Below are 50,690 nucleotides of genomic sequence, written 5' to 3' on the forward strand. Positions count from 1 at the left end.
ACGGAAAGGCTTGTCCTCTCACACATATTCTATTTTAGTAGGTACAACAGTTGCCTTTCTCCTTGTATTTTCGTTGTTTTCATTACTTGCGTTATCTACAACCCCCATGACCGGCATCCATCATAATTGAATAAGCCATATTTACCATATCCTTTTTATCCACTCTATATCAGAATATGCCACAACATCGGAAATGCTAAAAAGCCCGACTGTTCCTTCCGAAACAATCAGGCTTATGTACTGTAATCCTCTGGTTTATCACGAGATTCTTACTGATTATTTATCACCATGGATTTTTCTTTTCTCGATATCCATCAGCATGTTCACACGTCTCTCATGCTTTCCGCCCATGAATTCTGCATTCAGCCACTCATCTACGATCATCTTAGCTGTCTCGATACCGATAACTCTTGCTCCAAATGCAAGGATGTTGGTATTATTGTGCTGTCTGGAAAGTTTAGCTGTATATGGCTCGCTGCAGACAACTGCACGGATACCTTCTACTTTATTAGCAGCCAGAGAAATACCAACTCCTGTACCGCAGATCAGGATACCAAGATCCACATCACCATGCGCTACTGCTTCACCGACCTTTTCTCCATATACCGGATAGTCACAGCTCTCATTAGAGTCTGTTCCGTAATTAACTACTTCATATCCTTTTTCCTTCAGATATTCTGAAATCTCATTCTTCATATCTACTGCAGCATGATCATTTCCAATTCCTATTTTCATAATTTCCGTTCCCCTTTCTGGACTTCAAAGGTACTACGTAATACCTTTTCATTTTTCACTTCTTATATTATAATAAATATCGATCTTAATCAACAATTTATTTGAGGTATCTTATTATGATAAAATTAATTGCAAGCGATATTGATGGTACATTACTTACCAATCATGGACAGATCGTTCCGGAGCGGACTGCTGATTTAATTCGCCGTCTCATCGATAAGGGGATATATTTTACCGCCGCAAGTGGTCGGCAATACAGTAATCTCCGCCGAATGTTTGACCCCATCAGCGAGAATATCTGCTATGCTGCCGAAAATGGCTGCCTCTGCGCACACAAGAATGAAATCATCAGCAAAATGTATCTGCCACAGGATATCTGCATGGATATTATTGATGCAATCCACGATTTTCCTGATTGTTACGGCATGGTTTCCGGAGTAAATACAAGTTACATAGACACCGACAATCCGGAAATATATGATCTGATCAAAAACACAAATAAGTATAACGTTACAAAAGTGAAGGATCTCAAAACAGATGTCCCAGAGCCAATCCTGAAAATTGCCGTCTGCGACCCAAAGCATGGCACAACACGCATCGGACCACATTTCGGTAAATTGTTCCAGGGCGAAGTGCATGCTGTGACTGCCGGTCTGATCTGGGTAGACTTTGTTGGAGATAACGCCAACAAAGGTCTTGGATTAAAAGCCATTCTGGATTACCTGCATATCGATCCATCTGAGTGTATTGCATTCGGCGATCAGTTGAATGATATCGAAATGTTAAAAGTTGCAGGAACCAGCTATGCCATGTCCACCGGCATGCCCGAAGTACGTGCACTTGCCGACCATATCACGGACTGTGTGGATGACGTGCTTGAGGAAATACTTCGCAATCTTTAATATGTACATATATGCAAAAGGCCATAGTTAATCAAACGCTTTGATTAACTATGACCTCATTTTCCCTATTATCCTCTGTTTAAATTATTTAAGAACATGTGATGCAACTCCCCAGACTGCCAGAACAATGCCAATACCACGATAAAACTTTTGATGTTTCTCGGTTGTATTCGCATAAATATAGGAAGTCTTTGGACTAAATACCAATACGAATCCGAGTACCATAATCAGATTCATTAGTGCCTCTGTATAATCCATTCTCTATTCCTCCTCACAAGCCAATATCTTCTTGTATATATAACCAATGCCAACTGCGCCCAGCGTAATACCCGTCACCAGCTATCCGTGTACTAAAATGCACCAGCTCCCGGTATCTTCGGTTGATAACGCATATCCGATACCGTATATACGGTAATAAATGCCTTCGGATCAAGCTTGTTAATGTAATTCATCAGTTTCTGATATTCATTCTTATCCACAATGGTAATGATCTCATGTCTCTTTTCCATGTTGTAGGCACCGATCGACTCATAAATTGTTGCTCCACTGTGTAGTTCATGGAGAATAAATCTCCGTAGTTCTTCCTCATGTTTCGTAATGATGCAGACTCGCCGTTTCAGATTCTGGCCAAAGATAAAATGATCTACCACAATGCCATTAAAATATGTGCCAAGGATACTTAATACGACCGTCTTTTTATCATAGACCAATGCTGCCGAAAGCGCCACACACATTCCAGACAAAGACATTGCTCTGCCAAGTTCGATATGCAGATACTTATTCATAATCTTTGCCACAATATCCAGGCCGCCGGAAGATGCATTCATATTAAACAGAATGCTGAGTCCTACACTGACTACCAATACATAGCACAGCACATCCAACTCCTGACTGTTCGTCAGGGATTCAATATTTGGAAATATTCTCTCGAATAATCCGATAAACACTGGCAATGCAATACTGGTATAGACCGTTTTTATACCAAATTCCTTCCCGCAGGTAATGAATCCGATGAGCAGTAATACCACATTCAGGATCATCGTAATTACCGACAACGGCAACGGTATAAAATTCGTAAGTATAATTCCAAGACCAGAAATGCTACTGACCGTTGTATGACTCGGTACCAAAAAAAAGTATACAGCTGCTGCAATGATTGCCACCGCTCCTGTCAACGTAAAGACTTCCCCAATTACGCCTTTATATGTGAGTTTTTTCTTCATTTCCCCATTCCATCCTATCATGACATTTGATATATATTATACCGTATGGAAATCATCTCGTACAACAATTAGTTATCCGAATTTGTCTTTGAATCTTTAGCAGAATCCTCTCCAGACGATGACATCTCTCCCGCACTCTCAATCTGCGCTTCCAGACTGGCGTTCTTCTCCCTTAATTCAGCCATCTTACTGTTCAATTCCATATTCTCTGAATACACTTCTTTGTAAGTATTACGCAGCATATGTAACTGGCTCACAGATATCACAAGCAGTACAGCAAGAACCACGATTGCAATATTCTTCCAACCAATCTTAGCAATCTTTTCCTTCATAGTTCAAACCTCCCATGCCTTACTCTCTATTGTGTAGAATATTATAATTCAGATTACAGCGAATGCCAAGTTGAATTTTAAAAATACCCCAGAAGCCTAAGCCTCTGGGGTAAATATTTGAGTTAATATTCTGATAACAGATTATAATTACTCGATGATTGTAGCAACACGTCCTGATCCTACAGTACGTCCACCTTCACGGATAGCGAAACGAAGACCCTGCTCCATAGCTACTGGATGAATCAGTTCGATTGTCATCTCTACGTTATCTCCAGGCATACACATTTCAACACCTTCTGGAAGGTTACATACACCTGTTACGTCTGTTGTTCTGAAGTAGAACTGTGGACGGTAGTTGTTGAAGAATGGAGTATGACGTCCACCTTCGTCTTTTGTCAGAACGTATACCTGACCAGTACACTTTCTGTGGCAGGTTACGCTGCCTGGTTTAATAAGACACTGACCTCTTTCGACGTCTTCTCTCTTGATACCACGAAGCAGAGCACCGATGTTATCACCAGCCTGTCCTTCGTCAAGGAGCTTACGGAACATCTCGATACCAGTTACAGTTGTCTTCTGGATCTCTTCTTTAATACCAACGATTTCAACTTCTTCGTTGAGGTGGATTGTACCACGCTCTACTCTACCAGTTGCAACAGTACCACGTCCTGTGATAGTGAATACGTCCTCGATTGGCATAAGGAATGGCTGATCTGTAGGACGCTGTGGGTCTGGGATGTACTCATCAACAGTATCCATCAGTTCCATGATCTTGTCGCCCCACTCTGAGTGTGGATCCTCAAGAGCTTTAAGAGCTGATCCCTGGATGATTGGTGTGTCATCGCCTGGGAATTCATACTCGTCAAGTTTCTCACGGATTTCCATCTCTACCAGTTCAAGAAGCTCCTCATCGTCTACCATGTCACATTTGTTCATGAATACTACGATGTAAGGAACACCTACCTGACGTGAAAGCAGGATATGCTCTGAAGTCTGAGCCATAACACCATCAGTTGCAGCTACTACAAGGATAGCTCCATCCATCTGAGCAGCACCAGTAATCATGTTCTTAACGTAGTCAGCATGTCCTGGGCAGTCAACGTGTGCGTAATGTCTCTTAGCTGTCTCATACTCTACGTGTGCTGTAGAGATAGTGATTCCACGCTCTCTCTCTTCTGGAGCTTTATCGATGTTCTCGAAATCTACAGCCGCATTACCTTCTACTCTCTCAGACAGAACCTTTGTGATTGCTGCTGTCAGAGTAGTTTTACCATGGTCAACGTGGCCGATGGTACCGATATTACAATGTGGTTTTGTTCTTTCAAATTTAGCTTTTGCCATTTTGAATATCCTCCTTATTCAATTGCCTTCTCAGGCTTTTTTATTTTTTCATGTTAACTCGGCTAATTTTGATTATATTTCAAAATGCCCAGTTTTTCAAGCCTTTTCCATACTTTTTAAGCACAAAATACGCCTGTTTTATTATTTGCTCTCTTTACCAGATAAGATCTTCTCCTGAACTGACTTCGGAACCGGCTCATACTTCTCGAAGAACATTGAGTAGTTACCACGTCCCTGTGTTCTGGAACGAAGGTCTGTAGAGTATCCGAACATTTCTGAAAGCGGTACGTATCCATGTACAATCTTTCCACCGCCCAGATCATCCATACCTTCGATACGTCCACGACGAGAGTTGATATCACCGATAATATCTCCCATGTACTCTTCAGGCATGGTTACTTCTACCTTCATGATAGGCTCAAGCAGTACCGGAGCAGCTTTCTTCATAGCATCCTTAAATGCAAGGGAACCGGCAATATGGAATGCCATTTCACTTGAATCGACTTCATGGTAAGATCCGTCGTATACGTTAGCATGAATACCAACTACCGGGAATCCTCCAAGAATACCAGACTTCATAGCTTCCTCGATACCTTCGCCTACAGCTGGGATATATTCCTTCGGAATAGCACCACCGACAACAGTAGATTCAAACTTGAACAGTTCTTCACCGTTGGCATCCATAGGCTCAAATTTAACTTTACAGTGTCCGTACTGTCCACGTCCACCTGACTGTTTAGCGTATTTGCTGTCAACGTCAACTGCCTTAGTAAATGCTTCTTTGTACGCAACCTGAGGAGCACCTACATTAGCCTCTACCTTGAACTCACGCAGAAGTCTGTCTACGATGATTTCCAGGTGGAGCTCACCCATACCAGCGATGATTGTCTGACCTGTCTCGTGATCTGTATGAGCACGGAATGTCGGATCTTCTTCTGCCAGTTTAGCAAGAGACTCACCAAGTTTACCCTGAGAAGCCTTAGTCTTAGGCTCGATAGCCAGCTCGATAACCGGCTCTGGGAATTCCATAGACTCAAGGATTACCGGATGCTGCTCGTCACAGATTGTATCACCTGTTGTAGTGATCTTAAATCCAACTGCAGCTGCGATATCTCCTGAATATACTTTATCCAGTTCCTGACGTTTGTTAGCGTGCATCTGAAGGATACGTCCTACACGCTCTTTTTTATCTTTTGTTGAGTTATATACATAAGAACCTGAGTTCATAGTTCCTGAATATACTCGGAAGAATGCAAGCTTACCAACGAATGGGTCAGCCATGATCTTGAATGCCAGAGCTGAGAACGGCTCATCATCAGATGAATGTCTCTCAACTTCATTACCATCCATATCAGTTCCCTTGATAGATGGGATATCTGTAGGAGCTGGCATGTACTCAAGAATAGCATCCAGAAGTTTCTGAACACCTTTATTTCTGTAAGCACTCCCGCAGCAAACTGGTACTGCTGTACACTCACATGTAGCTTTACGAAGAACTGCCTTAAGCTGGTCTACTTCCGGAATTTCGTCTTCCAGATACATCATCATAAGTTCGTCATCCAGTTCGCAGATCTTCTCTACGAGTTCTGAACGATACAGTTCAGCATCATCAGCCATATCAGCCGGGATATCTGTGATAGAAATATCATCACCCTTATCATCATTGTAGATGTAAGCTTTCATTTCCATCAGGTCAATGATTCCCTGGAAATCATCTTCTTTACCGATTGGCAACTGAAGAACGATAGCGTTCTTACCAAGTCTTGTTCTGATCTGGTCTACTGCATTGTAGAAATCAGCACCCAGGATATCCATCTTATTGATGAATGCCATTCTAGGTACATTGTATGTGTCAGCCTGACGCCATACGTTTTCTGACTGTGGCTCAACACCACCCTTAGCACAGAACACACCAACAGCGCCGTCCAGTACACGAAGTGAACGCTCTACCTCTACAGTAAAGTCAACGTGTCCCGGAGTATCGATGATGTTGATACGATGTTCCTTAGCACCTGCCTTTGGCTTGCAGTTTTCCTGCAGAGTCCAGTGACATGTGGTAGCGGCTGATGTGATAGTGATACCTCTTTCCTGCTCCTGTTCCATCCAGTCCATGGTAGCAGTACCTTCATGAGTATCACCAATTTTATAATTTACACCGGTATAGTAAAGAATACGCTCTGTAAGTGTAGTCTTACCAGCGTCAATATGCGCCATAATACCGATATTCCTGGTTCTCTCCAATGGATATTCTCTTCCAGCCATTATTGCCTCCTAAAATTAGAAACGATAGTGAGCAAACGCCTTGTTTGCTTCTGCCATCTTGTGCATATCTTCTTTTTTCTTTACAGATGCGCCTGTGTTGTTCATAGCATCCATAATTTCGTTTGCAAGTCTCTCTTCCATGGTCTTCTCGCCTCTCTTGCGTGAGAACATGGTCAGCCAACGAAGTGCAAGTGCCTGTCTTCTGTCTGCTCTTACCTCGATCGGTACCTGGTATGTTGCACCACCGATACGTCTTGCTTTAACCTCGAGTACTGGCATGATATTGTTCATAGCTCCTCAAATACTTCGATTGCCGGCTTGCCTGTCTTTTCTTCTACTCTTGCGAATGCACCGTATACAATCTTCTGAGCTACGCCCTTCTTACCATCTAACATGATGTTGTTGATAAGCTTTGTAACCACTTTGTTGTTGTACATTGGATCCGCTAATACGTCTCTTTTCTGAGTATGTCCTTTACGTGGCACGGTTCTTCCCTCCTTAAATATATTGATTTAATTCATAGGTACTCACATGTGTCGTTCTAATGATACTGTGTAGTGCACAGGGCATACTTCAGGAAAATGTCTACAGATACGCATTGTTCTATCTGCAGATATATCTTCTACCCTGCAACTTACTTCATCATAGTTCTGTTTGTGAATAACAGTTGTCTGCGCTTACGCGCTTATGATATCTTGTCTAAATATCTTATTTAGCGTCTTTTGGTCTCTTTGCACCGTATTTAGAACGAGCCTGACGTCTCTTTGCAACACCTGCTGTATCAAGTGTTCCACGAACGATATGGTATCTTGTACCTGGCAAGTCCTTAACACGACCACCACGGATCAGTACTACACTATGCTCCTGAAGGTTGTGTCCTTCTCCTGGGATATAGCTTGTTACTTCAATTCCGTTAGAAAGACGAACTCTGGCGATCTTTCTAAGAGCTGAGTTAGGCTTCTTAGGTGTAGCTGTCTTAACAGCTGTACAAACACCTCTCTTCTGCGGTGCAGATGTGTCTGTTACTTTCTTTCTTAAAGAGTTGTAACCCTTCTGAAGTGCCGGAGCTGTAGATTTCTTTACAGAAGTCTGACGTCCTTTTCTAACTAACTGGTTAAATGTTGGCATTTCATTCACCTCCTACAATAAAATAAGTTACTGGTTAAACATCTAATGTTTGGCGCACAAAAAACAATGCATTTTTGTGCACACTTGAATATTTTAGTGGGTTTATCTGTAAATGTCAAGGGCTTTTATAAAGAATGTTTGAATCAAATCAAAACAGGCAAGCTCTGATCTTATACGATTTTATACATAAAAAGCCGTACAAAAGAACTCTGCTTCTGCACGGCTTGGATTATTTATACTCCAGGAATGATATTTATCAAATACTCCCATCATTCTTACACGTTTCATTATAACACATACCCCGGTAAATAAAAAGCTGTTTTACTTTTTTCTCGCAACTCTCTGCCGCACTCTGCCGACTCTGCACAATATCAGGATTCCAATCGCAGCCCCTGCGCTGTCCAGTATCACATCCCGGATCTGCCCGCTTCTTCCAGGTACAAAAAGCTGATGAAACTCATCGGTCGCGGCATAGAATGTAGCCCAAATCCAGGCATATCGTATTGCCTTCTTTCCACAGATACCATATGCATACGCTGTTCCCGATACGAGCATTCCAAGAATTGCATATTCTGTCGCATGTGCCATTTTACGGATTGGATATTCGATTTTTTCTGCAAAAGCATTTTGTTCTTCTGTAGTCCACGCATCAAAACCCGCCACTGCTATTTTACCGATCTGTAGTCCTACCGTATAACTCATCTCGGATGACTCTGGTGCCGGTGCAGCCGAGAACCAGAAAATCACCATCATCCAACATAAAGCAAGAACAGGAAGTAAGATTTTACTGATTTTTGACAATGTCTTATTCTCTTTACAATCCAAGGACATCTGCGATTGCTCCCATTTCTTCCAGAGCCACATCAATCAAGTCATCCAGACTGAGCCCAGTAAACTCGATTGCTTCCATATAATCTCTGTTGGCACCAGATGCAAATCGGAGTTCATTAAATCGTTTCATGACAGACTTATGTTTCACGCTTGCAATTTTCTTATCCGGATAGATCTGTGCAACTGCCTTAACAAACCCGCTCATCGGATCTGCCGCAAGCAGTGCATACTGCAGATTGGTCTTAGCTTTCATGCCACATTTCGGATTGTGCGCTTTTATAGCATCCCCAAGAACCGGATCATCTATTCCTTCTTTTTTCAAGATTTCTACCGATGTCGGTCCATGCACGGACATATTGTGCTGCCAGTCACACTGTTCTTCATCCAGATCATGTAAAAGTCCTGCAATTCCCCAGTACTCCACTTCGTCCGGTGCAAGTCTTTTGGCAAGTCCTTTCATAATCGCTTCCACTGCATAAGAGTGCTGAATGTAGCGTTCACCCTTCATATATTTCATCAAAATATCATGTGCCTGTTCTCTGGTAATTCTCTCTGCCATAATTCTGCCTCCTGATTCAGATGCCTGTCAGACCTTTGGCCCCTGGCATCTTTACTATATAGATGTTTTTTGATGCCTGCGGATTGTTTCGTGCTTCGCACTCCCACAATCCTCCCAAATATTCGCATATCGCGGGATTACTATCCCACTTTTATGCTCATATTGGGGCGGGTCCCAAGGTCTTTCATCCACTTACAAGCAAGCTCATGTGGATTCAGACCTTTGGCCCCTGGCATCATATATAAAGAATACTCAGCGACAGTATCTGCCCCTGAGTATTCCATATCATTTATTGTTCTCTTTCAATCAGATGGATTTCCATATCCATTCCCATGCTGTCCGCAATACGGTTCAGCATATCCACAGTCGGACTGTGTTTACCGCTTTCCAGACGTGCGATATTTGGACGCTTTACACCAGATACGTCTGCGACTTCCTGCTGAGTCAGTCCCATTTCCTTTCTGGCCTGCTTATACATTCTTCCAACCGCAACGCTCATCTTCTCCTGGTAAGCTTTGATCACATATACGTTGGTACCTTCGTCTTCCAGATCCACGATCATACCTTCAGCTGCCCGCATGGCTTTAATTTCCTCTACGGTCATCGGACCTTTTCTTACTCTTTCCGGTTCAACATTTTTATTGCTCATGTTCTACGCTCCTATTGTACATCATCCACTTCTTCTGAAAATACCAGATCGTCATCCAACGTGATCTCGTCATTCATCTCGAGTTCTGTACTCAGTTTGACATCACGATACTTTCTCATACCGGTACCAGCCGGAATTGGCTTACCGATAATTACATTTTCCTTCATACCACACAAATGGTCTACCTTACCCTTAATAGCTGCTTCAGTAAGAACCTTTGTGGTTTCCTGGAATGATGCTGCTGAAAGGAATGAGTTCGTTGCAAGAGATGCCTTAGTAATACCAAGCATGATCTGCTCACCAGTTGCCTGCTCAAGTCCTTCTGCTGCAAGCTCTTCGTTCTTATCCTCAAACTCAAGTACATCAACCATTGTTCCCGGAAGGAATCCGGATTCTCCAGCTTCCTCGATGCGGATCTTCTTCAGCATCTGACGAACCAGCACCTCGATATGCTTATCGTTGATTTCTACACCCTGCAGACGGTATACTCTCTGTACTTCCTGGATCATGTAATCCTGCACAGCACGAAGTCCTTTGATCTTCAGGATATCATGTGGGTTAACGCTACCTTCTGTCAGCTCATCACCGGCTTCCAGTACAGCTCCATCAGCGATCTTAATTCTTGATCCATAAGGAATCAGATAAGCCTTAGACTCGCCTGTTTCCTGATTGGTAACGATGATCTCACGTTTCTTCTTCGTATCATTGATTGTGGCAACTCCACCGAACTCTGTGATAATCGCAAGTCCCTTTGGCTTTCTTGCCTCAAAAAGCTCTTCGACACGAGGAAGACCCTGTGTGATATCGTCTCCGGCTACACCACCACTATGGAATGTACGCATGGTCAGCTGTGTACCAGGCTCACCGATAGACTGTGCCGCGATGATTCCAACAGCCTCACCAACCTGTACCGGCTCTCCGGTTGCCATGTTGGCTCCGTAACACTTCGTGCAGACACCATTGTGTGCCTTACATGTCAGGATGGTACGGATCTTCACCTGCTTGAGTGATTCACCATTTTCATCAACACCGTATTTCATAATCTTCTCCGCACGTTTCGGTGTAACCATGTGGTTCGCCTTTACGATTGGGTTACCATCTTTATCTACTACGTCCTCTGCAAGGTAACGTCCTGTAATACGCTCCTGCAGACTCTCGATTTCTTCTTTTCCATCCATGAATGCTTTTACATACATTCCCGGAATCGGCTTGCCTTCCTGAGCACAATCCACATCGTGGATGATCACGTGCTGGGAAACGTCTACCATTCGTCTGGTCAGGTAACCAGAGTCGGCAGTACGAAGTGCTGTATCTGACATACCTTTTCGAGCTCCATGCGCTGACATGAAATACTCCAGTACGTCCAGACCTTCACGGAAGTTAGACTTGATAGGAAGCTCGATCGTACGTCCGGTTGTATCAGCCATCAAACCACGCATACCTGCAAGCTGTTTGATCTGCTTATCAGAACCACGGGCTCCTGAGTCAGCCATCATGAAGATGTTGTTGTATGCATCCAGACCGTCCAGCAGAACCTTAGTCAGGGCATCATCGGTTGTCTTCCATGTCTCTACGACTTCCTTATAACGTTCTTCCTCTGTGATCAGACCACGCTTGAAGTTCTTCGTGATCTTATCTACAGTTTCCTGAGCCTGAGCGATCATTTCCGGCTTCTCCGGCGGTACCGTCATATCGGCGATCGCTACGGTCATGGCAGCTCTTGTAGAATATTTGTATCCGGTTGCTTTTACCGCATCCAGTACTTCTGCTGTAGCTGTTGATCCATGTGTATTAATAACTTTCTCCAGAATCTGTTTCAGCTGTTTCTTACCTACGTGGAAGTCAACTTCCAGAAGCAGCTCGTTGCCCTCAACTTCACGGTCAACAAATCCGAGATCCTGAGGAATGATCTCGTTAAAGATAAATCTTCCCAGTGTAGACTCTACCGTTCCTGTCTTAACAGTTCCGTCCAGCATAGTCTTAGATACGCGCACCTTGATACGTGAATGCAGTGTAACTGCCTGGTTCTCATAAGCCAGAATTGCTTCATTTACGTTCTTGAAGCACTTGCCTTCTCCGACAGCTCCCGGTCTCTCCTGTGTCAGATAGTAAATACCAAGAACCATATCCTGTGAAGGTACCGCTACCGGACCACCATCCGACGGTTTCAGCAGGTTATTTGGCGACAGAAGAAGGAAGCGGCACTCTGCCTGTGCTTCCACTGACAGCGGAAGATGTACCGCCATCTGGTCTCCATCGAAGTCCGCGTTGTACGCTGTACAAACCAGCGGATGAAGCTTAATCGCCTTACCCTCTACAAGGATAGGCTCAAACGCCTGAATACCAAGTCTATGCAGTGTAGGGGCACGGTTCAACATAACCGGATGTTCTTTGATAACATCTTCCAGCACATCCCACACCTCTGGCTGAAGCTTCTCTACCATCTTCTTGGCATTCTTAATATTATGGGCTGCTCCGCTCTGAACCAGTTCTTTCATAACGAAAGGCTTGAACAGCTCGATAGCCATCTCTTTCGGCAGACCACACTGATAGATCTTCAGCTCCGGTCCTACTACGATAACCGAACGTCCTGAGTAGTCAACACGCTTACCCAGCAGGTTCTGACGGAAACGTCCTGACTTACCTTTCAGCATATCAGACAGAGACTTCAGTGCACGGTTACCAGGTCCTGTAACCGGACGGCCACGACGACCATTATCAATTAATGCGTCAACCGCTTCCTGCAGCATTCTCTTTTCGTTTCTCACGATAATGTCCGGAGCTCCCAGTTCCAGAAGTCTCTTCAGACGGTTATTTCTGTTAATAATTCTTCTGTACAGATCATTCAGGTCAGATGTGGCGAAACGTCCACCATCCAGCTGAACCATCGGACGAAGATCCGGCGGGATAACCGGGATGTTAGTCAATACCATCCACTCCGGCTTATTTCCCGACTCACGGAATGCTTCTACCACTTCCAGACGTTTTACGATTCTGGCACGCTTCTGTCCGGTAGCGCCCTCAAGACCTGCCTGCAGCTCTGCGTATTCTTTTTCCAGATCAATCGCTTCCAGAAGTTCTTTGATAGACTCTGCACCCATACCTACACGGAATGCATTGCCCCAGTTCTCTCTTGCTTCCTGATACTCAGCCTCAGAAAGTACCTGTTTGTACATCAGGTTCGTATCACCTGCATCCAGCACGATGTAAGATGCAAAATACAGCACCTTCTCCAGAGTTCTCGGAGACAGATCCAGAATCAGTCCCATACGGCTTGGGATTCCCTTGAAATACCAGATATGGGAAACCGGAGCCGCCAGAGCGATGTGTCCCATACGCTCTCTACGTACACTGGACTTTGTAACCTCAACGCCGCATCGGTCGCAGACTACACCTTTATAACGGATTTTCTTGTACTTTCCGCAGTGGCATTCCCAGTCCTTGCTAGGTCCGAAAATGCGCTCGCAGAAAAGTCCGTCTTTCTCAGGCTTCAGTGTTCTATAGTTAATAGTCTCAGGCTTAGTAACTTCGCCTCTTGACCACTCTAATACTTTTTCAGGTGATGCCAACCCGATTTTGATCGCATCAAAAGTCATAGGCTGGTATGTTTGTTCATTATTATTTGCTGGCATACTGGCACCCCTTTCTACTCTTCGTCAGACAGTTCGTCAAATTCAATCTCAAAGTCACCATTGAGGTCATCATCATCCTCCGGTTCCTCAACATCCACAAGTTCTTCACCCTGGAATTCCTGAGCGGTATATCCATGTTCGCCCAGATTCTCCTCGTCCTGACGATACTTTCTATCTCCCTCGATCAGTGAGCGGAAATCAGTTTCACCCATATCTACGGTTTCCATGATCTCTACTTCTGTATTGTCATCACGAAGCACACGCACATCCAGTCCCAGAGACTGCAGCTCTTTCAGAAGTACCTTGAAGGATTCCGGAATACCCGGCTCAGGGATATTTTCACCCTTGATAATTGCCTCGTAGGTCTTCACACGGCCAATTACATCATCGGACTTCACAGTCAGGATCTCCTGCAGTGTGTAAGAAGCACCATAAGCCTCCAGAGCCCATACCTCCATCTCTCCGAAACGCTGTCCACCGAACTGAGCTTTACCACCCAGAGGCTGCTGTGTTACCAGAGAGTAAGGACCGGTAGAACGTGCATGGATCTTGTCGTCTACCAGGTGATGGAGCTTCAGGTAATGCATGTGACCGATTGTTACCGGACTATCGAAATACTCACCGGTACGTCCGTCACGAAGGCGTACTTTACCGTCTCTTGAAAGCGGTACACCCTTCCACAGTTTTCTGTGATCTCTGTTTTCGTACAGATAATCCACAACTTCCGGAAGAAGTTCAGCCTCATGAAGCTTCTTGAATTCATCCCACTCCAGATTTACATAGTCATTTGCAAGTTCCAGAGTATCCATAATATCATGCTCATCTGCACCGTCAAATACCGGTGTCGCGATGTTAAATCCTAATGCTTTTGCTGCCAGTGACAGATGAATCTCCAGCACCTGTCCGATATTCATACGTGAAGGCACACCCAGTGGGTTCAGCACGATGTCCAACGGACGGCCATTTGGCAGGAACGGCATATCCTCTACAGGAAGCACACGGGAAACGACACCCTTGTTACCATGACGTCCGGCCATCTTATCACCAACAGAAATCTTTCTCTTCTGCGCAATGTAGATACGTACAGACTGATTTACTCCAGGAGACAGTTCATCACCGTTCTCTCTTGTAAATACCTTCGCATCTACAACAATACCATATTCTCCGTGCGGTACTTTCAGGGAAGTGTCACGTACTTCACGTGCCTTCTCACCAAAGATTGCACGAAGCAATCTCTCTTCTGCTGTAAGCTCTGTCTCTCCCTTAGGAGTAACCTTACCTACCAGAATATCTCCGGCGCGCACTTCTGCACCGATACGGATAATACCACGCTCATCCAGATCCTTCAGAGCGTCATCACCCACACCTGGGATATCTCTTGTGATTTCCTCAGGTCCAAGCTTGGTATCTCTCGCTTCTGCTTCATATTCCTCAATATGAATAGATGTATATACATCGTCCTGCACCAGTCTCTCACTAAGCAGAACGGCATCCTCGTAGTTGTAACCTTCCCAGGTCATAAATCCGATCAGCGGGTTCTTACCAAGAGCCATCTCGCCCTGTGATGTAGACGGACCATCAGCGATTACCTGTCCTTCTTCTACTCTTTCTCCCTTAAATACGATCGGTCTCTGGTTGTAGCAGTTGCTCTGGTTACTTCTCTGGAACTTGGTCAGCTTGTATTTCTTAAGAGTCTTGTCATCCTGACGGATTGTGATCTCTGTAGAAGTAGAACGCTCTACAATACCGCCCTGCTCAGCAACCACACATACTCCTGAGTCAACAGCAGACTTTTCTTCCATACCAGTACCTACAACCGGTGCCTCTGTCAGCATAAGCGGTACGGCCTGACGCTGCATGTTAGATCCCATCAGCGCACGGTTCGCATCGTCATTCTGCAGGAATGGAATCAATGCTGTAGCAACAGAGAATACCATTCTCGGAGATACGTCCATGTAATCAAACATTGTACGCTCATACTCCTGAGTCTCTTCTCTGTAACGACCAGATACGCTCTTACGAACAAAATGTCCTTCTTCATCCAGCTTCTCGTTCGCCTGTGCTACATGGTAGTTATCCTCTTCGTCAGCTGTCATATATACAACTTCTTCTGTGACAACCGGGTTCTTCGGATCATCGTGATTGATCTTACGATACGGAGCCTCGATAAATCCATATTCATTAATTCTTGCATAACATGCAAGAGAGTTGATCAGACCAATGTTCGGTCCCTCAGGTGTCTCGATAGGGCACATTCTTCCATAATGCGAGTAGTGTACATCTCGTACCTCGAATCCGGCACGGTCTCTTGACAGACCACCAGGTCCCAGCGCTGAAAGACGTCTCTTATGAGTCAGCTCACCCAGCGGGTTATTCTGATCCATGAACTGTGACAGCTGTGAAGATCCAAAAAACTCTTTCACTGCTGCTGTTACAGGCTTAATGTTGATCAGAGACTGTGGTGAAATGCCTTCTGTATCCTGTGTAGTCATACGCTCACGTACCACACGTTCCAGTCTGGACAGACCGATACGGTACTGGTTCTGCAGAAGTTCTCCTACGGAACGGATACGGCGGTTACCCAGGTGGTCGATATCATCATCCGTACCAACACCATACTCCAGATGGATGTTATAGTTAATAGAAGCAAGAATATCTTCCTTCGTAATATGCTTCGGAATCAGGTCGTGAATATCTCTGTGGATCGCATCCTTGAGTTCATCGATATCACCTGCTGTCTCTTCCAGGATTGTAGCCAGAACCGGATAATATACCTGTTCTGTCACGCCCAGTTCAGCCGGATCTACGTCTACGATTGCATCCAGATCAACCATCATGTTAGAGAGAATTTTGATCTTTCTCTCCTCTTCCGGATTCTCCAGCCATACAGCCGGAACAGCCGCATTCTGAATCTGATCTGCTATATCTCTAGTAATCTTCGTTCCTTCTTCTGCAATGATTTCACCTGTCAACGGGCTTACAACCGTCTCAGCCAGTACATGACCTGAAATACGGTTCTTAAGAGCCAGCTTTTTATTAAATTTGTAACGGCCAACCTTAGCCAGATCATAACGTCTAGGATCAAAGAACATGCTGGTAATCAGACTTTCCGCACTGTCTACTGCCAGCGGCTCGCCCGGACGGATCTTCTTATATAATTCCAGAAGACCTTCCTGATAATTGGTCGCAGCATCCTTCTCAAAACTTGCCAGGATCTTAGGCTCTTCACCAAAGAGTTCTACGATCTCCGGATTAGTACCGATACCAAGTGCACGGATCAGTACAGTGATCGGAACCTTACGTGTGCGGTCTACACGCACGTAAAAGATATCATTAGAATCCGTCTCATACTCCAGCCATGCTCCACGGTTCGGGATAACAGTTGAAGAATACAGTTTCTTTCCAAGTTTATCATGAGCAATTGCATAATAAATGCCAGGAGAACGTACAAGCTGACTTACGATAACACGTTCTGCTCCATTAATCACGAACGTACCCGTAGCAGTCATCAACGGCAGATCGCCCATAAAGATCTCATGTTCATTAATTTCATCTGTTTCTTTATTGTGAAGTCTTACCTTTACCTTCAAAGGTGCGGCATATGTTGCGTCACGCTCCTTGCACTCATCGATTGAGTACTTCACATCCTTCTCACACAGGGTAAAATCCACGAATTCCAGACTAAGCTTTCCGCTGTAATCTGTAATAGGAGAAATATCATCAAACACCTCATTTAATCCTTCATCCAGAAACCATTTGTAGGAATCCTTCTGGACTTCGATCAGATTCGGCATCTGAAGTACTTCTTTTTGGCGGGAATAGCTCATGCGGGAACTTCTTCCACTCTTAATAGGACGAATTCTGTTTTTCTCCATTTGACATTCACTCCTCGTTTAATATTTTGTGGCATCAATTTGCCTGAAATCTTGCAGTTTCAACGACAGATTAGCTTGTCAAGCTAATTTTAGGCGCATTTTAGTGGCACAACTTTCCACAATTGCGCATTTTCTACTATATCACGACACACTTAATATTGTCAACACATAGTTTCATATTTTTTGAAGAAATTTAAAAGCACCATACAGGTGCAATACCTGTACGGTGCTTTGATTACTGAATTCAATTCGCCTGTTGGAATTATTTAAGGTTAACTTCTGCTCCCTCAGCTTCCAGTTTAGCTTTGATTTCCTCAGCCTCAGCCTTAGAAACGCCCTCTTTAACAACCTTAGGTGCGCCATCTACAACTGCCTTAGCTTCTTTCAGTCCAAGACCTGTGATCTCACGAACAACCTTGATAACCTTAACCTTAGAAGCACCTGCTGCTGTAAGCTCTACATCAAACTCATCTTTCTCTTCAGCTGCTGCTGCATCTCCACCTGCTGCTGCTACAACAACACCTGCTGCTGCAGAAACACCAAATTCTTCTTCACATGCTTTTACTAAATCATTTAACTCTAATACTGATAACTCTTTGATAGCATCAATAAACTCAGCTGTTGTCAACTTTGCCATTTCATTTTTCCTCCATATTCTTAATTTTGATCTTTCATGATTAAATGACATCCTTCATGCCTACGCTGTCAGGCACAAAGAACTTTGTATTCCGAAGTCACACAAGACTTCCTCATACTTCTTACTCCTCTGTAGCCGGAGTCTCTGCTGCTGCCTCTGCAGGAGCTTCTTCTGTAGCCGGTGTGCATTCTGCTGCTCCACCTTTTTCTGCGATCTGGTTGAGAACGCGTGCCAGGTTTGTGATCGGAGACTGCATACTTCCAAGTAATCTTGAAAGCAGTTCTTCTCTTGAAGGGATCTTTGCAAGTTCTGTCAATGCTGCTGCATCATACTTCTGTCCTTCTACCACACCTGCTTTTAATTCAAGAGCCTTTGCATCTTTTGCAAACTTAGCAAGGATTCTTGCCGGAGCTGTTGCATCATCTTTAGAAATTGCAATAGCATTCGGTCCGTCCAGATACTCATCTAACTGAGCAAAATCTGTTCCTTCAAAAGCTCTTTTCATCATTGTGTTCTTACAAACTTTGTAAACTACTCCAGCTTCTCTCAGCTGTTTACGAAGAGCTGTATCTTCTGCAACTGTCAATCCACGGTAATCAACCAGGACGATTGACTGAGCGCCTTCGATGTCATTTACGATAGCCTGTACGACTGGCTGTTTCAATTCAACTTTTGCCACGAATGGTGCACCTCCTTATAGATTTTGGTTTATACACCGCCGATAGATATAAAAAACCTCCGTGTCAAAGACACAGAGGTTGAAATTCATACATGACGTACTAATCTATTCTTCCTCGGTAGGCGCGCATCACGCTTACGTCCTCGCGGACACCTACTGTCTTCGGCAGTCTTTTAGTAGATTAGCATACTTTTCTAATGCTGTCAATACTTATTTTAAGAAATTAAAGCTTCTTACCACATATGGTTCTTTTGCATTGCCTTTGCAGATAGAGAAGAACGCAATGATCTTGCACACATACAATACAATCCCAAAGATACCCGCTGCGATCGGCACAATAAATGTCCAGAACAGAAGCAGTGTTATAATTCCGGTAAGCACTTCGAGCACCGTGAATTTCAGTGCCTGTCTTACATGGAATGATAGATACGGCGAATCCTTACTTGCCAGCAGTGCAACGATGATTCCGATTGTTCCCATCAGATATACCAGCATTGCGATCACCTTATTATCAGAAATATCTTTTGCTGTAAATTCCGATGTGTGGTCATACGGGTCATACGGTGTATAATTCGGCTGATACCCACCCTGTTGTCCATAATTCTGTGACTGACCATAATTTGGATTCTGCCCATAATTTACATTCTGCGCTCCGGCATTCTGACTTTCAGCCTGCGACTGACCAGATGTCTGTTCAGGTTCTACCGGTTGTGCTACCTGTTCTGTTTTCTCAGGTTCCACTCTCTGTTCTTCTACTCTCTGTTCTTCCACTTTTGTACACAATGTGTGCAGAATGCAGCTCCATCCTGTATCTCCGCCCCACAGTTCTTACATATCTTCATCTTTGGTTCCTCCTTTGTATTAGATACTATGCGTCTAGTTTATCATAGATTGATATACCAGACCAGATATTTCCACAATTTTGCCACGTGCGGCAGCCGTATCATTCAATCCACTGCTCATCACGCAGATCGCATAATCACCTTTGTCCGTACTTACAATTGCCGCATCATGTTCTGCATCTTCCAGTTCACCTGTTTTATTCGCGCACATTGTTCCTTCCGGAAGCCCTGCCGGAATCTTGCCCCGACGTTCCTGTTCTTTCATATAGGCAAGGATCTGTGATGCACCGGCGATCTCATTGTTCTCGATCAACTCTAAAAACTTCACGCAATCCTTTGGCGAGGTGTAATTATCATCTGACGCATTAAAATCCAAAAGCAGCCTTCCCATATGAGTATCCGAGTATCCATGTTCCGCGCAATAGTCATTCACTTTCTGCATACCGGCCGCAGCATCACCGGATCCCAATCTTCTCACTAACGTATTCGCCGCATCATTATCACTGACACGGATCATACTCCGCACAAGTGCTTCTGTCTCTCCGGTATAGTTTTCCTGTCCAGCCAGATTATCCTGCTGTTCATATACAGTTCCGGCAACAAACAATTTGATCAGGCTCGCCGCTTCCTGTCTGCCATCTCCCGCCAACGCATAGCTTCCATCAGCGATTTTTTCTACATATACGCCCCAGGATTCACCCTGTACCTGACGCTCCTGAATCTCGCCCGCAAGTTCTGTACTCAGCTCATCAAGCTCATCCGCATCCGAAGTTCGATGTGATTCATAATACTGCTCAACACCACGGACTATACCTTCTACCATCTTATTCCGGTAATCCGCATCTTCCATATTACGGTCATCCTGTTCATTCGTCATGAATCCCATTTCCAGAATCATCACAGGAACTTCACTCCAGTTAAGACCGGTCATTGTATCATTTTCCTGAATACCAAGGTTCTGCATCCCGGTATTCGCACAATAGGACCCCAGCACATCTTCTGCCAGTTCCCTGCTGTCACCGTAAAGCGATGATGTATTCGGATTCGTCTGAGATGCAATCAGTGCCAGCGCCCCATTCGCAGAAGCATCTTCACTGCCGTTGGCATGAATTCGAATCGCAACATCCGCGCCTGCGTCATTAGCAAGTATGGCTCGTTCCGAATTACTAATTGCAGTTTCATTGTCCTCTCTGGTCATGATTACATCATAGCCCGCTTCCCGCAACGCATCGCGAAGCTGTAATGACACATCCAGACAAAGCTCGTACTCCGGGATGCCGGTATATTTCCCTGAAGTACCTGTACTTGCTTTCGCTTTCATCTCAGCAGACCCCGGAGCGTTGGGCTCCTTTGCGCTCATATCTACATCCCACGCCTGATGTCCGGGATCGATTGCCACAAGTAACTTCTTTTCTTTTTCTTCCAATTCCGGAGCTTCCGTCTGTTCATTCTTCTCAGGCTTTTCGTTTTGAATCACACGCACTTTCTCTTGTTCTGATTTCTTATCTGTCAGTTTCGAAATTCTGCCACACCCGGTCACACCCAAAACAATAACCAGCATAGCGCTTACTATACGCACTTTTCTCATAATGCACCTGATCCATTTACTGATCTAACTGATATCCATTTGGAGAAATGCTGAACTCCAGATTCTTCAGGAATGTAACATTTTTCTTCTCCACGTCAGAGAGTAACGACTCGCTGAAATTTGCCGGTGCGATCGTTCCCGAATACCAGCTCTGGGAATTAAAATAGTTCTGCAGTTCCCGAGAATCAAACAGCCTTCCATGGCGTGCATAGATCTCATTCTTTGCATAATTAATCTGTTGCAAACTCAACCCTGCCACATCAGCATCTGTAAGCAGTCTGCTGCTGCTCTGCGGCAATACATAGCCGCCCGCATCACCTGCAGTTTCCTCCACCGCTTCTTTCTCTTCTGTAATGGTCTCCGTCTTACCTTTTTCAAGCACCAGCTCTACGCCATCTTCATTCATTACCTTATTCGCTTCCAGATAAAGCTTATCGCCGTGCACACTCAGATCGCCACCAATCTTCACTTTCTCGTTAGCCGCCAGTGCCGCAAGCAGACCTGTCTGTAATTTTGCATCATCCACATATACACTGCTCACATCTTCTACCAGCACCTTATCCCCGTCAGAATCCAGTGCATACACAGTCAGTCCATCTCCCCAGCTCAGAATCTCTGAGCCATTCGATGCCTTCTTAACATTTCCGGCCAGTGTACAATAACTATTTTCAGTAGCATTAATATCCACCTTATCCAGATCTACCTCATCAGCATCTACTGTCTTTTCTTCTTTTTCATCAAGCTCTTCCAAATCTTTGGAGGCTTCCTTCGATGGTGCAAACACCTGACTGTAAAGCAGATAACCGCCACCGCCCACAATCAGCAGACTGATCAATATAATTCCAATGATCAGCGGAATGCTGCCGCCTTTTTTCTTGTAAACCGGTGCATCTGCAGGATCATCCGGCATCTCCACATAGCGCTCCCCCTGAAATGCACCGCAGTTCGGACAATGCACATCATTCTCATCAATCTTCGCGCCGCACTGCTGGCAAAACACCTTACCATCATCAGAATATGTATTCTTCTCATCATTCCTCATATCTTTTATCCTCCTCGCCAGATCACACCCGGCCCGACTTTTTCCGTCTTCAGCAGACATCTTAGATTCAGTATAGCATACCGCAGTGTTTATCTCAATGTCATATATGTTCAGAGCCATAAGGAACAAAGAATGTGCCTTGGCACATTCTCGCGCCTGCGGCGGTCGCTTGCGACATCTACCTCATCCGCCGCAGTGCGCATCCTCGCGGAGCGTTTTTTACTTTACAGGAAAGCAATTTCCTGTAAAGTAAAAAAATCACCGTCAATCGACGGTGATTTTCTGTATTTCGATGCTGTGTGGATTAAACCAGCTTAGCCGGGTTAATCTTTACTCCAGGTCCCATAGTAGAAGTAAGTGTCACACTCTTAAGGTACTGACCCTTAACTGCTGCCGGTCTGGCTTTATTAAGTGCATCAATAAGCGTCTGGAAGTTGTCTGCAAGCTGTTCCTCAGAGAAAGAAGCCTTTCCGATCGGAACGTGTACGATATTAGTCTTGTCAAGTCTGTACTCGATCTTACCAGCTTTGATATCGTTAACAGCCTTAGTAACATCCATTGTTACTGTACCAGCCTTCGGGTTTGGCATAAGTCCCTTAGGTCCAAGTACACGACCGATACGTCCAACAACGCCCATCATATCCGGTGTAGCTACTACTACGTCGAAATCGAACCAGTTTTCTTTCTGGATCTTCTCGATCAGTTCCATTCCTCCTACGTAATCAGCACCAGCTGCTTTAGCTTCTTCAGCCTTAGCATCCTTAGCGAATACCAGGATACGAACTTTCTTACCAGTTCCGTGTGGCAGTACAACTGCTCCACGAATCTGCTGGTCAGCGTGACGTCCGTCACATCCGGTTCTGATATGAGCCTCGATGGTCTCATCAAATTTGGCAACTGCTGTCTTCTTTACCAGAGCGATAGCCTCTTCTTTTCCGTAAAGATTACCTCTCTCGATATTCTTGGCAGCTTCGATATATTTCTTTCCGTGTTTCATTTAAAAATACCTCCTTGTGGTAATGTCGGGATAACCCTCCCACTGCGTTATATCATCAATTTCACTCAGTTATTCTCAGATTATTCAGTAACGGTAACACCCATAGAACGGCATGTACCTTCGATCATGCTCATAGCGCTCTCAACGCTTGCTGCGTTAAGGTCTGGCATCTTCAGCTCTGCGATTTCCTGAACCTGAGCCTTAGTGATTGTTGCTACCTTAGTCTTGTTCGGCACGCCTGAACCAGATTTGATGTTGCAGGCTTTCTTAATAAGAACTGCTGCCGGTGGTGTCTTTGTGATGAAACTAAAGCTTCTGTCATTGTAAACTGTGATTACTACAGGAATGATCAGATCTCCCTGATCTGCTGTCTTAGCATTGAACTGCTTTGTAAATTCTACAATGTTAACACCATGCTGTCCAAGTGCAGGTCCTACCGGAGGAGCCGGTGTTGCCTTACCTGCAGGAATCTGTAATTTGATATAACCTGTTACTTTTTTTGCCATTTTAATTACCTCCTTGTGGTAATGCCGGGGTAAATACCCCTCCCACTGATTTTAATCTTGATTTCCACAACCAACTGTGAAAAACGTACTACATCTTCTTAATTTCTGCGAAACTTAATTCTACTGGCGTCTCGCGGCCAAAAAGCTCTACATTGATGGTCAGACTCTGCTTCTGCAGATTCATAGACTGGACAACGCCAACTGTGTCTGCCCATGCTCCGGCAATAACCTGAATGGTATCTCCGATCTCGTAATCAGACTCGATATTCTCGCGTTTGATTCCAAGTCCGGCCATCTCAACATCCGTAAGCGGAACCGGTTTGGATCCAGGACCTACGAATCCTGTAACACCTCTTGTGTTACGTACTACATACCAGGTATCGTCGTTCATGATCATGTGGATCAGAACATAGCCGGGAAACATCTTCTTCTGTGCAGTCTTCGGAACTCCGTTCTTCATCTCGACTACATCCTGCATCGGAACTCTGACTTCCAGAATCTCATCTTCCAGATGTCTGTTCTCGATGGTCTTGTCAATGTTAGCCTTTACCTTGTTCTCATACCCGGAATAGGTATGAACCACGTACCATTTTGCTTCTGACATAAAATCACCTTTCTTGCATGCAGTTTATCAGTTATCTTACCAATAAATCCACTCCGTTCTGCACCAGGAAATCAATCACTGCAATGATCGCTCCCAATACAACGGATACAGAAACGACTGCCGCTGTCTGTTTTGCAAGTGTCTCTTTGTCCGGCCAGATGATCTTGCGGAATTCCGCTTTCAGACCTTTGAACCAGCTTTTCTTCTGAGCTTCTTTCTTACTCATGACATTCACACTCCTTTTCAGAACGACTTATTTCGTTTCTTTGTGCATTGTGTGTGATTTGCAGAACTTACAGTACTTCTTAGTTTCCATGCGTTCCGGATGAGCTTTCTTATCCTTAGTCATGTTGTAGTTACGCTGCTTGCATTCTGTACACTCTAAAGTAATTCTTGTACGCACAACTTCCACCTCGCTTCGTATTTACATTTTTACGTGTTACCGGTAGCTTGCGAGGCTACCTAAAATTAGGCATAAAAAAAAGACCTACTTCCATCGCTAGAATACTATAGCACAGCATTCGGACGGAAGTCAAGCCTTTTCTCCCTGCTCTGTCGCAAAACAGCTATTTATTTTGTGAGCTTTCTGCATTCCATATAATAGCGCTTCTGGATATCTTCGCCAATGGAAAATGTCTTTCTTGGCAACACGCCTCCTGCTTCAATCGCGTCAAAAAGCGAACTCTTGTCAAAAGCTCCAAGAATCATTGCACAGCCTCTTCCATCTTTTGCAATATGCTCTGCCGCCGCCTCACTATGTACATAGTCCAGTTCCCGCTCCGGATACTCTTTCAAATATTCATCCAGATATTTCTGAAGAAGCTCCACCGGCAAGTGACCAGCCCGGTTCCCAATCTTATAGGAAGATTTGTTTTCCTTATATAAAAATGTCACATCCGCCTGCGCATCATCATCTGTCTGCGCAAGTCTCATATCCTGCTTTTTCAGATATTCCGCAAAGCCATTTGCCAGCGTATTATCATCACAGTTATACAACACTCTGTGGATCGGATAAAACAGCAATGACGGACTGTACAGATTCACAGCTTCCACCAGCGCATAACGCATCGGATGATCCGTCCGTTCTTCTTCCGTCAGATCCTTTTTCGCATTCTCCCAGCACGTCTTTGCCGAAGCAAGCGAATGATTGCCATCTCCAACCGCAAGGAAAATTCCCGGACACGCCGCTTCCATCTGCTGCAATCTCGCGGATACACGTTCCGCATACACTCCGGTCACCGCATATCCGGTCACATGACCACCATCTTCCATCAGCTCCGTATCGTACAGCTTCTCAAACTCATACGTTCTTCATATAATGCTTCCAAAAGCTGCTTCTTCGGATCATCCATCAGCACCATTACGTGAGGACTTTCCAGCGATGCGCCTTCACGGATACCCACACGTACTGGAATTCGTTCTTTCACTGTAGCTTCCGTGGCACGCACCGGTGCATCGGTTCCCACATGATAGTCATATTTTTCCAGATCCAATTCTGCCACCAGACCAATCCGTTCTCCCACAGAAGTCTGCCGCACCGTCAGTACGTAGCCCTGATGTACGCGTTCCTTTAAGACTTCGTCTTTCAGATATGCAGACATCTCATTCTGAATCGCGGCAATGCGATCGATGTATGCCTGTCTGTCATCTGTATTCAAATATATCTCCGGATAAATAAGCCGCAGCATAGACGGCGCATCCTGCACGTAATTTTCCACCCGCTTCCAATACTCCGGCTGTGCGGTAAACTGATCACATGCGATCACCGCCCATTTTTTCATATCTACATTCATGTCTGGCAGTAAAATATCTGCCGGACGCAGTGATGCCTCCGGCAGATATGATGTATGATCCATCCCATTCTCTTGCGATGTATTATTCTTCTGCAATTCCATATACTGTTCATCCTTCCACGTATGGTCTCTTTTGACCAGACCGTGTTTCTATTATATGCTCTGGATGATTAGAGTTCAACAGCTTTTTCGTTCTTCCTGATATCTGTGTATATCCTCCAGGCTGCAGATCACACACGTGCCTTCTTTTGCCAGTGTTCCTGCTATCTGCATGCCCTCCGGTCCACACCAGACACCGGATACGATTTCTCCGATATGATCCACAAGTTCCACATCTGACTGCACATAATCCGGATAATATTCTCCAAGTCCCTTTTCCCGGTTCACCTGCACGATCATATCATCCACCTGCTGAAGCGTTGCTACTGATGGATCGTCGCTGTCTATCGGCACCAGTGCCGGATGCATTTTCGCCAGATAATTCTGATTCTTGAACTCCTCGCAATACAGCTCATAGCAGGCGCGGATCTCCGCAAGCGTCCTGCCTCCGTTACTTGACAGTCTCCATCCTTCCGTGCGGACATATGCCATCCATCGTTCATGCTCCAGATTGTAATAAGCCGCACGCTCTGTTTCGCTTAATGATGACAGTATCTCAGCAAAATCCACCGGCTTTACGCACCTGCGGTAACATTCCAGTTCTTCGCCTTTTTCCGGCACACGCAGAATACCATATCCCATTTCCCATAATTTGGTACTGATATGCATGCCATTCGCTATACTCGACCGGCGATTTCCCTGCTTTTCATAAAAGTTCTGCACTGCATACCGGCGAGACTCTGCATCGGATCCCCGGTTCAGACGGAAATAATGCGACTGCACACCAAGGCCCAGATATTCCAGTACAAATGCCGCATCTGATTCATTACCATAATAAACCCCGCCACATCCAAACGGTACAATTCCATAGGAAAGACTGGTCTTTCTTCTCGTATTTTCCGAAAGTTCACTGACCGCCATTTTCTTTGCCAAACTTTGCACATACGCACAGATAAATGGTTTCGTATATCCCGTTTTTGCACAAAAATGGCGTCTCATCCATACCGCTGCACGAATTGATCTCTCATCATCTCCCAGCGCTGATACACAATAATCCACCTGTCCTAATGCGTCCAGTTCGTTCTGCATTATGCTGCTGAATACATCACCTTCGTGGATACAAATCTGATAACTTCCTCCCTCTGCCAGAAGTTCCGGGCATTCTTCTTCCAATCTCTCTTGCAGATTTGTTCCCTCCAGATCAAACAGATGAATATTCAGCTTATAACTTATCATCTGACCACTCCAGACAGCCGCCTTCAGAAATTCACATCCTGCTTTGCCACCGCCCACAATCAACAGCGTAAGCGTATTCTGCTTTGCTCCACCTGTCTTCATCTGATTCATATACAGCGGATATTCATATAACTGTTCATAGACTGCATCCCGCACTTCGTCTACAAGCACAACTTTCAGATCCTGCTTATCTTTGGCATCCAACAGAATCTCCGCTTCTGCATTGGTCGCATAACAATGAAGTGTTACATTTCTCTGACACAACCTCTGTTTGGTATACCAGGCTGATCCACTTGTCATGTCATGAATCATTTTTAGTGTCTGATCTACATTCGCATCATCGTCTTCTGAGATTATATAATAATTCACCCTGCGTCTCTGACTATTCAGTCTCACATGTATGATCTCTTCCGGCAAAAGCACCGCATTCAGCTTACGTGCACTTTTTTCCTGATCCGTATTAACACCGTCCTTCTTGTCAGAACAACAGAATACGATTTCCAGTCTGCGTCCCGCTTTTTTTGCACAGCTCCACATATCGGTGGCAATCTCTAACGAACGCGTATTCAATTCCGAAAAGATATACAGATCATGTTTTTTCTTCAGACGCAGCCGCAGCCGCTCAAATGTATTCGAAAAATACTGCAGCACCACACCTAATGTAAAGATCGGCGCCAGCAGATACAACGTCGCCGCCAGCATTTTATATGGAAGCAGCATAGAGCCAAGCATATCTCTCGTAAGCATACTGAGGATATCATCCGCACCGGTATCCACCACAAACATCCGAATACTGTGTGAAATACACATGGCCAGTGCAATCCCCGCATTCTCCTGCATATACATCACCGGAAAACACATGGTTACCGACGCAAGAAATACACCCGCGCCCAGATATTGTATTCGACTTGCTCCCTGTTTTCTGCAGATGATATACACCACAGTCCCTGCCAGAACAAACAAAATTGCCATAGCAAAACATATCTTCCATATCATGTTCTAATTACTCCTTTATTCCGACACAAAGTACTGCTTTTTTTCTGCATCCGTAAGTGTCGCTCCATCCAGTACATCCTCTGCGCGTTTCTTCAGTTCCCGATAATCATATAACGGTGCGTAATAGCCATTCTCACCTACCAGCCAGACCACAAATATCTCATTGCCCTCAAAGCTGGCATATCCACTCGGCACATCCGCATAAGCGTAAAACTGTCCATCGTCATCTACCGAATATACTCTCAGGCTGGAATCCTTATAATCGCCATCACTCCACCTGTAACCACGATACATAAGTCCAAAATAATTGCTGTTTCCATCTGTCACAAGATTGCCACTGGCATCTCCGGAATCATCCCCCATCCGCACTTTGCCGGATTCCACATCCCACATCGTCAGATACTGATCATCTCCATAGCTTAACAGATACTGATCCTGATTCATAAATGCGCACTGCACCGTTTTATAATATCCGCTGGCAAGTGACTGCTTACAAGTACCCGTTTCCAGATCCAGAATATCGATTGTACCATCTGTCGTATATGCTGCAAGTACCGGGCTTTCCTTACCCAATACAAATCCGTTCCAAGCTCCCATCGGATACTCCTGCTTGCCATCGATCTTCTTCCATTTTCCTGCTTCTACATCCCATACTTTCAAAAAACTGGAATCATAATCACGCACCTCCATAATCACATATTTATCATCTGCTGTGACTGCAATATCTGCAATATAATTTTCTGCATCCACGAACTTCTCATCATCTACAAGACCGTCTTTATTCGAAACATCAATCCCGTCTTCCGTCATATCTGCGACAATAAAACGGCGGCGACTATATACAACGCATCTTTCTGTCTGATGAAAACACTGCACAGCATAATTCCGGTAATCACTTTCTTTCAGAAGCTGTCTCCACAATACCTTCCCCGTATCCAAATCTACCAGTGTCTCCCCTCTTTCTTTGTCATAAAACATCAGGCAGGTCTGATTCTCCAGTTTGCAGATGCTCACATCATTTATCCCGGAATCTTCTCCACACTGGTATTTATAGATTACTTTATCCTCCCCGACTTTCGATACGCTCAGTGTCTTAACAGTTCCTATTGAGCCATCTTTTCCTTCGACCACACGATACGTAGCCGTATCATCCCCCTCAGGGACTGATATATATTCTATATCGTTATATGAACTGTCAAATGTGAGTTTCTTCATCTGTGTATCCTGTACCCGTCTGCAAAAAGTTACTTTTCTTCCAGACTCTTCTGTCCTGATTACACTTCCCATCGCATTGCTATATACCACATTTCCAACATTCTTATGAATTTCTCCGATCACCAGATCTCCGGTATTCTCTACAATTCTCCCCGCGAATGCCGGATACATTCTTCCATCCTCCAGGCCTACTATATACCACTCATCCCATTCATGTCTCACACCTGCAATATTGCTGGAATATACCTGCGAGCACACAGTACTTCCCGTTTCTGCGTCTAATTGTAAAAATTTATCTTTCAGCGACACTACTATCAGACTCTGTTCATTTCCATCCGTATTCACAGCAGCCGTCTGTATGGTACATGGTCTGGATATTGCCTGTACGTCATAGTCTTCCGATGTCCAGACACGCTCTCCCGACTCTGTATCATACATTGTTACATAGTACCTGAGCGGAGGTTTGTCATCATATGCTTCCACTTCTCCCGCTAGTTCACACTGCACCACTGCCACACGATGTTCCCCCGCATATGTCATCACATCCGAATCCACATCAGAAAGTCTGGTAATGCTCTCATCTGCAAGCGACACACATATAACACCTCTTTCAACATTTTCCTCCGCAGGACTGCCAGCACTCATCGCAATTTCGCTTCCATCTTCATTAAACACCATAGATGGCCGATAAATGAAGTCCTCACTTTCATACTCTATCTGATGTGTACATGTTTTCTGTTCCAGATCATAAACCCACAGAATATGTCCATTTGTAACCGCAAGATTCGTACCTGATATCGCATAATAAAGATTTGCAGCTTGAATCTCTTCTTCCTGACGTTCAATCTTACTTACAACTTTCTTCTTTTTCCAATCCAAAAACAAGATTTCTTCCTGAGATACTGCAACCGCCCGGCTGTCTGATATAGGTGCGATGTACTGAAATGCACCAGCATCATACCCTTTTAATTTGCCCGGATTTATCTTCCACGTACAGGTACCTGATTCCACATCCAGTACATACGCTGTTCCCTGCTGATCCAGACAAAAATATGCTGTTCCGTCCGGGCTCAGGTATTCTTCCTGATCCCCATCCTGCTCCTGTACCTGTGCATCCAGTTCATAAGAGCGATCTGTCTTATAGTCCACGATTGTATCCGTGTGCTGATAAGAATACAGTGCCTGATTCAATGCATACATCTGCTCTGGCACCACCGGTTCATCGGCGTCCGGATCGTCCGGCGTGATTGCCATCACGGTCTTAAGTGCACCCATTCGGTCACCGCCATCTAACAGTTCCCCGGAAATGCCCGCAAGATATCTTGCCTGATTGCGCCTCGCCTCCTGATACTGTGCTTCCGTCTTTGCTGCCTGATACAGTGTAAATGCGGTCACTCCGACTGCCAACACCGCTGCCGCACTCACACCCGCGATCACACGGCGGAACATGTAATCCCGGTGTCTCTGCTTCAGCTCATCATAAGTACAGCCAAGCATCGGCGCTAATATTCTTAAAAACTCTTCCTTCAGCTTCTTCTCTATCTCTCTGTGATCGGCACCTCTCACATCTGCTGCCATCGGCTCGATTCGTTCACGAACTGTTTCTGCCGTACCGTCCGGTCGATGCAATATTTTCTCTTCATAACACAGGATATCCGGAAACGCCTCTTCCGGCTCACCCTCTGCCAGCAGTGTCAGCACTTTGTCCTTCGTATGCGTCAGCAGAAATGTCTCAATCTCCCGCTGTACCCATTCCGACTTCACGGATCTCGGTGAGCAGATAACGATCAGATATTCCGAATTTTCCAATGCCTCACAGATACCCATTGCCAGATTTGCAGACAATGGAAGTTCCTCTCTGTCGCGAAATACCCGTTCAATCTTTTTCTTACCGCTGATCTCCTGAATCTTCTTCGGCACCTTATAATGTTCCAGCATGGTATGCAGCTTTCCTGCCACAAACGCATCCGGCTCGCTGTGACTGTAACTGATAAATGCATCATATCTGACCGGTTCTTTATCTTTGATCAGTTCATAGGTCTCTTCAAACGTATCTCTGTCCACAAAGTTAAACTCAGCATCCACGATATTTCCACCGGCATTCCGCTTAATCTCATAGAATACAAGCGCCGCATCACTGGATGCGGTAAGTTTTGTACCCCAGCCGGTTCCCTTAAAATAATGTTCCGGATCTTCCTTATGAAGTTCCAGCCTTCCCTGCTCTATGAGGAACTCAACCTCCGGGCACATCGGATCCCCCATCATCCAGACTTCCCGGTCTTTTGGAAACTGCTCGTACTGATCACCATCTATATGCCTGTGATTCTTTTCAAAGAACTCTGCCTTATTGGGGTACGGCCTGCCGGCTGCATCCAGCTTCACATAGTCTCCTACATGCGCTGTCTCCCCCTTTTCATCTTTCGTTTCCATTGTATGTACTTCAAAGGTTCCGTCATCTGATTGACTTACCAGGCCTTCTTTTATCAATCTGTCAAGCCCTTCACTCTGTTCTCCCAGTCTGTACGCATTTACCCTTACCGGCTTCTTTCTTGCTCTTCTCATCTCTCTACTCCCAGTACACGATCAGCACACTGCTGGCCGGCTGATATTCCCATCGCGTTTCTTTCGGCTCCTGTCCGCTCTGTGCCTTCATATATTCCATCATCTGCTGTGACAGATCGCCTTTCAGCTGTTCCATAATCTGATTCATCAGATCATTACTTGCATACTGAATCTTTGTATATTTTTTTCCATCATTATAGGCCTGTTTCATAATATCCAGTGTCATTCCGGCATCTGCCGTTTCCAGATATCTGCCCTTCATCCGATAATATTCCAGAGAAGTATCCGTACATTCCGGCAGCGGATAAGTACTATCCGGCGTATGTGTCTGATTCAGCATCTGCCCGGAACAGCACAGGTATTCATATGCAATAAAATCTTTCGTCACATCTTCTCCCTGTAGTTCCCGGTAACCAGGGTCTCCCCAGGTAGTATCCACGTAATAATACTGTCCATCACATTTCACGATATTCCATGCGTGTGGTCCGCCTCCTCCGTTTCCTGTTACCCAGATACAATCCACGCCTGCCCGGTCAAGCAGGTACTTCGTAGCTCCTGCATATCCCGCACACACTGTTGTCCAGTTGCCAAATACACTATATATATTCTGATTATCCGGGGCAGACAGATCATATTCCGTCATGTCTACCAGCGTCTCAAAGACATATTTCACCTTATCGTAATCTGAACCGCCAGCCGGCACTCCTGCCAATATCTCTTCTGACTGTTGCTTTACGATTGCCTCTCTCTTTTCACGCTCTGCACCCGTATAATTATAATTCAAATTCAAGATCACCCCTGTCGGGTTTGTATTGTATGTATACTGCAGACAATCCAGCCAGAAATACTCCGGCCAGTCCAGATACACACTCTGGAAGATCCGCGCCAGCTGATCCTTATCGATTCCTTCCAGCTCAACGGATGCTTCCTCATTTTCTATTGCATCGCACACTTTGTCATAACAATTTTTCTCTGCACCATCCAACAGAGAATAATAATATCTCAGGTAATTTTCTTTCGGTTCTTTTTCTTTATCTTTATCATCTGCCTGTGCCTGATCCTGCACATCTTTCGCCTTGTCCGGGTCATCCTTCTGATCCGGCGTCAGATCTTTCACATCCTGTGTAACCGCCTTAACAAAATCCGTCGGTGACACTTCTATCATTACACCGCCGAAAAACAGCACCAATGATAACAATATATATTTAATAACTGATAACCCTTTTTTCATTCCTTAAGTCTCCCTGATTAATTGATGGTATCTGCCCAAAGCCCCATCATATGTAATGCAGTAAAAGCGGAGTATGCCTCTTTATGAGTGCATGCTCCGCTCCTGCTGTCCATCTCTTACAGCGGCGGAAATTCCTGAAACGGTGTACGTTTCTTTTCCTGCTGATAAGACAGAGAATATTTCTTCATATACTGAATAAATCCTCTTCCATACTCATCTTTCCGCATCATCGTTCGAACCTGCTCTCTCTTTCCGTAAGCAGTCTCATTCAGATACAGCAGATACTGGATCTCGGCCCATTTCGCCATACCTTCATATACTTCCAGACGATTCTGTGCCCCATAAGCTTCTATGATCTTCTTATCATCCAGTTTTGGTATTGCCAGATATGAGTCAGTTCGTGAGCGATCGTTGCCATAGCAGCGAGCCTCGGTGAGCCATTTTCAATATACAGACTGTAACCGGACGCATCTTTCTGTGCAAATCCAAGCACTCTTCCATCCACACCCGGTGTCGGTACAAAGTCTTCACCAAAATGTTTTGCGATCGTCCTCGCATCTGTCATACGTACTTTAATCGCCGCATTGATCTTAATGCCATAGAAGATCTCCATATTGCGAAGTACCATCTTATACACATCTTTGAATTCTTCCCCTGTCCGCAGTGCGGTTGAAGAACAGTGGCTGCACCGCTCTCTGCCATCCTTCAGCACATCGTACTCGCCGCCTGCAATCTCTACGCCACAGAAATCACAGAAATGAGCACCGAGTTTATCCGGATCATATGCCCTGATATATTCCTGCGCTGCCTTTTCCTTATCGCGCACCTGCTGGAGTGGGTTATGGTCATAGCCATATGCCGCCAGATATGCTGTCGTGCCTGCGAAATCCAGGAAACCATCAATCTCATCATATCCATATTTCAGGAAGCAGTGCTTTTGATATTCCGTAAGTTCATGGTTTTCCTGATCGTCCTGCACGAGCTGCTCCGGTTCTTTCGTCTCTGTACTTTCCGAATCCGGTTTTTGCTCTTCGCCCTCAGAATATGTAAATTCCGGCTCCTCGTCATTCCATGCCGGCTGCACCTCTGCCTGCTGTTTCTTTCCAGACAGCTTCTCTTTAATCTTCTGGACAATGCCTTTCTTCTTTTCTGCCGTCTGCTCTGCCTCCGGGCATTCCTCCGGTTCCGGGAATTCCGGCACAAACTTCTCGACCGGTTTCTCCTTCTTCGGATGCTCTTTCATCTTTCTCTCATGCCATCCCAGAAGTTCCGTGATAATCTCAAAATATCGCTCCAGATTACGCTCCACAGAGGTAATCAGTCCCAGATCAATCTCACTGTCTTCTACAATGTATATGCCCGGTTCTTCAGATTCACTCTCCATTGAATACATCGCATATTTCAGATTCTCCGGAATCTCACTTTCCGTACTGAATGGAGTCACCGCACAGATATATGGATATGCATCCGGATAAGTTGTGCGGAAAATCTCATTAAGCATCAGTGCCATCGTATAACGGATCCGTTCAGATGCTCCCGGAAATACCACTTTCATCACCAGTTTATTGCGATATGAACGCACCGGAATACTGCTTACATAGATATGACGGCCATTTTTTAGATCATGGTAATCCTGCATTTCCAGATATCCGTCTGTCTGCACTTCTACCTGACAATATCCTTTCAGAATACGGATATCCCCAAGTGATTTCTGACCGCCCACGCTGGTATCATCCTGCCAGTTACGAATCGCAATATGACGAATCTGACGGTAATACTTACGCCCCGTAATATGGTCGGCTGCTCTTCTTACAACTACGCCATTGCGCGGTGTGATCGACTGCACTTCATAGTATTTGCCCCCATAAGTCAGGAACTGCCCAGGAATCAGCGCCTGGAAAATGTGTCCGTAAAGCTTCGCACCGATATAATATGTCTCTCCCTTTTCATCCTCTGCAATATAATATGCATTCTTCAGATTCTTGACAAACTCAGCGATCTCTGTATGTTCTTCGATCTCATAATACTTTCTGGTGATGGTCCGAAGTCCGTCTTCCATCAGTTCATCCCGGAAATGTATCCGGATATTAATCTCATCAATATTACAATGCTTATAGATCAGCTCTTTCAATGTATCTGCCGGTGTATCCTCATCGTACACAATACCGCTTACCATGAATGCTTCTGCAATATCATCCTCACATACCGGTTCACCTGCCATACGCATCAGAAGTTTTAACACGGTATTACGCTCTGACCTGGTATAATCTGCCACAATAGTCGGTACTGCTTTCGGGTCTGCCAGAAATGTCTTTGCATTCGCAAACATATAGTCTCTCAGCAGATAATTCTCGCTGACCACATTGATAAACCCCTGCTGTTTTGCCCTGGTCGCATAGAGGCGCACCATCTCAAACAGATTCTGGAATTCATCTTCCACAACCAGAAACGCATTTTCCTGCGACTTTGCACTCCAGAGATTGGAGTCCACCTGAAATGCTTTATTAAAGCTTTCCTGACTCACCGGAAGATCTGCAAAACCACAGATCTTTTTATAATACTGTCCTGCGATCCATTTCATATCCAGAACCGGGAATTTATCGCCACTGAACCATTTGGTATTCGCAATCTGATATTTTAACGCTACCGAATTAATCTCTGTGCCGATACCCATATATCGGGAAATATTAGAGAATATTCTGTGATGCATATACTCTCCATCTGCATCCCAACACATGATCGATGTGATCGATGCACTCTGGCTGGTTGCCGATACTTCTGTAATATTCGTACGAAGTGTATGCGACAACGCATCTACCAGCCCGTCACAGTTACGGTCACAAGCAGCATACACAACCGGCACTTCTTTATGAAATCTTCCAACCAGCAGATTCAATCCAATCTGTCCGGTCGCCAGAAGCTTCGATGGTTCTACGATAAATACGAATCCGACTTTTTCAAAAAACTCTGCATTCCTCTGCTGTATTTCAAAATTAAACAGATCACTGAATTTCAGAATCCCGATATCAGCATTCGTCACAGCCGTGTTCAGTACTTCTACTTTCCACAGACTGTCCGTATTGATCTGTTCTATGATTCCCTGCTCCAGCCACAGTTTCACATCATCTGTGGAGGAGTCTCTACCCATGACCACCAGAGTCTTCCGGTTCTTCATCAGCTGTCTCGTCATCGGAATCATCAGATAATCCGTCAGATCCCGGTAAAATGGGTTACAGAACAATACGCTCTGTCCTTTCATCAGCTTAATGCAGCTCTTTACATATCCCGGATCAATGTCCTTGCCGCTTTCCTTCAGCGCCCGGAAATATCTGCCAAGATTCGCTGATGCGCCATCCTTGCTCTCGCAGAGCTCTTCCAGCGTCTCAAATGCTGCCGGAACACCAATACCATTATCGATTGTCGTATCATATAATACATGCTTGCCAAACAGATTCTTCAGCACATCGCGCAGAAGGCCATAATTGGCCACCTTGTAAGCATCTTCATCTTCACCGAGGATATCCCCGATAAACTGTCTCTTGGTAAGACCGGACAAAAAGCAGATCATTTCGCCCAGCACGATCAATCCAAATACCGGATAAAATACCGACCGGAATGCCGCAAATGTCGGAAAGTACTGTGACAGCACAAACACAAATGCCGACACGCCGACTGCCGTATAATAGATGCCTTTCCACATGAACCGAATCTGTGAATATTCCGGTTTTATAAACCATTTATCCAGCTCTTTATCATACTCATAACACCAGCCGCAAGCTGTTTCAATCAATCCTTCTGCTGCGTGGTGCTTCTTTTTCAGAACATGCAGTGCAATCAGCTTCACGATCAGGAATCCTGCCACCATCAGAAGATTCACCAGATATACCAGATACTTCTGAAGCTTCAGTTGTCGAAGTGCCGGAAGCGTCTTAACTCCATATGCAACCAATTCTGTAGTCACACCATAGATCCCATTCAAAAAGATCAGCATGACCAGACAATACACAAATGCAATTACCGGCATCGGGAACTGCCTTGCACGTTCCGACTCATTCAGATTAATCTTCAGACTCGCTGTACAGAGGAGTATGAAAGATGCTGTACAGAGTATAATTTTGATCAATAGCATTATCCCTGTCATGACTCTTCTCCTTTCACATCCTCATACAGATCTTCTCTCTCAATCTTCAGACCTGTAATAAATTTGTACGGAGCCCAGATCATATCTCCCGCTGTATTGAGCGGAATCTCTGTCTTCCCTCCGTCTATTTCATAATAGTAAAGCCTGTTATCCTTTGGCACCTTATCTTCATCAAAGAATCTGGTTACATTCTTTTCAAATGCTGCCGCTCTTCGAATACCAAACGCTGCCGCCAGCTCTTCATCTCTTGCGATTGTTGTCCTAAGTGCCTGCTTATGCGTCCGAAGCTTCTGCACTCGTGCTGACACCGCATCCTTGCGCTTTGTGACCCCTGCATAGATAGACTGTGCCTTCATATAAGTACAGAGGGTTGAAAAATACTCCTCATACTTATGCGCAGAAGTATTTACACTATTAACTACTGAACGCATCAGATCATTGAACCGCTCCATACTTGCCACGATCTGCTTTCTGAGAAGAACCAAGGCAACGATTCCTCCGATTGCCACAATCAACGTCGCTCCAAGACTTATGCCAAGTGCTCCCGCAAATGCCCCACCTCCATTACGAAGCGAGTTGAACATATACGGAATATATCCCATCAGATATACGAGCAGAATTAACACTCCTGTGCTGATCACAACACCTCGGCGCATCCGCACCGCAATGTCTTTTTTCACCTTCCTGTCAATCTCATTAACCTTCTTCTGAATCTGCTTTCCATCCACTGTACTTCTGGTATCGCTGGTCAGTATCTGCAGTTCCAGCGTATCCAGCTCTTCTTCCAGTTCTTCAATCTGAAAGCGATCCAGTTCGTACTCTTCATCAAAAAAGCTTTCTGCACGAGATTTCACCTGCGCCGCCGCACGGTCTACTGCCCGTCTCGGCATCTTCAGATATCGTTCCACATTATCCGACTTTTCGCGCACACTGGTATTCCAATACATCAGTTCATCTGCCGGACAGTCTCTGCTAAGCCCGATATCTTTTGTCGAAATATACAGATCTTTTCCGGATACTTCTGTGAAGATTACCGGTATACGCTGCTTTTCAACAATCCTGGCACCATCCTCAAATGCATTCTCCGGCTTCATACCGAGCCTCGTCTGTACAAACGCAGACGCTGCTTCCATTTTATTCAGATGCTGGTTCAATGTCTCTCCCAGTTCTTCTTTTGACACCTCGATCTGCATCCGGTACAGCTTATATGCCTGCAGGATGCTGGCCGGTATATGGTTCACAGCCACCGTCAGTATGCCCATCCAGAATTCCACCAGTTCTCTGGTATAGCGGCTGTTCTCCGGATTCGTAATATCGCCGCAGATAAAACGGCAGATGCCGGATAGTTATTTCTCCGGCTGAAATCAGAACTCTCCATCTCAAACGGAGATTTCCATGACTCATAGATATAATTCTCATCATCCGGATGTCTGCGCAGAGAGAACAGGTAGACTTCCTGCGGACGCACATCAGAAAACGTATACTTTTCTTCCAGTGCCTTTCTCGCCTTTTCTGCTTTCTCCGATACTCTCTCCTGCAGATAGATCGGACGCAGACCGTCACGGTATTGTTCTGACAGGGCATAGAACTCTTCTCTGGAAAGTTCGGAAGCTCTTACTCTGTGAGTCACTCCCGTCTCTACATCCACATACTCATAAGCTTCTTCAAAATTCTTAACCGGTGCTGCCGGATATCCACAGATCATATGCGTCAGACGCACCAATGGTATCGCACTGTCCTGCGGCACGGCATCCTCCGCTGCTTTTACAGCTTCCGCCGGAAAATCAAATGGATTCTTCTCATCCGGCACCGGACCTTTCCGATTGCCATAGACAGGCTCTGCACTTACGATCACAGTCCTCCAGTCAACTTTTCCTCTGATCTGTTTGTACAGATCCGGGACAGACGTTTCAAGGTCTGTTCCGGATTCATTCCAGTCACAGAAACTAATGGCTCCCTTATCCACAAACGGTTGAAAAAGATAGCGGTATTCTCTCAGCAGATCCGATGAGTGCTTACTCAGTATTATCACTGTATGCATTACTTTCACCGCCTTTATATTCTGCTAATTATTCTCGTCTCTCTCTGGCGTTCTCGATCAGTTCCTGCATCTTCTCGCACAGATTCTCCTGTTCCTTGTTCTCCAGCTCATTAGCTGCGATCTGCATCAGATCATCTACGTAATCGCTGAAATCGTCTCTCCAGTTTGCAAAATACCAGTCTACATTTTTATCGAATGCTTTTACCTGGTCAAATACGAAGTTGCCATATATCCAGTCAAGATCATCGCCAAGCACGATGGTACTCATGTATTCGTAGATCATCTGCAGGCTCTCTCTCATGATATCTTTGCCGACCTTCTTATCAAATTCTGCCGCCGGTGTAGATACCTTCAACAGCAACGCAAGGTCAAAAATTGTCAGTCCGCTCTTCTTAAACTCATCTGTTTTTAACTTACCGATATGCTTCATCAGAAGGCTGTTCTCGATTGTAATCTTACCGGCGCTGTTCTTCTCTGCCGTAAACTTCTTATCCATATAATTCAGGATTGTCTTAACAACGACCGGATTAATGATCAGCGCATCCAGCACTTCATAGTAATGATCACAAGGTGTACCATTCGATACCACAAACTCTTCGGTATCAATACCATTTAACTGCAGTCTGTAGAGATATTTGCCCTCTGCAATTTTCCGGTAACTGATCAGATTGAAGATCATACCAAGAATAAATGCACGGTAAATTCTTCTCTCCTGACGTTCCTGATTCTCGTCATCCAGATCCGGCAGACAGGTAATGATATGCCATTTACGGTCGATATGCGGAGTGATCACCGGTGTCTTATCTGACTTCGGCTTAATCTGGCTGATCAGTTCATAATATGCCTTGTAATACTCACCTTCGCATCTTCCGTCTGCTTCGCTTCCCGGAGCGAACTTGGACAGACCATTGGCACGCAGCCCGTAGATTGCCTGATAGAACATGATCATATTCAACGGAATATCTTCATCCGGATTGCCACCGTAATTGCCAAGTTCCTGAGCGATCAGCATAGATCTCGGAGAATCGTCCTCGGATCCAGCTGCTTGCTGTATGTGCAGGCTGCGATTGGTTCCCTCTGTTCGCCAAGCGGTCTTTCGATAAATGGATTAGAAAGGCTTCTGGTCTCTGCGATCACACGGCGCACATACTGTTCTACACGTCCGTAATCATATTCATTGGCCTCGTACTTAGCTTCTCTTTCCAGTGCTGAAAGTACATCCATATTTACCGTTGTACCGTAAATCTCCATCAGAGATTTTTCAAAATATCCGATAATTCCATCTTCGAATAATTCCTCGAAGTATCCGCCATTTTCCGGTTTGTCCTTCATCATGGAATATCCGCGGACTTTTGAATAAATGTCCTCTGCCAGCTCCTTATCAATCGTAATCGTATTGCCGGTATATGGCATTTCCTTCAGCAGTCTGTTAAAGCAGTTAGCCGATGCACACACATAACGTGTAGTTTTACCAGCTGTATTCACATATTTTTTCAGCAGAGAATTGATTCTTCTGTCCAGTTTGCCAATGCGATCTTCGAAAGATGCATAGAAGGTCTGGAACGCATCGCACAGATTGGTAATATAATCAATACCTTCTCTCAGTACTTCTGCCAGCACACTGCTTGTTCTGTACTTATCCACCTCACTCAGATAATAACGGAACTGATCCTTCATCTCCTGCTGCGTCTTCTTATCCATCTTACGTTCTGTCAGCTGATCCACGGTCTCTGTCTCATCCGTCTTCGGATCATCAAATATATTATAGAAGTCATCAAAGAACTTCTCTTTTTTCTTATTCTCTTTGTCAACGAATACCTTTTCCTGTTTCATCAGTTCCAGTGCCTGATATAGGAAATAACGGACTGCATTCGGATGGATAAATGCGTCATGCTGATCGCGCAGATATGTCTCCATCTGGTGTGGAAGCCGATCCTTTGTTGCTGAATCATTCTTTGCACGGAAGATGGTGTATGCGATGGTTCTTCCGGAATCCTCGCTCCGTCTCATAACCATATCTTTATACTTCTCAACTTCCATAAATGCAGACTGCAGATCTTCTTTTGCCTCTTTTTTACCGACCTCGATATCGTTGATCAGTCCCATCGCCTGTCTCTTCTGTGAATCCAGATCCAGCTGTCCTGTCATCACGCTGGTCTTTACAAACTTCTTCAGCTGATCCACGTACTCAGACCATTTATCGCTGACTTTCTTGTATCCACCGTCATCATAGATGGTGCAGGCCTCCTCAATTGCCTTGGCAAACGGATCTTTCTGTTTTGCCATCTGCTCAATCGAACCGATATAACTCATAGACGGATCGATATCATTCACATGGAATCCCTGCGCACGCATTTCCGAATTTGCCATGCAGCGTTCTCTGTACATATCATCAAATACCAGCCACTGCTTCGATACACATTCCTTTGCCCAGTTAAGTGCAATATATTCTTTTACGTCCTCTGTCGGGTAGATCAGCATCGCTGAACCGGCTCCCGCATAACGGTTGCGTCCTCTCTGTGCACACAGCTCACGGATTGTATTATCCTCAGATGAATTGCTTCTCTTATTCATCGGTCCGATAGACTGTGAATAAATACAGTTTGCTGCATGATCCAGATACTGGTTAAAGCTGTTCAGCTTCTTACCTTCTGTATTCTGTGCATCAAACAGGAAGCAGAAATCATATGGTCTTACATCATATTCTTCTACTTCGGAAGAACCTACGCGCGGGAACTCTACACGTACTGTCTTGTCATATTTCTCAGGCAGGGTCTTATCCCCTTTCATCAAAAATGCATCCAGCTCACGGAGTGCCGCATAGGCATTACAACGCAGATTGTTACGCTCTGACTGGCCACGAATCACTTCATAGAATACTTCCGGAAGGATAAAAAATCCTCGTGTAATATTCGCACTTGCCTGGAACTTTGTTGCCAGATAATTCTTCAGGTAAAGTGCCACCGGAAGGATCAGTCCGGATCCGGTACCGCCGGCCAGTGAACTTACAATTACCACACGCAGAGCCTGCTCGCCGGAATCTCCTTCCAGCTTATACAGTTCTTCAATTGCTTTGTGTAACGGCTCCATATTACCGGCACGAATTGCTGTATCTAATGCAAGTCTTGAAATCGCTCTTACCTGTCCGGCTCCTTCTGTCAGCGACTTGCTGTTCAAAATACCATTTACCGGAAACCAGGTATCTCTGGCATGCGTATCAATATTCAGATACTCGCCTACCGTCAGTTTCGTAGAAGTCTGAATTGTCTTGATATACGGATTGGCCTCACGGATCTCGCGCAGCTCATTGATATCCGTATCAAATACTGCAAAACCAATATGCTTTCGCTGTTCCTCTGTAACCATCTTGGATACACGGCTTACAATCTTGGAACCGGTTCCCCCAAGTCCTACTAATAATGTTGGTGCAATCATTTGTCTTCCTCCTCACTAAAGTATTGCTTTATCATTTCCTCTTACCCTTTTTGATCGATCCGTCAGCAGTTCTCTGCACATTCGGAATACATGTATAAGTAAATTCAGGTGTTGACACCACAATGATCGTACTCGCTGATATGCGGTAATGTCCTTTGTAATTATCCGGTATAGACATTCCGTTAAATGTCGTATCTTCTTTACCTGCAAAAGTCGATGTGTTCAAGATCATCATACTTCCGCCTCCTGCAGCCTTCACCCTCGCAGTCTTCTTTACCGGAGCCGGTGAAAATGTCAGCCTTCCGACCTCTGCCTTATATGGTAGAAATACAGATAACTTATTCTTCTCAAAATTACCTTTCACTATCGAATCACGTATCCCAATCTTTTCGGCCGTACATTCAATAGATGGTCTTGATTTCATCTTTCTTGGAAAACGCTTTTTAAACGGTGGGATATATCCCAGAATCAAAATCAACAGCAGTAGGCCAAGCGCAATCTGCTTCCAGTAGTGTTTCAGATAATCCAACACACCTCTGTCATCCTTGATCTTCATCGATACTGTCTGCGCCTTGCCATAAGAATTACCGTCAATCTCTGTCGACACATCAACTGTAACCTCTGCTTTACCGGTATCGGTCTCAAACATTTTACCGTCTTTATATTTTGGAATTGCAATCCATGTAGACACTTCACTGCCTTTCTGGATATCCCAATCCAGCGCAAATGTATCTCCCTGCTCATTCACTGTGCCGAGTTCTACCGTTGCATTCTCCCACTGCTCTTTTGTCAGCGGCTTGCCATTCTTCTTCGCTGTAATCTTCAGTGGTTCCGCATGATCTATCTCTTTTAATGCCACAGACTTCGGCGCCTGTACCTCCATATCAAGTGTACATACCTTATAAGTCTTTTCTGCATGATCCATATAATCATTCAGATACACAACATCCGCCGACAGCTGAAGTTCATCTCCATCAACCTGAATATCAACCGTCTGCGTAACTCCTCCGTTGCCACCCAGCCCATACTCCTGTCCATTCACCGTCAAGGTATATTCCGGCTTGCCAAGCAGCTTAGAATCCTTAATAAACTTTCCAGACAACAGATCGATAAATCCAACCTTTACCTGATACGAACCTCCTTCAATGGTATCTCCATCTACTTTCTTGCCGCCCTTCAGCAATTCTGCTCCAAACTCTACATTTGGTTCATAATATACCTGAATAGAATCTGCTCCTTCTATATTCAGAGTATACTCTCCTTCTACAATGGATGAAGACGGATCTGCAAATACTGCTACTGCACCTTTTAATGATGTGTCTTTCGTCGGAACCTGCGTTACATAAGAAGTCTGTCCTGCGCCGTCCGTACTGCTGCATGACACGCTGTAGCAGTTCTCCATCTTGACTTCGCCACCCTCTTTATTCTTCAGGCTCTTAATATCTACATTACTTCCCTGTGCAAATACGATCAGCTTACTGAGTGGCACATCCAGTTTCAACGGATTACCAGCCTTATATCCCGGATATTCATTTCTTTTAAAAATACGATTGCTTACAATTGCCAGTTCATTGATCACCGCCGCACTGTCTCCGGCTTTCTGTGCATAGAGTCCTGCGTCCTCATTGCTGTCCGGCACATTCTCGACTTCGCTTCCCATGCCAAGGAACTGTACGTACATATTGTCCCGGGATGCAGCCTTCTGTTTCAGATCCTCTTGCAGACCTGCTGCCGGCACATCACTGTCAAATATACCATCTGTCAGCACTACGAGCCAGCCTTCCTGCGCAGCCCCGCTGTCTAACAGTGCAGTCAGTTCTGCTGATGCCGTATTCACCTGTGTATACGGTGTTCCTTCCGGATCCGGTGTATACATATTATGAATCTGCGCAATGTCATCTGTAGACTGCACCGTAATGGATGTCGTTCTGTCCGTACCCGCATTGCCATTCACCGTAACCGGATGCATCGGAAATACCTTCATCACATCTCCGCTGTCGAAATTCATCATCGCAGCAAACACTTCCATCGCATAGGTTGCCTGCGACCACGCCATATTCCCCGGCTTGTACATACTTCCCGAGTTATCAAATACTACGTAGATTGCTCTGTTCTTTCCCGCCTGTGCTGCCTGCACTTCCTTCGGCTGCGAGACCAGTATAACGGTCATCAACATAACAACTGATAACATCACACTCAGCACACTCTTACATACTCGCTTCATCTTCTGTCCCATCCTCATAACTTTTCACTCTTCTCAACCAGAATCCATTTCACTCCTGATTGAATACAAAACATAAATTTCTTATAAATTTTATATCTGATTTTTGATTATCCGCATAAACACTATACTTTCAAGCATTTTGAAATATAGGAAAGCACTCATTTTACCACGAATTTACCACGATTGAATGAGCCTTGATATGACGTAAGAATTTGAAAAGGACACCGTATAGTTTGGTGTCCTTTTACATGAAAATCATTAGTCGCTATTGATTGTTATTATACATTTTGTTAATTGTTCTTATTTCTTTTACGTTTTTTACCGAATAAAACAGCTAATACACCGGTTGAACCAGCAAACATAGAAGTAAACAATCCTACGTTTGTCATATCACCTGTTTTTACAGGGTTCTTTTGTCCGCTAGGCTTTGTTGGAGTAGTTGGCTTGCTCGGTTTCTGTGGCTGTTGTGGACTTACAGGTTTATTTGTTGCTTTTTCTTTTACGGTAACTGTAATTGTTTTTTCAGTAATTGCACCATTTTTATCTACTACACGGAAAGTTACATGATAAGTGCCAGCCTTAGAAGTATCTACATCATTTGCAATAATGTTATCTTTTGTTAAAATAATCGTTCCGTCCTCTTTATCTGTTGCCGTCACATTTGCCAATGGGTCGAACGTATCGCCTACATTCAATGTAACATCATTTGCTGAAATGATTGGAGCAGAGTTAAGGTCGCCTGTATTTTGTTTCACAGTTACAGTAATCGTTTTTTTAGCAGAAGCTCCGTTTTTATCTGTTACTTTATAAGTCACATGGTAAGTACCAGCCTTAGAAGTATCTACATCATTTGCAACAATATTATCTTTTGTCAAAGTGATAGTTCCGTCCTCTTTATCTGTTGCTGTTACATTTGCCAATGGGTCGAAAGTATCGCCTACATTCAATGTAACATCATTTGCAGAAATAGTTGGTGCTGTATTATCTTCTCCTTGTGAGTTTAACGATAATTCTACTTTTAAAACAACGTTTCCGTCTTTATAAGTACCGCAATCATACTCATAAGTAACTGGTTTTTTTACATCATCTACCGTTATAATTCCTGTATCTTTATCTAAAGTTCCATTTGCAGTAACTTTTACTTTTGAAATATCTATTCCTTGTTCAACATCTTTTTTTAAGTCGATTTTATTCCCTTTAATATCAATATAACCGTTGCCTACAAAAGCATGATTATTTTCAAGAACTTTATTCTCTCCGACATTTAACCAGTATAAATCATCGCAAATTAATTTTTTAATTTTTGTGTTTTTACTTATATCAAGACCTCTTATCCCTTGTTCAAAAATTTCACCGCAACGTAGCATTTCAAGTTCTAAATTATTGCTTAAATCTAATTTTTTAATAGTTGTATCATGACAAAAAAGGCGTGTCAGTTTTGTGTTTTTTGTTACATCTAATTCAGCTATATTTGTCATATAACATGATAGTTGTTTCAAATTAGGGTTCTTACTTATATCAAGTGTTTTTACTTTTGTATCTCCTATATCTAAAGTGACTAATTGCGGATTATGTGTGACATCAAGTTCCATTAATCCTGTATTGCTACAAGATAGTTGTTCTAAGTTAGGATTGTTTGTTACATCTAAATTGGAAATAGAGGTACTATCTGCAAATAACGTATTCAATTTTTCATTCTTAGATACATCAAGACTGTTAATTGATGTATTATCGCAAAGGAAAGCTTCCAAATTCGGATAACGTGTTAAATCAACGCTTCCTACTTTTGAAGAACGACAATCTAATCTTTTTAAAGATGAGTTTTTAACCGGACTTAAGTCTGAAACAGAAGTCGTAGAAACATCTAAAGACTGCAAATTTGTTAGATATTGAATACCCTCTAATGAAGATATCGTTTTCATACCATGTAAGTTTAAGAATTGGGCTTTTGATATTTCATCAACAGATAACACACTATCGCCGTCTTTATCAAATTCTGCAATGATTTGTTCTCTAAATACTTTGTCTGGAAAATGTGTTTCATCAATAGCAATGCTTCCAGCTTTTACTTCTGTATTTTTGCTTGCTTCAACGGTCTTATCTTCGGTAACCACTTCTTTTTCTGGTGTTGCAGGTGTTTCCTGTTTTGCACTTTCTTCTTTTAAAGTTTCTGCATTTTCAGCAGTTTCTTCCTGTTCCTTGTCTGTTATATTCTCTTGTACTTCTGCGTTTTCTGTTTTCTGTTCCACAGGAACTTGCTCTGTCTTGTTTTCTTCTACAACGGCTTCCTGCACAACTTCTGTGTTTTCCTGTGCCATGACAGGAGTAGGAAGCCCTGTAAGTGCAGTTGTTGTTCCAATCATCAATGCGGAACTTACTGCAAGGACTTGTTTTTTCTTCATAGTTTGTTCACTCCTTATTTTTCATAAATTCTTTGCATAGAAAAACGCACAAACTCCCCCTTATAACTGGATAATCTGTGCGTTCTGTTTATTATTGATAGAATTGAAAAAAGGGCAGAATTTACTTGTCTGTCTGTCTGTCTGTCTGTCTGTCTGTCTGTCTGTCTGTCTGTCTGTCTGTCGCAAGCGTAACAATGTGTGAACATGACTGTCAACCCTTTCTTTCAAAAAAATTCAATCCTTGCTTCTATACAAAAAACATTATACTGGAAACAAACACCTCTTTCAATCTTTTTATGCGTGCAAGATAAAAAAATTGAGACATCACACTTTTCCTTTTTTCCTCTTGAGTACCCACAACAGAAAAGAAAAAGCCCTGTCAAGAGCTTGCCACCATTGGTGGTGCTTTGCACTCTTGATCGGGCTTTTTGTTTGCTGTATCTTCTCGCAAGAGGAAAAAGATTACTCGTCCTCATCATCAAAATGGTTATTCCTTAATACTTCCCGTAACAGTTCCATATCCTCTTTTGAGTTCGGATTTATCATTTTCACGACTTGATAAGGTGTCCTATATTTATGTCCCTCTATGCTTTCCCCAAACATATCCATACTGTATAAATCATCATAGCGGTCTAGTAATTTTTGAAACTTCAAATGCTGGATAAATTCTTTGATTGGGTAAAGGTCGGACGCTTCAATGCTTTTCCCGTTGATATAGTCTGTAATGTATTCCCGTAACTTTTCCAACTCATATTCCAGCCATTCTTCCTCGCTGTCAAAGAAGTTATCATAGTGTCCGTGTTTCAGTTCTGCATTTAGACGTTCTTCTGTTCTTAAAAACTGACAGACTTCTTTTTCAGACTGATTGACATACTTCCATTCTCCCGATAATAATTCATTCGGCGTTACGTCCAGCACTTCCATTATCTTTTCCAGCGTTTCATAAGCAGGATAGTTCAACCCTCTTTCAATCTTGGAAAGGCTCTGCATATTGATACCGATTTTGTCCGCAAGTTCCTGTTGTTTCATTCCCCTAAATTTTCTTATGGTCTGTATATTATTTCCTAAATGGCTTATTTTCATTGCACAACCCTCCATATCTCGTTATATCTTCACTGTTATAAGTCTATCATGCTTAATATGATTTGTAAAGACAAAAAAAGATATTGACAAATAAGCATATAAGAATTACTATGCTATTGTGAGTGAATAAGCACAATAGCATGAAATACAAAAACATTCAAAAAGAAATACCCATCTGATTAAACCCGTAGATATGAATATTGGTTGAAATGGAACTTGTTAGAAAAGGCAAAACAGGACTTGCTGACAAAGTATTTCTGACACGGTGGCGGAAGCCTCTCAGGCTTACCGCCATGACACCTTGTGTCAAGGGGAAGAAATGCTTTGTCGGCTGGCGAGCTGCGAGCCTTGACTGTGCCCCCGTTATCTAACAGGGGGGCACTATTTCACAAAAGACAAGTCAAAAACCATACAACCCCAAACCTGTGAGTAGTAATGAGAAGTTTTAAGAAGATAGTAATTTCACATTCTTTTGAATAGTGGTTTACAGGTATTTCAAGGCTGTTGTGGGATTGGAGGAATACAATGAACAATTTAGAATTTGCACTTGAAATGAAGAACAAACGTCTTGCAAGCGGTCTTTCACAAGGAGAACTTGCAAGTCTTACCCATGTATCAAGATATAGTATCAACCGCTTTGAGAACGGAAAAGCCAACGCAAGTAAAGAAACACAGAACATTATCCTGCGTTGTCTGAATTACTATGTCTGTGATAAGCCTTTTTATCTGCTCGTTGATTATCTGTCTGTCCGTTTTCCAACGACTGACGCATTAGAAGTTATCCGAAAGGTGCTTGGCATGAAAGCGGACTATTTTATCCATTATGACTATGGGTATTATGGCTATAAGGAGCATTATGCCTACGGGGAAATCAAGGTCATGGCTTCTGATGATGAACACATGGGTGTATTTTTAGAATTAAAAGGGGCAGGCTCACGCAACATGGAATATGTCTTACAGGCACAGAACAGGGATTGGTATTCATTTTTAAACCGCTGTCTTGACTGTGGCGGTGTTATCCGACGTTTTGACTTGGCAATCAATGATATGTGCGGTCTGCTGGATATTCCCGTTTTGTCTGAAAAATACAAAAATGGCGGTGCGGATTGTCGCTGTAAAAACTATGAAAATGTACAAGGTGGAAAACTAAGCGGAAAAAACCGTAATTTAGCAAGTACCCTTTATATCGGCTCAAAGGCAAGCACAAAATATTTCTGCCTGTATGAAAAACAAAAGGAACAGGCAACCAAAAAGAAACATACGGATATTATCAACCGTTTTGAAATTCGTCTGCGTGATAAAAAGGCAGTACAGGCAGTTGAGGAATTGTTATTGACATATAACCCTCATGGGTTGGTGTTTTGCCTTATTACTGATTTTGTGCAATTTCCCGATTATCCGCTGTGGGAGATATTCATTTCCCATGACAGTTTACCTTTTGAAATGAACCCCGTACCTGTCAATATGGAACGCACTCTGCAATGGCTGGAAAGACAGGTCATGCCGTCAATCGTGATGATAGAGGAAATCGACAGGCTGACAGGCTCAAACTACATGAAAATGATTGATGAATGTACCCACCTTTCCGAAAAACAGGAAATGCTTGTAGAACAGATGTGTACGGATATAGCAGATGTAATCGAAAGTGAGGGGGTGTTTTATGAGTAATGCACAGGATATTCCCGTATGGGAAAAATATACCCTTACCATTGAAGAAGCGTCAAAGTATTTCCGTATCGGAGAAAACAAGTTAAGACGCTTGGCAGAGGAAAACAAGGACGCTGGCTGGCTCATTATGAATGGCAACCGCATACAGATTAAACGCCGACAGTTTGAACAGGTTATTGACAAATTGGACGCAATCTAAT

42 protein-coding genes, 1 pseudogene and 1 other annotated feature are annotated in these 50,690 nt (G+C 44.1%); of the genes and pseudogenes, 4 read left to right on the plus strand and 39 right to left on the minus strand.

From position 1 onward, the window contains the following. Window positions 1–276: 276 nt before the first annotated feature. Window positions 277–735, minus strand: a complete 459-nt coding sequence (gene rpiB / locus DXA18_RS12290) for a ribose 5-phosphate isomerase B (RefSeq protein WP_118384145.1) — start codon at window positions 733–735, stop codon at window positions 277–279. A 116-nt stretch (window positions 736–851) separates the two neighbouring features. On the opposite strand from rpiB, the gene DXA18_RS12295 reads away from it, so the two are divergent. Continuing rightward, window positions 852–1,637, plus strand: coding sequence for an HAD family hydrolase (locus DXA18_RS12295; protein ID WP_118384146.1), 786 nt, complete (start codon window positions 852–854; stop codon window positions 1,635–1,637). A gap of 84 nt (window positions 1,638–1,721) precedes the next feature. Here DXA18_RS12295 and DXA18_RS15685 read toward each other — a convergent pair whose 3' ends face one another. The 9 genes and pseudogenes from DXA18_RS15685 to DXA18_RS12335 all read right to left on the minus strand — a co-directional run bounded on the left by DXA18_RS15685 (window position 1,722) and on the right by DXA18_RS12335 (window position 9,313). After that, window positions 1,722–1,895 (minus strand): hypothetical protein, encoded by a 174-nt coding sequence (locus tag DXA18_RS15685; protein ID WP_158567133.1) that lies wholly within the window; start codon window positions 1,893–1,895, stop codon window positions 1,722–1,724. Between the two features lie 92 nt (window positions 1,896–1,987). Beyond that, on the minus strand, window positions 1,988–2,860 hold the full coding sequence (locus DXA18_RS12300) for a YitT family protein (RefSeq protein WP_118384147.1): 873 nt from the start codon (window positions 2,858–2,860) through the stop codon (window positions 1,988–1,990). Window positions 2,861–2,928: 68 nt separating this feature from the next. Further along, on the minus strand, window positions 2,929–3,192 hold the full coding sequence (locus DXA18_RS12305; protein ID WP_118384148.1) for a hypothetical protein: 264 nt from the start codon (window positions 3,190–3,192) through the stop codon (window positions 2,929–2,931). Window positions 3,193–3,339: 147 nt separating this feature from the next. Beyond that, a complete protein-coding gene (gene tuf / locus DXA18_RS12310) occupies window positions 3,340–4,533 on the minus strand; it encodes an elongation factor Tu (protein WP_118384149.1) in 1,194 nt (397 codons plus the stop codon). Window positions 4,534–4,674: 141 nt separating this feature from the next. After that, window positions 4,675–6,795: an elongation factor G gene (gene fusA / locus DXA18_RS12315; protein ID WP_118384150.1), complete on the minus strand. Its 2,121-nt coding sequence runs from the start codon at window positions 6,793–6,795 to the stop codon at window positions 4,675–4,677. A 15-nt stretch (window positions 6,796–6,810) separates the two neighbouring features. Continuing rightward, window positions 6,811–7,280, minus strand: a pseudogene (rpsG, locus tag DXA18_RS12320) (30S ribosomal protein S7). Between the two features lie 223 nt (window positions 7,281–7,503). Further along, window positions 7,504–7,923 carry a 30S ribosomal protein S12 gene (rpsL, locus tag DXA18_RS12325; protein WP_118384151.1) on the minus strand — a complete coding sequence of 140 codons (420 nt, stop codon included), beginning with the start codon at window positions 7,921–7,923 and terminating at the stop codon, window positions 7,504–7,506. 321 nt (window positions 7,924–8,244) lie between these two features. Beyond that, complete coding sequence (locus DXA18_RS12330) at window positions 8,245–8,754, minus strand: VanZ family protein (protein ID WP_158567134.1); 510 nt, start codon at window positions 8,752–8,754, stop codon at window positions 8,245–8,247. Next, on the minus strand, window positions 8,738–9,313 hold the full coding sequence (locus DXA18_RS12335; RefSeq protein ID WP_118384153.1) for an HD domain-containing protein: 576 nt from the start codon (window positions 9,311–9,313) through the stop codon (window positions 8,738–8,740). Before DXA18_RS12335 ends, DXA18_RS12330 begins: the two co-directional genes overlap by 17 nt. A gap of 62 nt (window positions 9,314–9,375) precedes the next feature. Here DXA18_RS12335 and DXA18_RS17480 point away from each other — a divergent pair, with 62 nt between their 5' ends. Continuing rightward, window positions 9,376–9,558 (plus strand): hypothetical protein, encoded by a 183-nt coding sequence (locus DXA18_RS17480; RefSeq protein WP_118384154.1) that lies wholly within the window; start codon window positions 9,376–9,378, stop codon window positions 9,556–9,558. Window positions 9,559–9,602: 44 nt separating this feature from the next. Here the strand turns inward: DXA18_RS17480 and DXA18_RS16210 are convergent, their stop codons facing one another. The 29 genes from DXA18_RS16210 to DXA18_RS12480 all read right to left on the minus strand — a co-directional run bounded on the left by DXA18_RS16210 (window position 9,603) and on the right by DXA18_RS12480 (window position 48,822). Continuing rightward, window positions 9,603–9,962: a helix-turn-helix transcriptional regulator gene (locus tag DXA18_RS16210; protein WP_243007126.1), complete on the minus strand. Its 360-nt coding sequence runs from the start codon at window positions 9,960–9,962 to the stop codon at window positions 9,603–9,605. Between the two features lie 11 nt (window positions 9,963–9,973). Next, window positions 9,974–13,594 carry a DNA-directed RNA polymerase subunit beta' gene (gene rpoC, locus DXA18_RS12350; protein WP_118384155.1) on the minus strand — a complete coding sequence of 1,207 codons (3,621 nt, stop codon included), beginning with the start codon at window positions 13,592–13,594 and terminating at the stop codon, window positions 9,974–9,976. Window positions 13,595–13,608: 14 nt separating this feature from the next. Then, window positions 13,609–17,469 carry a DNA-directed RNA polymerase subunit beta gene (gene rpoB / locus DXA18_RS12355; RefSeq protein WP_118384156.1) on the minus strand — a complete coding sequence of 1,287 codons (3,861 nt, stop codon included), beginning with the start codon at window positions 17,467–17,469 and terminating at the stop codon, window positions 13,609–13,611. A gap of 262 nt (window positions 17,470–17,731) precedes the next feature. Further along, window positions 17,732–18,106: a 50S ribosomal protein L7/L12 gene (rplL, locus tag DXA18_RS12360; protein ID WP_118384157.1), complete on the minus strand. Its 375-nt coding sequence runs from the start codon at window positions 18,104–18,106 to the stop codon at window positions 17,732–17,734. A 121-nt stretch (window positions 18,107–18,227) separates the two neighbouring features. Next, the gene (rplJ, locus tag DXA18_RS12365) at window positions 18,228–18,785 is read right to left on the minus strand and encodes a 50S ribosomal protein L10 (RefSeq protein WP_118384158.1); all 558 of its coding nucleotides are present in this window, start codon (window positions 18,783–18,785) and stop codon (window positions 18,228–18,230) included. A 41-nt stretch (window positions 18,786–18,826) separates the two neighbouring features. Further along, window positions 18,827–18,969: a sequence feature (ribosomal protein L10 leader region), on the minus strand. Between the two features lie 26 nt (window positions 18,970–18,995). Beyond that, window positions 18,996–19,526: a DUF4870 domain-containing protein gene (locus DXA18_RS16215; protein ID WP_147345599.1), complete on the minus strand. Its 531-nt coding sequence runs from the start codon at window positions 19,524–19,526 to the stop codon at window positions 18,996–18,998. Between the two features lie 11 nt (window positions 19,527–19,537). Beyond that, window positions 19,538–19,627, minus strand: coding sequence for a zinc-ribbon domain-containing protein (locus DXA18_RS12375; RefSeq protein ID WP_118384160.1), 90 nt, complete (start codon window positions 19,625–19,627; stop codon window positions 19,538–19,540). A 34-nt stretch (window positions 19,628–19,661) separates the two neighbouring features. Next, the gene (locus tag DXA18_RS12380) at window positions 19,662–21,215 is read right to left on the minus strand and encodes an N-acetylmuramoyl-L-alanine amidase (protein WP_118384161.1); all 1,554 of its coding nucleotides are present in this window, start codon (window positions 21,213–21,215) and stop codon (window positions 19,662–19,664) included. Window positions 21,216–21,231: 16 nt separating this feature from the next. Next, window positions 21,232–22,257 carry a YARHG domain-containing protein gene (locus tag DXA18_RS12385; protein WP_158567137.1) on the minus strand — a complete coding sequence of 342 codons (1,026 nt, stop codon included), beginning with the start codon at window positions 22,255–22,257 and terminating at the stop codon, window positions 21,232–21,234. A gap of 304 nt (window positions 22,258–22,561) precedes the next feature. Next, window positions 22,562–23,254 (minus strand): 50S ribosomal protein L1, encoded by a 693-nt coding sequence (gene rplA / locus DXA18_RS12390; RefSeq protein ID WP_118384163.1) that lies wholly within the window; start codon window positions 23,252–23,254, stop codon window positions 22,562–22,564. A gap of 80 nt (window positions 23,255–23,334) precedes the next feature. Then, window positions 23,335–23,760 carry a 50S ribosomal protein L11 gene (gene rplK, locus DXA18_RS12395; protein WP_118384164.1) on the minus strand — a complete coding sequence of 142 codons (426 nt, stop codon included), beginning with the start codon at window positions 23,758–23,760 and terminating at the stop codon, window positions 23,335–23,337. A gap of 88 nt (window positions 23,761–23,848) precedes the next feature. Continuing rightward, window positions 23,849–24,364 (minus strand): transcription termination/antitermination protein NusG, encoded by a 516-nt coding sequence (gene nusG, locus DXA18_RS12400; RefSeq protein ID WP_118384165.1) that lies wholly within the window; start codon window positions 24,362–24,364, stop codon window positions 23,849–23,851. A 31-nt stretch (window positions 24,365–24,395) separates the two neighbouring features. After that, complete coding sequence (secE, locus tag DXA18_RS12405) at window positions 24,396–24,590, minus strand: preprotein translocase subunit SecE (RefSeq protein ID WP_118384166.1); 195 nt, start codon at window positions 24,588–24,590, stop codon at window positions 24,396–24,398. Between the two features lie 27 nt (window positions 24,591–24,617). Then, window positions 24,618–24,767 (minus strand): 50S ribosomal protein L33, encoded by a 150-nt coding sequence (gene rpmG / locus DXA18_RS12410; protein WP_118384167.1) that lies wholly within the window; start codon window positions 24,765–24,767, stop codon window positions 24,618–24,620. Between the two features lie 167 nt (window positions 24,768–24,934). Continuing rightward, on the minus strand, window positions 24,935–25,636 hold the full coding sequence (locus DXA18_RS16365; RefSeq protein ID WP_278337074.1) for a DUF1015 family protein: 702 nt from the start codon (window positions 25,634–25,636) through the stop codon (window positions 24,935–24,937). After that, window positions 25,636–26,259, minus strand: coding sequence for a DUF1015 family protein (locus DXA18_RS16370; RefSeq protein WP_278337075.1), 624 nt, complete (start codon window positions 26,257–26,259; stop codon window positions 25,636–25,638). The genes DXA18_RS16365 and DXA18_RS16370 overlap by 1 nt, the downstream gene beginning before the upstream one ends. Window positions 26,260–26,334: 75 nt before the next feature. Further along, window positions 26,335–28,488, minus strand: coding sequence for a hypothetical protein (locus DXA18_RS12420; protein WP_118384168.1), 2,154 nt, complete (start codon window positions 28,486–28,488; stop codon window positions 26,335–26,337). A 15-nt stretch (window positions 28,489–28,503) separates the two neighbouring features. Continuing rightward, the gene (locus DXA18_RS12425) at window positions 28,504–32,265 is read right to left on the minus strand and encodes a toll/interleukin-1 receptor domain-containing protein (protein ID WP_118384169.1); all 3,762 of its coding nucleotides are present in this window, start codon (window positions 32,263–32,265) and stop codon (window positions 28,504–28,506) included. Window positions 32,266–32,269: 4 nt separating this feature from the next. Continuing rightward, the gene (locus DXA18_RS12430) at window positions 32,270–33,496 is read right to left on the minus strand and encodes a transglutaminase domain-containing protein (RefSeq protein WP_118384170.1); all 1,227 of its coding nucleotides are present in this window, start codon (window positions 33,494–33,496) and stop codon (window positions 32,270–32,272) included. Window positions 33,497–33,612: 116 nt separating this feature from the next. Beyond that, window positions 33,613–33,804, minus strand: coding sequence for a hypothetical protein (locus DXA18_RS12435; protein WP_118384171.1), 192 nt, complete (start codon window positions 33,802–33,804; stop codon window positions 33,613–33,615). A 41-nt stretch (window positions 33,805–33,845) separates the two neighbouring features. Continuing rightward, window positions 33,846–37,637, minus strand: coding sequence for a hypothetical protein (locus DXA18_RS12440; RefSeq protein ID WP_118384172.1), 3,792 nt, complete (start codon window positions 37,635–37,637; stop codon window positions 33,846–33,848). Then, a complete protein-coding gene (locus DXA18_RS12445; RefSeq protein WP_118384173.1) occupies window positions 37,634–38,899 on the minus strand; it encodes a hypothetical protein in 1,266 nt (421 codons plus the stop codon). The genes DXA18_RS12440 and DXA18_RS12445 overlap by 4 nt, the downstream gene beginning before the upstream one ends. Beyond that, on the minus strand, window positions 38,887–39,678 hold the full coding sequence (locus tag DXA18_RS12450) for a hypothetical protein (RefSeq protein ID WP_118384174.1): 792 nt from the start codon (window positions 39,676–39,678) through the stop codon (window positions 38,887–38,889). Before DXA18_RS12450 ends, DXA18_RS12445 begins: the two co-directional genes overlap by 13 nt. A gap of 28 nt (window positions 39,679–39,706) precedes the next feature. Continuing rightward, entirely contained in the window at window positions 39,707–40,690 is a 984-nt protein-coding gene (locus tag DXA18_RS12455) for a hypothetical protein (protein WP_118384175.1), read from the minus strand. Then, window positions 40,684–43,113 carry a tubulin-like doman-containing protein gene (locus DXA18_RS12460; RefSeq protein WP_118384176.1) on the minus strand — a complete coding sequence of 810 codons (2,430 nt, stop codon included), beginning with the start codon at window positions 43,111–43,113 and terminating at the stop codon, window positions 40,684–40,686. Before DXA18_RS12460 ends, DXA18_RS12455 begins: the two co-directional genes overlap by 7 nt. Before the next feature lie 31 nt (window positions 43,114–43,144). Beyond that, entirely contained in the window at window positions 43,145–45,337 is a 2,193-nt protein-coding gene (locus DXA18_RS12465) for a hypothetical protein (protein ID WP_147345600.1), read from the minus strand. Between the two features lie 290 nt (window positions 45,338–45,627). Beyond that, window positions 45,628–47,739, minus strand: a complete 2,112-nt coding sequence (locus DXA18_RS12470) for an immunoglobulin-like domain-containing protein (RefSeq protein ID WP_118288099.1) — start codon at window positions 47,737–47,739, stop codon at window positions 45,628–45,630. A 60-nt stretch (window positions 47,740–47,799) separates the two neighbouring features. Next, window positions 47,800–47,967, minus strand: coding sequence for a hypothetical protein (locus tag DXA18_RS12475; protein WP_158567135.1), 168 nt, complete (start codon window positions 47,965–47,967; stop codon window positions 47,800–47,802). Window positions 47,968–48,201: 234 nt separating this feature from the next. Beyond that, window positions 48,202–48,822 (minus strand): helix-turn-helix domain-containing protein, encoded by a 621-nt coding sequence (locus tag DXA18_RS12480; protein WP_009242236.1) that lies wholly within the window; start codon window positions 48,820–48,822, stop codon window positions 48,202–48,204. Window positions 48,823–49,347: 525 nt separating this feature from the next. Between DXA18_RS12480 and DXA18_RS12485 the strand changes: the two genes are divergently transcribed. Then, the gene (locus tag DXA18_RS12485) at window positions 49,348–50,490 is read left to right on the plus strand and encodes an XRE family transcriptional regulator (RefSeq protein WP_118384178.1); all 1,143 of its coding nucleotides are present in this window, start codon (window positions 49,348–49,350) and stop codon (window positions 50,488–50,490) included. Further along, complete coding sequence (locus tag DXA18_RS12490; RefSeq protein WP_002341493.1) at window positions 50,483–50,689, plus strand: excisionase; 207 nt, start codon at window positions 50,483–50,485, stop codon at window positions 50,687–50,689. The genes DXA18_RS12485 and DXA18_RS12490 overlap by 8 nt, the downstream gene beginning before the upstream one ends. Window position 50,690 lies beyond the last annotated feature (1 nt).

The organism is Dorea sp. AM58-8 (genome assembly GCF_003464045.1).
Lineage (GTDB): Bacteria > Bacillota > Clostridia > Lachnospirales > Lachnospiraceae > Claveliimonas > Claveliimonas ammoniilytica.

Coding starts and splice junctions, on each gene's coding strand:
- rpiB (WP_118384145.1), bottom strand. CDS start 735: ATGAAAATAGGAATTGGAAATGATCATGCTGCAGTAGATATGAAGAAT.
- DXA18_RS12295 (WP_118384146.1), top strand. CDS start 852: ATGATAAAATTAATTGCAAGCGATATTGATGGTACATTACTTACCAAT.
- DXA18_RS15685 (WP_158567133.1), bottom strand. CDS start 1,895: ATGGATTATACAGAGGCACTAATGAATCTGATTATGGTACTCGGATTC.
- DXA18_RS12300 (WP_118384147.1), bottom strand. CDS start 2,860: ATGAAGAAAAAACTCACATATAAAGGCGTAATTGGGGAAGTCTTTACG.
- DXA18_RS12305 (WP_118384148.1), bottom strand. CDS start 3,192: ATGAAGGAAAAGATTGCTAAGATTGGTTGGAAGAATATTGCAATCGTG.
- tuf (WP_118384149.1), bottom strand. CDS start 4,533: ATGGCAAAAGCTAAATTTGAAAGAACAAAACCACATTGTAATATCGGT.
- fusA (WP_118384150.1), bottom strand. CDS start 6,795: ATGGCTGGAAGAGAATATCCATTGGAGAGAACCAGGAATATCGGTATT.
- rpsL (WP_118384151.1), bottom strand. CDS start 7,923: ATGCCAACATTTAACCAGTTAGTTAGAAAAGGACGTCAGACTTCTGTA.
- DXA18_RS12330 (WP_158567134.1), bottom strand. CDS start 8,754: ATGTCCTTGGATTGTAAAGAGAATAAGACATTGTCAAAAATCAGTAAA.
- DXA18_RS12335 (WP_118384153.1), bottom strand. CDS start 9,313: ATGGCAGAGAGAATTACCAGAGAACAGGCACATGATATTTTGATGAAA.
- DXA18_RS17480 (WP_118384154.1), top strand. CDS start 9,376: ATGTTTTTTGATGCCTGCGGATTGTTTCGTGCTTCGCACTCCCACAAT.
- DXA18_RS16210 (WP_243007126.1), bottom strand. CDS start 9,962: ATGAGCAATAAAAATGTTGAACCGGAAAGAGTAAGAAAAGGTCCGATG.
- rpoC (WP_118384155.1), bottom strand. CDS start 13,594: ATGCCAGCAAATAATAATGAACAAACATACCAGCCTATGACTTTTGAT.
- rpoB (WP_118384156.1), bottom strand. CDS start 17,469: ATGGAGAAAAACAGAATTCGTCCTATTAAGAGTGGAAGAAGTTCCCGC.
- rplL (WP_118384157.1), bottom strand. CDS start 18,106: ATGGCAAAGTTGACAACAGCTGAGTTTATTGATGCTATCAAAGAGTTA.
- DXA18_RS12375 (WP_118384160.1), bottom strand. CDS start 19,627: ATGAAGATATGTAAGAACTGTGGGGCGGAGATACAGGATGGAGCTGCA.
- DXA18_RS12380 (WP_118384161.1), bottom strand. CDS start 21,215: ATGAGAAAAGTGCGTATAGTAAGCGCTATGCTGGTTATTGTTTTGGGT.
- DXA18_RS12385 (WP_158567137.1), bottom strand. CDS start 22,257: ATGAGGAATGATGAGAAGAATACATATTCTGATGATGGTAAGGTGTTT.
- rplA (WP_118384163.1), bottom strand. CDS start 23,254: ATGAAACACGGAAAGAAATATATCGAAGCTGCCAAGAATATCGAGAGA.
- rplK (WP_118384164.1), bottom strand. CDS start 23,760: ATGGCAAAAAAAGTAACAGGTTATATCAAATTACAGATTCCTGCAGGT.
- nusG (WP_118384165.1), bottom strand. CDS start 24,364: ATGTCAGAAGCAAAATGGTACGTGGTTCATACCTATTCCGGGTATGAG.
- secE (WP_118384166.1), bottom strand. CDS start 24,590: ATGAGTAAGAAAGAAGCTCAGAAGAAAAGCTGGTTCAAAGGTCTGAAA.
- DXA18_RS16365 (WP_278337074.1), bottom strand. CDS start 25,636: ATGGAAGATGGTGGTCATGTGACCGGATATGCGGTGACCGGAGTGTAT.
- DXA18_RS16370 (WP_278337075.1), bottom strand. CDS start 26,259: ATGGAATTGCAGAAGAATAATACATCGCAAGAGAATGGGATGGATCAT.
- DXA18_RS12420 (WP_118384168.1), bottom strand. CDS start 28,488: ATGATATGGAAGATATGTTTTGCTATGGCAATTTTGTTTGTTCTGGCA.
- DXA18_RS12425 (WP_118384169.1), bottom strand. CDS start 32,265: ATGAGAAGAGCAAGAAAGAAGCCGGTAAGGGTAAATGCGTACAGACTG.
- DXA18_RS12430 (WP_118384170.1), bottom strand. CDS start 33,496: ATGAAAAAAGGGTTATCAGTTATTAAATATATATTGTTATCATTGGTG.
- DXA18_RS12435 (WP_118384171.1), bottom strand. CDS start 33,804: ATGGCGAAATGGGCCGAGATCCAGTATCTGCTGTATCTGAATGAGACT.
- DXA18_RS12440 (WP_118384172.1), bottom strand. CDS start 37,637: ATGACAGGGATAATGCTATTGATCAAAATTATACTCTGTACAGCATCT.
- DXA18_RS12445 (WP_118384173.1), bottom strand. CDS start 38,899: ATGGGCATACTGACGGTGGCTGTGAACCATATACCGGCCAGCATCCTG.
- DXA18_RS12450 (WP_118384174.1), bottom strand. CDS start 39,678: ATGCATACAGTGATAATACTGAGTAAGCACTCATCGGATCTGCTGAGA.
- DXA18_RS12455 (WP_118384175.1), bottom strand. CDS start 40,690: ATGCTGATCGCTCAGGAACTTGGCAATTACGGTGGCAATCCGGATGAA.
- DXA18_RS12460 (WP_118384176.1), bottom strand. CDS start 43,113: ATGATTGCACCAACATTATTAGTAGGACTTGGGGGAACCGGTTCCAAG.
- DXA18_RS12465 (WP_147345600.1), bottom strand. CDS start 45,337: ATGAAGCGAGTATGTAAGAGTGTGCTGAGTGTGATGTTATCAGTTGTT.
- DXA18_RS12470 (WP_118288099.1), bottom strand. CDS start 47,739: ATGAAGAAAAAACAAGTCCTTGCAGTAAGTTCCGCATTGATGATTGGA.
- DXA18_RS12480 (WP_009242236.1), bottom strand. CDS start 48,822: ATGAAAATAAGCCATTTAGGAAATAATATACAGACCATAAGAAAATTT.
- DXA18_RS12485 (WP_118384178.1), top strand. CDS start 49,348: ATGAACAATTTAGAATTTGCACTTGAAATGAAGAACAAACGTCTTGCA.
- DXA18_RS12490 (WP_002341493.1), top strand. CDS start 50,483: ATGAGTAATGCACAGGATATTCCCGTATGGGAAAAATATACCCTTACC.